Source organism: Serratia sp. L9 (assembly GCF_050632285.1).
GTDB lineage: Bacteria > Pseudomonadota > Gammaproteobacteria > Enterobacterales > Enterobacteriaceae > Chania.
Genome location: NZ_CP192591.1, coordinates 3855727 through 3913397, shown reverse-complemented (window position 1 = coordinate 3913397; position 57671 = coordinate 3855727). Strand labels below are relative to the sequence as shown.

Annotated in this window: 46 protein-coding genes, 7 pseudogenes and 1 other annotated feature (2 of these 54 only partly in view); of the genes and pseudogenes, 28 read left to right on the top strand and 25 right to left on the bottom strand. The window is 53.8% G+C overall.

Annotation, left to right across the window (positions count from 1 at the left end; genetic code table 11):
* The 7 genes from ACQ86O_RS18695 to ACQ86O_RS18665 all read left to right on the top strand — a co-directional run.
* Positions 1–588, top strand: partial view of an NAD(P)H-dependent oxidoreductase gene (locus ACQ86O_RS18695; RefSeq protein ID WP_431222350.1) — the 3' portion only. 189 nt of this gene lie to the left of the window's left edge; 588 of the gene's 777 nt are visible here — the last part of the coding sequence; the start codon falls outside the window, past its left edge; it ends in the stop codon at positions 586–588.
* A 356-nt stretch (positions 589–944) separates the two neighbouring features.
* Positions 945–2600, top strand: coding sequence for an ABC transporter substrate-binding protein SapA (gene sapA, locus ACQ86O_RS18690; protein WP_431222349.1), 1656 nt, complete (start codon positions 945–947; stop codon positions 2598–2600).
* Positions 2597–3562 carry a putrescine export ABC transporter permease SapB gene (sapB, locus tag ACQ86O_RS18685; protein WP_431222348.1) on the top strand — a complete coding sequence of 322 codons (966 nt, stop codon included), beginning with the start codon at positions 2597–2599 and terminating at the stop codon, positions 3560–3562. Before sapA ends, sapB begins: the two co-directional genes overlap by 4 nt.
* Positions 3549–4439 (top strand): putrescine export ABC transporter permease SapC, encoded by an 891-nt coding sequence (gene sapC / locus ACQ86O_RS18680; RefSeq protein WP_431222347.1) that lies wholly within the window; start codon positions 3549–3551, stop codon positions 4437–4439. Before sapB ends, sapC begins: the two co-directional genes overlap by 14 nt.
* Complete coding sequence (gene sapD, locus ACQ86O_RS18675; protein WP_431222346.1) at positions 4439–5431, top strand: putrescine export ABC transporter ATP-binding protein SapD; 993 nt, start codon at positions 4439–4441, stop codon at positions 5429–5431. Before sapC ends, sapD begins: the two co-directional genes overlap by 1 nt.
* A 1-nt stretch (position 5432) precedes the next feature.
* Positions 5433–6245, top strand: a complete 813-nt coding sequence (sapF, locus tag ACQ86O_RS18670; protein ID WP_431222345.1) for a putrescine export ABC transporter ATP-binding protein SapF — start codon at positions 5433–5435, stop codon at positions 6243–6245.
* Between the two features lie 155 nt (positions 6246–6400).
* A complete protein-coding gene (locus ACQ86O_RS18665) occupies positions 6401–7594 on the top strand; it encodes a CMD domain-containing protein (protein ID WP_431222344.1) in 1194 nt (397 codons plus the stop codon).
* A gap of 169 nt (positions 7595–7763) precedes the next feature.
* Here ACQ86O_RS18665 and ACQ86O_RS18660 read toward each other — a convergent pair.
* Positions 7764–8336 (bottom strand): annotated as a pseudogene (locus ACQ86O_RS18660) (transposase); the annotation flags it as partial.
* Between the two features lie 29 nt (positions 8337–8365).
* On the opposite strand from ACQ86O_RS18660, the gene ACQ86O_RS18655 reads away from it, so the two are divergent.
* From ACQ86O_RS18655 to ACQ86O_RS18635, 5 genes and pseudogenes are all read left to right on the top strand, one after another.
* Positions 8366–8500: a hypothetical protein gene (locus ACQ86O_RS18655; RefSeq protein WP_431222343.1), complete on the top strand. Its 135-nt coding sequence runs from the start codon at positions 8366–8368 to the stop codon at positions 8498–8500.
* 34 nt (positions 8501–8534) lie between these two features.
* Positions 8535–8762, top strand: a complete 228-nt coding sequence (locus tag ACQ86O_RS18650) for a hypothetical protein (RefSeq protein WP_431222342.1) — start codon at positions 8535–8537, stop codon at positions 8760–8762.
* Between the two features lie 146 nt (positions 8763–8908).
* Positions 8909–11214: pseudogene (locus tag ACQ86O_RS18645) on the top strand (FdhF/YdeP family oxidoreductase).
* A gap of 172 nt (positions 11215–11386) precedes the next feature.
* Complete coding sequence (locus tag ACQ86O_RS18640; RefSeq protein ID WP_431222341.1) at positions 11387–13321, top strand: exoribonuclease II; 1935 nt, start codon at positions 11387–11389, stop codon at positions 13319–13321.
* A 238-nt stretch (positions 13322–13559) separates the two neighbouring features.
* The gene (locus tag ACQ86O_RS18635; protein WP_431222340.1) at positions 13560–15626 is read left to right on the top strand and encodes a carbon starvation CstA family protein; all 2067 of its coding nucleotides are present in this window, start codon (positions 13560–13562) and stop codon (positions 15624–15626) included.
* Positions 15627–15678: 52 nt separating this feature from the next.
* Here the strand turns inward: ACQ86O_RS18635 and fsa are convergent, their stop codons facing one another.
* Entirely contained in the window at positions 15679–16344 is a 666-nt protein-coding gene (gene fsa / locus ACQ86O_RS18630) for a fructose-6-phosphate aldolase (protein ID WP_431222339.1), read from the bottom strand.
* 147 nt (positions 16345–16491) lie between these two features.
* Here fsa and ACQ86O_RS18625 point away from each other — a divergent pair, with 147 nt between their 5' ends.
* Genes ACQ86O_RS18625 through ACQ86O_RS18615 form a run of 3 tightly spaced genes read left to right on the top strand, consistent with a single transcriptional unit; the run spans position 16492 to position 20627 of the window.
* Complete coding sequence (locus ACQ86O_RS18625; protein ID WP_431222338.1) at positions 16492–17394, top strand: glycyl-radical enzyme activating protein; 903 nt, start codon at positions 16492–16494, stop codon at positions 17392–17394.
* A 4-nt stretch (positions 17395–17398) separates the two neighbouring features.
* Positions 17399–19831 carry a formate C-acetyltransferase/glycerol dehydratase family glycyl radical enzyme gene (locus ACQ86O_RS18620; protein ID WP_431222337.1) on the top strand — a complete coding sequence of 811 codons (2433 nt, stop codon included), beginning with the start codon at positions 17399–17401 and terminating at the stop codon, positions 19829–19831.
* 49 nt (positions 19832–19880) lie between these two features.
* Positions 19881–20627 (top strand): DNA-binding transcriptional regulator YciT, encoded by a 747-nt coding sequence (locus ACQ86O_RS18615; protein ID WP_431222336.1) that lies wholly within the window; start codon positions 19881–19883, stop codon positions 20625–20627.
* 29 nt (positions 20628–20656) lie between these two features.
* Here the strand turns inward: ACQ86O_RS18615 and araD are convergent, their stop codons facing one another.
* Complete coding sequence (gene araD / locus ACQ86O_RS18610; RefSeq protein ID WP_431222335.1) at positions 20657–21352, bottom strand: L-ribulose-5-phosphate 4-epimerase; 696 nt, start codon at positions 21350–21352, stop codon at positions 20657–20659.
* Between the two features lie 396 nt (positions 21353–21748).
* On the opposite strand from araD, the gene osmB reads away from it, so the two are divergent.
* Complete coding sequence (gene osmB, locus ACQ86O_RS18605; RefSeq protein ID WP_431225771.1) at positions 21749–21967, top strand: osmotically-inducible lipoprotein OsmB; 219 nt, start codon at positions 21749–21751, stop codon at positions 21965–21967.
* A 54-nt stretch (positions 21968–22021) separates the two neighbouring features.
* Here the strand turns inward: osmB and yciH are convergent.
* Positions 22022–22342, bottom strand: a pseudogene (gene yciH / locus ACQ86O_RS18600) (stress response translation initiation inhibitor YciH); the annotation flags it as partial.
* Positions 22343–22353: 11 nt separating this feature from the next.
* Complete coding sequence (gene pyrF / locus ACQ86O_RS18595) at positions 22354–23082, bottom strand: orotidine-5'-phosphate decarboxylase (RefSeq protein ID WP_431222334.1); 729 nt, start codon at positions 23080–23082, stop codon at positions 22354–22356.
* A 328-nt stretch (positions 23083–23410) separates the two neighbouring features.
* Here pyrF and bhsA point away from each other — a divergent pair, with 328 nt between their 5' ends.
* Together bhsA and ACQ86O_RS18585 are read left to right on the top strand one after the other, a co-directional pair.
* Positions 23411–23671, top strand: a complete 261-nt coding sequence (bhsA, locus tag ACQ86O_RS18590) for a multiple stress resistance protein BhsA (protein ID WP_431222333.1) — start codon at positions 23411–23413, stop codon at positions 23669–23671.
* Positions 23672–23819: 148 nt separating this feature from the next.
* A complete protein-coding gene (locus ACQ86O_RS18585; RefSeq protein ID WP_431222332.1) occupies positions 23820–24107 on the top strand; it encodes a hypothetical protein in 288 nt (95 codons plus the stop codon).
* A 45-nt stretch (positions 24108–24152) separates the two neighbouring features.
* Here the strand turns inward: ACQ86O_RS18585 and lapB are convergent, their stop codons facing one another.
* From lapB to ACQ86O_RS18530, 11 genes and pseudogenes are all read right to left on the bottom strand, one after another.
* Positions 24153–25325 carry a lipopolysaccharide assembly protein LapB gene (gene lapB, locus ACQ86O_RS18580; RefSeq protein WP_431222331.1) on the bottom strand — a complete coding sequence of 391 codons (1173 nt, stop codon included), beginning with the start codon at positions 25323–25325 and terminating at the stop codon, positions 24153–24155.
* Between the two features lie 6 nt (positions 25326–25331).
* A complete protein-coding gene (locus tag ACQ86O_RS18575; RefSeq protein WP_431222330.1) occupies positions 25332–25634 on the bottom strand; it encodes a LapA family protein in 303 nt (100 codons plus the stop codon).
* 345 nt (positions 25635–25979) lie between these two features.
* Positions 25980–26775, bottom strand: a pseudogene (locus tag ACQ86O_RS18570) (SDR family oxidoreductase).
* Positions 26772–28295 (bottom strand): FGGY family carbohydrate kinase, encoded by a 1524-nt coding sequence (locus tag ACQ86O_RS18565; protein ID WP_431222329.1) that lies wholly within the window; start codon positions 28293–28295, stop codon positions 26772–26774. Before ACQ86O_RS18565 ends, ACQ86O_RS18570 begins: the two are co-directional and overlap by 4 nt.
* A pseudogene (locus tag ACQ86O_RS18560) lies at positions 28288–29183 on the bottom strand (ABC transporter permease). Before ACQ86O_RS18560 ends, ACQ86O_RS18565 begins: the two are co-directional and overlap by 8 nt.
* Before the next feature lie 178 nt (positions 29184–29361).
* Positions 29362–30861 (bottom strand): sugar ABC transporter ATP-binding protein, encoded by a 1500-nt coding sequence (locus ACQ86O_RS18555; RefSeq protein ID WP_431222328.1) that lies wholly within the window; start codon positions 30859–30861, stop codon positions 29362–29364.
* A 9-nt stretch (positions 30862–30870) separates the two neighbouring features.
* Positions 30871–31488: a DUF2291 family protein gene (locus ACQ86O_RS18550; RefSeq protein ID WP_431222327.1), complete on the bottom strand. Its 618-nt coding sequence runs from the start codon at positions 31486–31488 to the stop codon at positions 30871–30873.
* Between the two features lie 60 nt (positions 31489–31548).
* Positions 31549–32481: a D-ribose ABC transporter substrate-binding protein gene (locus ACQ86O_RS18545; RefSeq protein ID WP_431222326.1), complete on the bottom strand. Its 933-nt coding sequence runs from the start codon at positions 32479–32481 to the stop codon at positions 31549–31551.
* Positions 32482–32543: 62 nt separating this feature from the next.
* Positions 32544–33344: a GolD/DthD family dehydrogenase gene (locus ACQ86O_RS18540; RefSeq protein WP_431222325.1), complete on the bottom strand. Its 801-nt coding sequence runs from the start codon at positions 33342–33344 to the stop codon at positions 32544–32546.
* 10 nt (positions 33345–33354) lie between these two features.
* Entirely contained in the window at positions 33355–34263 is a 909-nt protein-coding gene (locus ACQ86O_RS18535; RefSeq protein ID WP_431222324.1) for a transketolase family protein, read from the bottom strand.
* Positions 34264–34265: 2 nt separating this feature from the next.
* The gene (locus tag ACQ86O_RS18530) at positions 34266–35069 is read right to left on the bottom strand and encodes a transketolase (protein WP_431225770.1); all 804 of its coding nucleotides are present in this window, start codon (positions 35067–35069) and stop codon (positions 34266–34268) included.
* Between the two features lie 401 nt (positions 35070–35470).
* Here ACQ86O_RS18530 and ACQ86O_RS18525 point away from each other — a divergent pair, with 401 nt between their 5' ends.
* A complete protein-coding gene (locus tag ACQ86O_RS18525) occupies positions 35471–36265 on the top strand; it encodes a DeoR/GlpR family DNA-binding transcription regulator (RefSeq protein WP_431222323.1) in 795 nt (264 codons plus the stop codon).
* 15 nt (positions 36266–36280) lie between these two features.
* On the opposite strand, the gene pgpB is transcribed toward ACQ86O_RS18525, so the two are convergent.
* Both pgpB and ACQ86O_RS18515 read right to left on the bottom strand, forming a co-directional pair.
* Positions 36281–37045 carry a phosphatidylglycerophosphatase B gene (gene pgpB / locus ACQ86O_RS18520; RefSeq protein ID WP_431222322.1) on the bottom strand — a complete coding sequence of 255 codons (765 nt, stop codon included), beginning with the start codon at positions 37043–37045 and terminating at the stop codon, positions 36281–36283.
* A 232-nt stretch (positions 37046–37277) separates the two neighbouring features.
* Positions 37278–37808: a hypothetical protein gene (locus tag ACQ86O_RS18515; RefSeq protein ID WP_431222321.1), complete on the bottom strand. Its 531-nt coding sequence runs from the start codon at positions 37806–37808 to the stop codon at positions 37278–37280.
* A gap of 862 nt (positions 37809–38670) precedes the next feature.
* On the opposite strand from ACQ86O_RS18515, the gene ribA reads away from it, so the two are divergent.
* Positions 38671–39264 carry a GTP cyclohydrolase II gene (gene ribA, locus ACQ86O_RS18510; protein WP_431222320.1) on the top strand — a complete coding sequence of 198 codons (594 nt, stop codon included), beginning with the start codon at positions 38671–38673 and terminating at the stop codon, positions 39262–39264.
* Positions 39265–39378: 114 nt separating this feature from the next.
* Here the strand turns inward: ribA and acnA are convergent.
* The 3 genes and pseudogenes from acnA to topA all read right to left on the bottom strand — a co-directional run bounded on the left by acnA (position 39379) and on the right by topA (position 46240).
* Positions 39379–42023 (bottom strand): annotated as a pseudogene (gene acnA / locus ACQ86O_RS18505) (aconitate hydratase AcnA).
* A 287-nt stretch (positions 42024–42310) separates the two neighbouring features.
* A complete protein-coding gene (gene cysB / locus ACQ86O_RS18500; protein ID WP_431222319.1) occupies positions 42311–43285 on the bottom strand; it encodes an HTH-type transcriptional regulator CysB in 975 nt (324 codons plus the stop codon).
* Between the two features lie 358 nt (positions 43286–43643).
* Positions 43644–46240 (bottom strand): annotated as a pseudogene (topA, locus tag ACQ86O_RS18495) (type I DNA topoisomerase).
* A gap of 427 nt (positions 46241–46667) precedes the next feature.
* Here topA and ACQ86O_RS18490 point away from each other — a divergent pair.
* Positions 46668–46919, top strand: a complete 252-nt coding sequence (locus ACQ86O_RS18490) for a YciN family protein (RefSeq protein WP_431222318.1) — start codon at positions 46668–46670, stop codon at positions 46917–46919.
* Between the two features lie 48 nt (positions 46920–46967).
* Here ACQ86O_RS18490 and sohB read toward each other — a convergent pair whose 3' ends face one another.
* Positions 46968–48014 carry a protease SohB gene (gene sohB, locus ACQ86O_RS18485; RefSeq protein WP_431222317.1) on the bottom strand — a complete coding sequence of 349 codons (1047 nt, stop codon included), beginning with the start codon at positions 48012–48014 and terminating at the stop codon, positions 46968–46970.
* 362 nt (positions 48015–48376) lie between these two features.
* Between sohB and ACQ86O_RS18480 the strand changes: the two genes are divergently transcribed.
* Entirely contained in the window at positions 48377–49138 is a 762-nt protein-coding gene (locus tag ACQ86O_RS18480) for a YciK family oxidoreductase (protein ID WP_431222316.1), read from the top strand.
* A 14-nt stretch (positions 49139–49152) separates the two neighbouring features.
* Complete coding sequence (gene cobO / locus ACQ86O_RS18475) at positions 49153–49743, top strand: cob(I)yrinic acid a,c-diamide adenosyltransferase (RefSeq protein ID WP_431222315.1); 591 nt, start codon at positions 49153–49155, stop codon at positions 49741–49743.
* 38 nt (positions 49744–49781) lie between these two features.
* On the opposite strand, the gene rluB is transcribed toward cobO, so the two are convergent.
* The 3 genes from rluB to rnm form a co-directional block, all read right to left on the bottom strand.
* Positions 49782–50699, bottom strand: a complete 918-nt coding sequence (gene rluB, locus ACQ86O_RS18470) for a 23S rRNA pseudouridine(2605) synthase RluB (RefSeq protein ID WP_431222314.1) — start codon at positions 50697–50699, stop codon at positions 49782–49784.
* Positions 50700–50851: 152 nt separating this feature from the next.
* On the bottom strand, positions 50852–51472 hold the full coding sequence (locus ACQ86O_RS18465) for an L-threonylcarbamoyladenylate synthase (RefSeq protein ID WP_431222313.1): 621 nt from the start codon (positions 51470–51472) through the stop codon (positions 50852–50854).
* Between the two features lie 48 nt (positions 51473–51520).
* Entirely contained in the window at positions 51521–52408 is an 888-nt protein-coding gene (gene rnm / locus ACQ86O_RS18460; protein ID WP_431222312.1) for an RNase RNM, read from the bottom strand.
* Between the two features lie 241 nt (positions 52409–52649).
* Positions 52650–52754: a sequence feature (Trp leader region), on the top strand.
* A 24-nt stretch (positions 52755–52778) separates the two neighbouring features.
* On the opposite strand from rnm, the gene ACQ86O_RS18455 reads away from it, so the two are divergent.
* The 5 genes in view from ACQ86O_RS18455 to trpB are tightly spaced (at most 38 nt apart) and all read left to right on the top strand, a layout consistent with a single transcriptional unit that may run on beyond the window.
* The gene (locus ACQ86O_RS18455; protein ID WP_431222311.1) at positions 52779–54341 is read left to right on the top strand and encodes an anthranilate synthase component 1; all 1563 of its coding nucleotides are present in this window, start codon (positions 52779–52781) and stop codon (positions 54339–54341) included.
* A complete protein-coding gene (locus ACQ86O_RS18450; protein WP_431222310.1) occupies positions 54341–54922 on the top strand; it encodes a glutamine amidotransferase-related protein in 582 nt (193 codons plus the stop codon). Before ACQ86O_RS18455 ends, ACQ86O_RS18450 begins: the two co-directional genes overlap by 1 nt.
* 15 nt (positions 54923–54937) lie before the next feature.
* On the top strand, positions 54938–55936 hold the full coding sequence (gene trpD, locus ACQ86O_RS18445; RefSeq protein WP_431222309.1) for an anthranilate phosphoribosyltransferase: 999 nt from the start codon (positions 54938–54940) through the stop codon (positions 55934–55936).
* A gap of 3 nt (positions 55937–55939) precedes the next feature.
* Positions 55940–57301: a bifunctional indole-3-glycerol-phosphate synthase TrpC/phosphoribosylanthranilate isomerase TrpF gene (trpCF, locus tag ACQ86O_RS18440; protein ID WP_431222308.1), complete on the top strand. Its 1362-nt coding sequence runs from the start codon at positions 55940–55942 to the stop codon at positions 57299–57301.
* A 38-nt stretch (positions 57302–57339) separates the two neighbouring features.
* Positions 57340–57671, top strand: partial view of a tryptophan synthase subunit beta gene (gene trpB, locus ACQ86O_RS18435; protein WP_431222307.1) — the 5' portion only. 859 nt of this gene lie beyond the right edge of the window; the window shows 332 of its 1191 coding nt (coding positions 1–332); the start codon lies at positions 57340–57342; its stop codon lies off the right edge, out of view.

Below are 57671 nucleotides of genomic sequence, written 5' to 3'. Positions count from 1 at the left end.
CCAGTTTGGGACTCCCAACAGGCTTTTGCTCAAGGAACGCAAAGTAAAGATATCGCCCTTGAACAAGAAAAATTGCGCTGGGCAGATACCGTGATCCTGCAATTCCCTTTGTGGTGGTTTTCTATGCCTGCCATTCTCAAGGGTTGGGTGGAACGCGTCTATGCCTATGGTTTCGCTTATGGCGTTGGCGAGCACTCAAATACACATTGGGGGGATCGCTATGGGGAAGGTTCACTGGCTGGCAAACGAGCGATGCTGCTGGTGACCGCTGGCGGATGGGAGTCTCATTACAGTCCGCGCGGTATCAACGGCCCGATTGACGATATTCTGTTCCCTATCCATCACGGCATCCTTTATTACCCAGGGTTTGAGGTTTTGCCGCCGTTTGTAGCGTATCGTACCGATCGTTTTGATGCAGCGCATTTCCCTGCTTTATGCGCAGAACTGGCGCATCGGCTGGATACATTGCACAACACAGCCCCGCTGCCCTTCCGTAAACAGAACTTTGGCGACTATGAGATCCCGCAGCTTACGCTACGTGAGGATATCGCGCCTGGCCGCTCCGGCTTTGCTATCCATCAGAAATAGCCTCCAATAAAAGGCAAAAAAAGCCAGCACCCGAGCTGGCTTAAAAAACACTGGAAGCAATGTGAGCAATGTCGTGCCTTCCACAAGGAGCTACAAGGTGTGGCCTCTCGTGGACTGCAAATCGATGATAATAGTTCTCAGTATCATCTGTAAAGCTTTTTGTTGAGAATTTTTCTCATTACCACACTAAGATTGTGCAATTACCACACAATCATCGTTCAACATTTTTTTAGCACTGCTCTATTGCGGCAAGTTCAGCCAAACAGTAGAAATTTCAGCCATTTTATGCAAGGAATTGGGCTGTTCGCCATAGTGCGATACACTAACAATATTGCTTAATAACCCATGAAGCGTCTATGCGTGGTTTACCTCTTTGGACAATGTCGCTGAGCTGCCTGGCAACCTCTGCTTTGGCCTCAACACCGCCTGCGCCCAGCGCAGTCACGCCGCCAGCGGATATCCGCCAGAGCGGCTTTGTTTATTGTGTCAGCGGCATCTTGAACACCTTCAACCCGCAAATGGCCAGCAGTGGCCTGACGGTTGATACTCTCGCCGCCCAACTTTACGATCGGCTACTGGATGTTGACCCTTATACTTATCGGCTGATCCCCGAGTTGGCGCAAAGCTGGGAGGTGCTGGACAACGGTGCCACTTACCGCTTCCACCTGCGCCGGGATGTGCCTTTCCAGACCACGGCCTGGTTCCAGCCGACACGTAAAATGAATGCCGACGATGTGGTATTCAGTTTTGAACGGGTGTTTAACCCCAAGCATCCATTCCATAGCGTGAACGGTGGCGATTACCCCTATTTCGACAGTTTGCAGTTTGCCGATTCAGTGCAAAGCGTGAAGAAGCTGGATGACTACACCGTCGAATTCCGCTTACAGGCTCCGGATGCCTCTTTCTTGTGGCACCTGGCAACCCATTATGCGCCGGTGCTATCGGCGGAATATGCCGCTAACCTGACGCTGGACGGCACCGAAGAGATGATCGACCGGGAACCCGTCGGTACCGGCCCCTTCCTGCTGAGTGAATATCGCTCCGGCCAATACATCCGTTTGGCACGCAATGAGGTTTACTGGAAAGGGAAACCGCGCATGCCGCAGGTGGTGATCGACATGGGGGCCGGAGGGACTGGCCGATTGTCCAAATTGCTGACCGGCGAGTGCGATGTACTGGCATACCCCGCCGCCAGCCAGCTTTCGATTCTGCGTGACGATCCCCGCTTGCGGCTGACGCTGCGGCCTGGCATGAATATCGCCTATCTGGCTTTCAATACCCGCAAACCGCCGCTCGATAATCTGAAAGTTCGCCAGGCTATCTCGCTGGCGATAAACAACCAGCGTCTGATGCAGTCGATCTACTACGGCACGGCAGAAACCGCAGCTTCAATCCTGCCACGCGCTTCCTGGGCCTATGACAACGATGCCCATGTGACGGAATACGATCCGGCCAAGGCGCGGGAAATGCTCCGTGAAGCCGGCGTTGGGCCGTTGGATTTGAAGCTGTGGGTGCCAACCGCTTCACAGTCTTACAACCCAAGCCCATTGAAAATGGCGGAGCTGCTGCAGGCAGACCTGGCACAGGTGGGTATCAACCTTACTATTGTGCCGGTAGAAGGCCGCTTCCAGGAGGCTCGCCTGATGGAGATGAATCACGATCTCACTCTAACCGGCTGGTCCACCGACAGTAACGACCCGGATAGCTTCTTCCGCCCGCTGCTGAGCTGTGCGGCAATCCGTTCACAGACCAACTATGCTCACTGGTGCGATCCTGCCTTTGATGAAGTGTTGCAGGATGCCCTGCTTTCTCAGCAGCTTTCGCAACGTATCGACAATTATCGGCAAGCGCAGCAAATTATCGAACAGCAGTTGCCCGTGCTACCGCTGGCATCTTCATTGCGCCTGCAGGCTTACCGCTATGATATCAAGGGACTGGTGTTGAGCCCCTTCGGCAATGCATCGTTTGCCGGGGTTTACCGTGAACCCGCCGCGAAGGAGGTGAAAAAGTGATTATTTTTACCTTACGGCGAATTTTATTGCTGCTGATCACTTTGTTCTTTCTGACTTTAGTAAGCTTCAGTCTCAGCTACTTCACCCCGCGCGCGCCGCTTAACGGTGCCGCCATGCTGGATGCCTATCAATTCTATTTTGCCAGCCTGCTGCACTGGGATTTCGGCGTGTCGAGCATCAATGGTCAGGCCATCAGTGAACAACTGCGCGAAGTGTTCCCGGCAACCATGGAACTGTGCATTCTGGCGTTTACCATAGCGCTGTTTATCGGGATACCGCTGGGCATCATCGCCGGTGTGATGCGAGGTAAATGGCAGGATACCGCCATCAGTACCTTCGCCCTGCTGGGCTTTTCGATCCCGGTATTCTGGCTGGCACTGCTGTTGATGCTGTACTTCTCGCTGCATCTTGGCTGGTTGCCGGTATCTGGCCGTTTCGATTTGCTTTATCAGGTGCAACCGGTAACCGGTTTTGCGCTGATCGACGCCTGGATCTCCGATTCGCCTTATCGCTCCGAGATGATCGCCAGCGCGTTTCGTCATATGGTGCTGCCGATCACCGCACTGGCCGTCGCACCAATTACCGAAGTGATCCGCCTGATGCGCATCAGCACCGACGACGTGCTAGGCCAGAACTACATCAAGGCCGCCGCCACCCGCGGGCTTTCACGGTTTACCATTATCCGCCGCCATGTGCTGCACAATGCACTGCCGCCGATCATCCCCAAACTCGGCTTGCAGTTTTCCACCATGCTCACACTGGCGATGATCACCGAGGTGGTGTTCAGTTGGCCAGGGCTGGGCCGCTGGCTGATCAACGCCATACGGCAACAGGACTACGCGGCAATATCCGCTGGTGTAATGGTGATTGGCACGCTGGTGATCACCATCAACGTATTGGCCGATATTCTGGGTGCTGCCACCAACCCGCTGAAACATAAGGAATGGTATGCCCTTAGATAACGTATACAGCGAAAAGAAAATGCCGAGCCCGCTGCTGTATACCTGGCGGATTTTCTACGGCGACACCTTGGCCATGATTGGTTTTTATGGCGTGATTGGCCTGCTGCTGCTGTCCCTGTTCGGCAGCCTGCTGGCCCCTTATGCGCTGGACCAACAGTTTCTGGGGTATCAGTTGTTGCCCCCTTCCTGGTCGCGTTATGGCAACGTGTCATTCTTCCTGGGTACCGACGATCTTGGCCGCGATATCCTAAGCCGCCTGCTGACCGGCGCTGCCGCAACCTTTGGCTCGGCGCTGCTCGTCACGTTGGCAGCCGCTCTGTGCGGCGTGATCCTGGGCATTTTCGCCGGGGTGACCCGTGGCCTTATCTCTGCGGTGCTCAACCATATCCTTGATACCCTGCTTTCTATTCCTTCGCTGTTGCTGGCGATCATTGTCGTGGCGTTTATCGGACCAAAGCTGGAACATGCCATGCTGGCCGTTTGGCTGGCGCTGTTGCCACGTATGGTGCGCACTATCTACAGCGCGGTACACGATGAACTGGAGAAAGAGTATGTGGTGGCCGTCCGGCTGGATGGGGCTTCTACCATGCAGATCCTGTGGTACGCGGTAATGCCAAATATTGCCGCCGTACTGATCACCGAATTTACCCGCGCGTTGTCGATGGCTATCCTCGATATTGCGGCTTTGGGCTTCCTCGATTTGGGTGCTCAACTCCCTTCCCCGGAATGGGGAGCCATGCTCGGAGATTCACTGGAATTGGTGTATGTCGCTCCCTGGACCGTAATGCTGCCAGGTGCAGCCATTTTGGTCAGCGTGTTGCTGGTAAACCTGTTGGGCGACGGTATACGCCGCGCAATTAATGCGGGGGTGGAATAATGCCGTTACTCGATATCCGCAATCTGACCATCGAATTTATTACTGCCGAAGGGCCGGTGAAAGCCGTTGATCGCGTCAGCATGACGCTGACCGAAGGTGAAGTACGTGGCCTCGTTGGCGAATCCGGCTCAGGCAAGAGCCTGATCGCCAAAGCCATCTGCGGCGTGACCAAAGACAACTGGCGTGTCACTGCCGATCGCTTTCGCTTCGACGATATCGACTTGTTGCAGTTAACACCGCGTGAACGGCGCAAACTGGTGGGTCACAACGTATCGATGATTTTTCAGGAACCGCAATCCTGCCTGGATCCCTCAGAAAATATTGGCCGACAGTTGGCGCAGGCTATTCCTGGCTGGACCTATAAAGGCCGTTGGTGGCAACGGTTCAACTGGCGGAAACGCCGGGCGATTGAGCTGTTGCACCGTGTCGGCATCAAGGATCATGACGATATCATGGGCAGTTTCCCCTACGAGCTAACCGAAGGGGAATGCCAGAAGGTGATGATTGCCATTGCGCTGGCCAATCAGCCAAGATTGCTGATCGCAGACGAACCGACCAACGCCATGGAACCGACCACTCAGGCGCAGATCTTCCGCCTGCTGGCACGCCTCAACCAGAACAACAACACCACCATTCTGCTGATCAGTCACGATTTGCAGATGATGAGCAAATGGGCTGATCGGGTGAACGTGCTCTACTGCGGCCAAACGGTAGAAAGCGCGCAGTGCGAAGATCTGCTGGCTGCGCCTCATCATCCTTATACTCAGGCGCTGATCCGCGCCATGCCGGACTTTGGCCGCTCACTACCGCATAAAAGCCGCCTGAATACCTTGCCAGGAGCCATCCCCTCATTGGAGCATCTGCCTATCGGCTGCCGCCTGGGGCCACGTTGCCCATACGCCCAGAAAAAGTGCATTGAAACGCCACGCCTGCGCCCAGTGAAAAACCACCTGTTCGCCTGCCACTTCCCGCTGAACATGGAGGAGCAATAACATGGAAACGCTGTTGGAAGTGCGCAATCTGACTAAAACCTATCGCTACCGCACCGGGCTATTCCGCCGCCAGCATGTCGAAGCAGTCAAGTCGGTCAGCTTTACCCTGCGTGAACGCCAGACGCTGGCAGTGATTGGCGAGAATGGTTCCGGTAAATCCACTCTGGCAAAAATGCTCTCCGGTATGGTTGAGCCCTCTTCCGGTGAGGTGCTGATTGACGACCATCCGCTGGAGTTTGGCGATTACCGCTACCGCAGCCAGCGCATTCGTATGATCTTCCAGGATCCCAGTACCTCGCTCAACCCGCGCCAGCGTATCGGCCAATTGCTGGATGCCCCGCTGCGGTTGAACACCGATCTGGAGGCCAACGAGCGGGAGGTTCGCATCAATCAGACCCTGCGTCAGGTGGGGATGCTGCCAGATCACGCCAACTATTATCCGCATATGCTTGCCTCCGGGCAAAAACAGCGCGTGGCGCTGGCACGAGCATTAATCCTGCAACCCAAGGTGATTATCGCCGATGAGGCGCTGGCCTCACTGGACATGTCGATGCGTTCGCAAATCATCAACCTGATGCTGGAACTGCAGGAGAAGCACGGTATTTCGTATATCTACGTGACGCAGCATCTCGGCATGATGAAACATATCAGTGATCAGGTGATGGTGATGCATGAAGGTGAAATCGTTGAACGTGGCAGCACTGCCGAGGTACTGGCATCACCATTGCACGATCTCACCAAACGCCTGATCGCCAGCCATTTCGGGGAGGCTCTGACGGCCGATGCCTGGCGTCGCGATGGTGGCAAATTCTGATTTTTATCCGGGCGTGCCCGTACGCCCTTTTCCCACCGTTAACTATTTTATTCTTTTGCGCTATTAATTAGCACGTAACATTATTTTATCTCGCCAATCCAATCGGTGAGGATATCCCCTACGTTAAGCCTAAAAGACGACAGGATATCGCACTGATGAAAAACGCCTACCCGCATCATGTTCAGTGGTACCACGAAACCCAGCGCAGCTCTGGCAGTGATGCACCGCTGGAACAGGGTGCCGCCCGCCTGCGCGATCGCTTTCTGTTGGGCCTGGGGGCCGTTGCCGACGAGGCACTGAACCAAGCGCTCTCTGCTCGGGCCGCAGTCTTCACCGCTTCTCAGGCTAGCTATCATGTGCTGTTCCCTGACCGGGTAGTGACGTCGGCAGAAGTGACATTGTCACCCTACGATCGTCTTTCTACCGCCCTAACGGTGGCCCAGGTGGCCGGGGTTCAAACCTTATGCAGCCATTACGCCGCCCGCCTCGCCCCGTTGGCTAGCCCTGAGGCTACCCGGGAAAGCAATGTCCGTCTGGCACAAATCACCCAATATGCCCGCCAACTTGCCAGCCAACCGACGCTAATTTGCAGCAAAGCATTGCAGCAACTCAATGAAGTTGGCCTGAGTACCCGGGATATCGTGACCTTTTCACAAATCATCGGGTTCGTCAGTTATCAGGCTCGGGTGGTGGCAGGTATTGCTGCACTGGCAGGAAGACCAACGGCGGTGATACCGGGTTTTCCAAAAGTTGAGGATGCACCAGGGGATGGGTTTTCCGAGGAAAAGCGGTTATGGCAAGCACGGCTGCCTGAAATCGTGCCGGAGCAGGCAGATGCGTGGCAACTCGACATCCTGGATCAGAGCCACCCGGATGCTCGTATCAGATCCTTTTACCTGCTTTTAGCCCATGACGCGGCCACCTTGCATGAACGCAATGCCGTTTATAACAACATTAATCACAAAAGTGACGAGTTATCCCCTCACCTCAGGGCGTTGGCGGCCCTGGTGGCATCCAGAATCAATGGCAGCCCATACTGCGCGGCAGTAGTGGCCAATAAGATTGCCGACAAAGGTTTGGTGCAGGCATTATTGGCCGGGATCGAAAATGCGCTGGATACCACTACCGATCCGCAGGCGGTGGCTGTGATCCGGGTGATAGCCGAACTGACACGCTCACCAGAGAAATTCACCCCGCAAAGCGTGCAGGCGTTGTTCAACAGCGGGCTTAATCAGGCACAGGCATTAGAAACCCTGTTGACCGGTTCCCTGTATGCCTGGGAAAACCGTCTACGATACAGCCTCGGCGATACATTGCTGGCTGAATCTCACTGCAATAACCACGCCTGAGCAGCGTCATAGAAATGCTGCGCCAGTGGCGTGGCTCTTCATAAATAGGAATTTCAACCCAAAAGTGGCTAACTATCAACCAGAAATTAGCGTCGATGCCGCTTTCTGAGCGGCATTCACCTCTTTTCCCACAGGACGGGTCACCAATCAATATTGATAAAATTGATAGCTAATTCATTTCACTGCATGCTTTATAGACAGATTTACCTATGTTGGGCGGATCTTCCCTGGTGGGGGTCAGACCCCCCATTAAAGCCAGTGATTTATGATAACCGAGCAGTTCTTCCAGTCTCAGCCCCTCCTTCAGCCCGCACAGCAGTAACCGCGCGCCACACAGCACGCAGTTCAGCGGCTTTTCTCCTGTGAAGCGCTTAAGCATCATCGCAAAGGTGATCTGCGGCCGCCTTTCAACCTCATGACCAACCAGCGCATGCCCCTTTTCCAGCAACTCACCGCGCTTTGCATGACTTAAAAAACCGTAATAACGGATCATCCGGAAGTGTTTGTCTGGGATGTGCTGGATAAATTTTTCAATGAATGTATCGATCGCCATTTTCAGCCGCTCCAGGCGCTTCGTCTTGTGACTGTTGTAGGTCAGTGTGACGTCGCCACCGCCGTAGTGCTCCAGCCGACTCAGTGACACCGGGGGACGCTTCAGATAGCGGCCAAAATAGCTGATGGTGTGGTGCGCATCTTCTGTCAGCGATGCCACGTGGATGTTCCACTTGCGCTGGTAATGTTGTACCGGACTGGGCCGGGTTAGGGCATTCCGTGGGGCGGCAGCCCTGCCCCGGTTCGGTCTTCGGTTTTACTTCCATCAAGGGTGTATTCACCGAAATGACGATCACCGCCAGCGCGATTATTCTGCAAGCCTCCCGCCGCCCGGATATTTACAATCAACGGTAACACGTTACCCCGGCTGATTGCGGAGAGTAAAAAATTGAGCACCACCGCCCCCACGTTCCCGCAGATCTCGCGTAGCGCCACCGGCACCCCGGCGGCACCCTATATAGATTTTGAGACCGCCCTGGCGGCGGTGCGCGACGACCTGCCCCGTTATCTGCTGACCCCGGAGATCGCCGTATTACTGGCCGGGTGTCATGAGTTGTTTAATATTCATACATTGGCTCGAGAAATGAGTTCTGCGTTGAGTATATCATTGGCTTAGCACTGGCGATAAATCCGCTCTATGCCATCATCATTCTATTCGATTAGACACACCGTCCTTACGCCCCTAGACTTGCCACATAAATACTCAAGATGCTTAAAAAAGCATTTACCTTTTAGCTACAACCATCACCTGCGAAGAAAATCATGAAATTCAAACCGTCAATCAAACCTTATCGCGGCGCGGCCGGCGGCTGGGGCTCATTGGAAGCCACCACCCGCTATGTGTTCGACAGTAAACAGGCGCTGAAAAACCTGCGTAACCTGATGCGTGTTAACAAGGCCCGGGGGTTCGACTGCCCTGGCTGCGCCTGGGGCGATGACAATCACAGTACCTTCAGCTTTTGTGAGAACGGCGCTAAAGCCGTCAGTTGGGAAGCCACACGCCAGGCGGTGGAACCCGCTTTCTTTGCCATTCACAGCGTGAGTACTTTGCGTGAACAAAGCGACTATTTTCTGGAATATCAGGGCCGTCTGACCCATCCGATGCGCTATGACGCCAAAACCGATCGCTACCAGCCGATCAACTGGCCGGATGCCCTGGCGCTGATCGCCAGCCATATCCGGGCGATGGACAACGCCAACCAGATTGAGCTTTACACCTCTGGCCGTGCCAGTAACGAAGCCTCTTACCTTTATCAACTGTTCGGCCGGATGCTGGGCACCAGCAATTTCCCAGACTGTTCCAATATGTGCCACGAAGCGAGCGGGGTTGGCCTCAAACAGAGTATCGGCGTGGGGAAAGGCACTATTCGCATGGAGGATTTTGCCAAAGCCGATGCGATTTTTGTGTTTGGCCAGAACCCAGGCACCAATCACCCACGCATGCTGCACAGCCTGAAACAGGCCGCCAACCGTGGTGCCCGGATTGTCAGTTTCAACACCCTGCGTGAACGCGGGCTGGAAAGGTTTACCGATCCGCAAAACCCACTCCAGATGCTGGCGCCAAAATCTTCCCCCATCAGTTCTGCCTATTTCCAACCTAAACTGGGTGGCGATATGGCGGCAGTGCGTGGCATGGTGAAGGCACTGCTGGAAACCCATCGCCAGCGGTTGGCCGCCAGCCAGCCCGGGCTGTTTGACCGGCCCTTTATCGATCAACATAGCCAGGGCGTTGAGCTTTATCTGGCCCAGGTGGATGCCACTTCGTGGCAACAAATCATCTCGCAGTCTGGTCTGAGTGAAACCCAGTTGCGCCATGCCGCCACGATTTACCAAGGTGCCGAGCGGGTTATCTGCACCTGGGCGATGGGGATCACGCAGCATAAACATTCGGTTGCCACCGTTCGTGAGATCACCAATCTGCAACTGTTATTCGGGCAATTAGGCAAGCCAGGGGCGGGTTTATGCCCGGTGCGTGGCCACAGCAACGTGCAGGGTAACCGCACCATGGGCATTGACGAGAAAGCGCCCAAAGCACTGCTCGACAATCTGGAACAACATTTTGGCTTTACCCCACGCCGCGAGGTTGGTCATAACACGGTGGAAGCGATTGAAGCGATGCTGCGGGGTGACGTCAAGGTGCTGATTGCGCTTGGAGGTAACCTGGCTGCAGCGGCACCGGATACCGAGCGTACTGCCCAAGCTCTGCGCTGTTGTGATTTGACGGTGCATATCAGCACCAAGCTGAACCGCAGCCATTTGATCACCGGTAAAGACGCCCTGATCCTGCCTACGCTTGGGCGCACCGAATTGGATATGCAAGCCAGTGGCGCGCAATACATCACAGTGGAAGATTCATTCAGCATGGTGCATGCCTCAGAGGGCATAGGTAAACCGCTGGCAGAGACTCAGCGCTCGGAAACCGCGATTGTCTGCGGTATTGCAAACGCGGTGCTGGGCAGCGAAAAACTGGACTGGCTGGCTTTGGCGGACGACTACTCCCTGATCCGTCAGCATATCCAGGCGACCATTCCTGGCTTCGACGATTTCAACCAGCGTTGCGAACAGCCGGGCGGATTTTATCTCGGTAACGCCGCCGCAGAATTACGCTTTGCAACCCAGAGTGGCAAGGCTCAGTTTTGCGCTGCGCCATTACCCGACACGCTGTTCCCGTCAACCGAAGCAAAAAAGCCCCTTTTGTCCTGCAAACCCTGCGCTCGCACGATCAATACAACACCACAATTTATGGCTTGGACGATCGTTATCGCGGCGTTTACGGCCAGCGTGAAGTGCTGTTTATCCACCCGGCAGATCTGGCCGCATTGGGCCTGCAGGATGGTGAACTGGTGGAGATCGAAACCCTGTGGAACGACGGCGTGATCCGCAAAGTCAGCGGCTTCAAGCTGGTCAGCTATGACATCCCACGCGGCAACCTGGCGGCCTACTATCCAGAAACCAATCCCTTGGTGCCGCTGGCCAGTTTTGGCGACGGCACCGGTACGCCAACCTCCAAATCTGTTCCTGTAACGATCCGCCGTTGTGCCAGCGAACCGAAGCGGCGTATCGCTTAAGACTCAGGGTATAAGCCATGGCTAATCACACCCTGGCTTATTCTTGCTCACTGCACCCGATAATCGAGAGTCAACATGGGAAAACCTTGAGGTTAGGCTTGCCCGCAGCAGGTGATTCGCGTAAAACTGTCTGCCGCAAATCTTGCCACTCACAACCCATTTACTGGACGATATGTTTCAAGATAACCCGCTGCTGGCGCAGCTAAAACAGCAACTTCACTCTCAAACCCCGCGTGTTGAAGGCGTAGTAAAAGGGACTGAGAAAGGTTTTGGCTTTTTAGAAGTCGACGGCCAAAAGAGTTACTTTATTCCGCCGCCTTACATGAAAAAAGTCATGCATGGGGATCGTGTTGTCGCCACCCTGCACACCGAAAAAGAGCGCGAAGTAGCCGAGCCGGAAACCCTGGTTGAGCCTTTCCTGTCACGCTTTGTTGGCCGGGTGCAGAAGAAAGACGATCGGCTGTCCATCGTGCCCGATCATCCGATGCTGAAAGACGCCATTCAGTGCCGCCCTGCGCGTGAACTGACTCATAACTTCCAGGCCGGTGACTGGGCGGTAGCCGAAATGCGCCGTCACCCGCTGAAGGGCGATCGCGCTTTCAATGCCGACCTGACTCAGTTCATCACTGAAGGTGAAGATCACTTTGCGCCATGGTGGGTTACGCTGGCCCGTCATAATCTTGAAAAAGAAGCGCCAGACATGGTGGAGATCACTGAGCATGATGCTAGGTTGGCGCGCGAAGATCTGACCGCGCTGGATTTTGTCACCATCGACAGCGCCAGCACTGAAGATATGGACGATGCGCTGTACGTGGAGGACAACGGTGACGGAACGCTGCAGTTAACCATCGCCATTGCCGATCCTACCGCCTACGTAGAGCAAGGCAGCAATCTGGATGATATCGCCCGCAAGCGCGCTTTCACCAACTACCTGCCGGGCTTCAATATTCCAATGTTGCCACGCGATCTGTCAGACAACCTGTGCTCGCTGCGCCCGAATGAGCGCCGCCCGGTCCTCGCCTGTCGCGTTACTATCGCCGCAGACGGCGCGCTGGGAAGCGATATCCATTTCTTTGCCGCCGAAATCGAGTCCAAAGCCAAGTTGGTGTATGACGAAGTGTCTGACTGGCTGGACGGTATTGCTGGCTGGCAACCGCCAAGTGAAGCCATAGCGCAGCAAGTCACCCTGCTCAAGCAGGTTTGTGATGCCCGTAACGCCTGGCGTCATCAGCATGCGCTGGTATTCAAGGATCGGCCTGACTACCGCTTTGTACTCGGTGAAAAAGGCGACGTGCTGGACATCATTACCGAACAACGCCGCACCGCCAACCGTATCGTTGAAGAGTGCATGATTGCTGCTAACGTTTGTGCCGCCATCGTGCTGCGCGATCGCCTGGGCTTTGGCATCTATAACGTTCATACCGGTTTTGATCCCGCGCTGGTTGAACAGGCGGTCGCCGTCTTGCAGGCTAATGGCGTAGAAGCCGAAGCAGAAAAACTGCTGACGCTGGAAGGCTTCTGCGAGCTGCGCCGTCACCTTGATTCACAGCCAACCCAGTTCCTGGATAGCCGCATTCGTCGCTTCCAGACCTTTGCAGAAATCAGCACCCTTCCTGGCCCGCACTTTGGCCTGGGACTGGAAGCGTACGCCACCTGGACGTCCCCTATCCGTAAGTATGGCGATATGGTCAACCATCGCCTGCTGAAAAATATCATCACCGCGCAGCCTGCTGAAAAACCGCAGGATGAAGTGACAACCCAATTGGCTGAACGCCGCCGCCTGAACCGCATGGCAGAGCGCGATGTGGGCGACTGGTTATATGCACGCTTCCTGAAAGATAAGGCCGGCACCGACGCGCGTTTCAACGCCGAGATTATCGACGTGACCCGTGGCGGCCTGCGTGTGCGCCTGCTGGACAACGGCGCAGTAGCCTTTATCCCTGCTCCGTTCATCCACGCGGTGCGTGACGAGATGGTTTGCAGCCAGGAAACCGGCACCGTGCAAGTGAAAGGTGAAGTGGTTTATCGCCAGAGCGATACCCTGCAGGTAAATATTGCCGAAGTGCGTATGGAAACCCGCAGCGTGATCGCGAAACCGGCCGCCTGACACAAGTCGATCTCTATCTGGGCGATACTGGGTATCGCCTTTTTTTGCCTGAAATAACCCACTGCCCCCTGATCCCCGATCTTTTTTACCAAATCCCAACTGAGTTCACATTTCTGATCCGACCAGCCCCTGTCTGCGTTTAAACCTCCTACTTTTAATCTGTTGTTAACTTTTTGACGTATCAATCAACTTTAAAAAAATCGCCTTTCTACCTCTGCACAACAAGGAGTTGCGCAACATGAAAAACGTCAAGTCCGGCATAATCTGGCTCGCGGTGGGGCTGCTCGGCGCCTTCGCTTTCGCCATGCTGGCTCTGAGCCGCGGGGAGCACGTCAACGCTGTCTGGCTGGTGGTGGCTTCTGTCGCCTGCTACAGCATTGCTTACCGCTTCTATAGCCGGTTTATTGCCAAGAATGTATTCGAGCTCGATGACCGTCGGTTGACCCCGGCGGAACGCCATAATGACGGCCTGGACTATGTACCCACCAACAAATGGGTGCTGTTCGGTCACCACTTTGCCGCCATCGCCGGTGCAGGTCCGCTGGTTGGGCCGATCCTGGCCGCGCAGATGGGCTTTTTACCGGGCACCATCTGGATCCTGGTGGGCGTCATGCTGGCCGGTGCGGTGCAGGATTTCCTGATCCTGTTTATCTCCACCCGCCGCGACGGGCGATCTCTGGGGGAAATGGCCAAGCAGGAACTGGGCGCCTTTGCCGGGGTGATAACCATGCTCGGGGCGCTTGGAGTGATGATCATCATCCTCTCTGCCTTGGCGCTGGTCGTGGTTAAAGCGTTGGCAGACAGCCCTTGGGGCCTGTTTACCATTGCTGCCACCATCCCGATTGCGCTGTTTATGGGCGTTTACATGCGTTTTATCCGCCCAGGCAAGATTGCCGAAGTTTCTCTGATCGGCTTTGTACTGATGATGATGGCGATCATCTACGGCGGTAATATCGCTCTGCATCCCTATTGGGGGCCGTTCTTTACTCTGCACGGTACCACGCTGACCTGGGTGCTGGTGATTTATGGCTTTGTCGCTTCAGTGCTGCCGGTGTGGCTGCTGCTGGCGCCCCGTGACTATCTTTCCACCTTCTTGAAGATCGGCGTGATTGTGGGGCTGGCGGTGGGCATTGTGTTCGCCATGCCGGAAATGAAAATGCCTGCGGTTTCGCGCTTTATCGATGGCAGCGGCCCGGTATTTGCCGGTTCCCTGTTCCCGTTCCTGTTTATCACCATTGCCTGCGGTGCCATTTCCGGCTTCCATGCGCTGGTTTCCAGCGGCACCACACCCAAATTGATAGAGCGTGAGAGCCATATTCGCTTTATTGGTTACGGCGGTATGCTGATGGAGTCTTTCGTCGCCATCATGGCGCTGATCTGCGCGTCGGTGATCGACCCAGGCGTCTACTTTGCCATGAACTCACCGGCGGCGCTGATCGGTACCACGGTTGAGAGCGCTTCGCAGGTAATCAACGGCTGGGGCTTTATCGTCACCCCGGAAATGCTGCAGCAGATCGCCGCTGATGTCGGTGAGAAATCTGTGCTGTCCCGAGCAGGCGGCGCGCCAACCTTCGCCGTTGGCATGGCCCATATCATCAGCGATGTATTTAACAGTCGGGCAATGATGGCCTTCTGGTATCACTTTGCCATTCTGTTTGAAGCGCTGTTTATTCTTACTGCGGTTGATGCCGGTACGCGTGCCTGCCGCTTTATGGTGCAGGATCTGGTGGGGGTAGCTATTCCACGGCTGGCGAACAACCGTTCGTGGTTCGGCAACCTGGCCGGGACCACCGTGGCGGTGGCTGGCTGGGGCTTCTTCGTCTATCAGGGCGTGGTCGATCCGCTGGGCGGGATTAACACACTGTGGCCACTGTTTGGCATTGGTAACCAGATGCTGGCTTCAATGGCGCTGATCCTCGGCACCGTGGTGCTGTTCAAAATGAAGAAACAGCGCTACGCCTGGGTAACCATTCTGCCGACCGCCTGGCTGTTTATTACCTCAATGACCGCAGGCTGGCAGAAAATCTTCCATGAAAAACCGAGCATCGGCTTCCTGGCCCAGGCGAAGAAATTCTCTGCCGGGATTGAGCAGAACACGGTTATTGCACCGGCTAAATCCATTGCGGATATGCAGACCATCGTGTTAAGCAACCAGATCAATGCCGCGCTCTGCGCCTTCTTTATGCTGGTAGCCGTGACGATGCTGGTTTCTGCCTTCTTCGTGATCCGCCGTGCGCTGAACGCCAACAAGCCGACAGTACGTGAAAGCGAAATTGTTTTACGTGAAGAAGCCGGGCGCGCCTGACGCCTGTAAATCCAGCCCTCTCCCACGGGAGGGCTGGACCTCCTGAGATGATTTAGCTCAACAACGTGGTGCCAAAAGCTCCCTGCCAATCCTGCTCAAACTTCTCTACCGCCGCCTGAACCGCCGGGGTAGTAATAAACTGCTCTGCTACATCCACGGGTAACGTGATCGACTGGCAACCGGCCAACAGGCATTCCAGCGCCTGACGCGGGGTTCTAAAGCTGGCGGCCAGCACCTTGGCGTGAGGGGCGTGCATCGTTAACAATTGCTGCAACTCATGCACCATTTCAATCCCATCACCGCCCTGCGCATCCAGACGATTAACATAAGGGGCAACATATTCAGCGCCGGCCAAAGCCGCCAGCAACCCCTGGCCTGCGCCATAAACTGCGGTGCCCAAAGTAGGGATCGACATGGACTTCAGCTTCTTGATCGCCGCCAGGCCTTCCACCGTGGTGGGGATCTTCACCACCAGCCCAGGTACGCGCTGATTGAGCAATACCGCTTCTGCCACCATACGCTCGGCGTCATTCGCCATCACCTGTGCAAACAGCTTACCGGTGCCGCCCAATGCGTCACGCAGTGCTGGCAGTACCTCCCAGATCGGCTTGCCTTCTTTAGCGACAATGCTTGGATTGGTGGTAACACCATGCAACGGCAGCACCCGGGCCAGGCGCTTAACGGCGGTGACGTCGGCGGTGTCGAGATAAAGTTCCATATCGTGCTCCTGATTATTTTGTAGGCTAATTCAAACTCTCAACATAATAAGGGAAAAACTCTCTCATCATTTGATTAAAATCAAATCAACTTTCATTCGAAAGCTATTTAATTTACGTAAGAAGATTTTTAACGTCACAGGTGATCAATGCTTTTCAATCTGCAACGCTACTCAACACATGACGGCCCCGGCATCCGTAGCGTGGTGTTCCTGAAGGGCTGTTCACTTGGCTGCCGCTGGTGTCAGAATCCGGAGAGCCGCTCCCGCCAGCAGGATCTGTTGTTTGATGCACGCCTGTGTCTGGCCGGTTGTACCCTGTGCAGCGAACGCTGCCCACACGCCATTACCCGCCCTGACGAAACGACGATTAACCTGCAACGTGCGTTGCTTACTGACGCTGATTATGACGCATTAACCGGCTGCTGCCCAACCGGGGCGCTGACCGTTTGCGGCACGGCAATTGATATCGATGCCGTTATGGCCGAAGTGATGCGCGATAAACCCTACTATCTGCGTACCGGCGGTGGCCTGACGCTTTCCGGCGGTGAGCCATTTATGCAACCAGACATCGCCGCAGAGTTACTGAAACGTGGGCGCGAGGCGGGGATCCATACCGCTGTGGAGTCCTGCCTGCACACGCCGTGGTCTTACATTGCGCCTTCGTTGCCCTGGCTCGATTTGATGCTGGCGGATCTGAAGCATGTTGATGAAGCCCGTTTCAAACAATGGACCGACGGTTCCGCCAAGCGGGTGATGGATAACTTTCGCCGCCTGGCAGCGGCTGGAACTCAGATCACCGTGCGAGTGCCGCTGATCCCGGAGTTCAATGCCGATCGCGACGCGATCCGCGCGATTACCGATTTTGCCGCCGATGAAGTTGGCGTGAAAGAAATACACTTTTTGCCTTATCACACGCTGGGCATGAATAAATATCACCTGCTCGGCGCACCTTACAATGCACCCCATACCCCACTGAACGACCCTGAACTGCTGGCCTATGCCGAAGATTACGCCAGCGCCAAAGGCCTGACCGCCATTTTGCGAGGATAACATCATGACAACGCTGGACCTGACAACCCTGACCGAACGTACACTGGCGCATAAACACGCGCTGATCCATATCGTTAAACCCCCGGTATGTACTGAACGCGCACAGCATTACACCGAAACTTACCAGCAGCATCAGGATAAACCGTTGCCGGTAAGACGCGCATTGGCACTGGCTAATCATCTGGCCAAACGTACCATCTGGATCAAGAACGACGAGTTGATCATCGGTAATCAGGCCAGCCAGTTACGCGCCGCCCCTATCTTCCCGGAGTACACCGTCAGTTGGATTGAAAGCGAAATCGACGAATTGGCCGATCGCCCAGGCGCTGGCTTCTCTGTGAGCGAACAGGACAAAGCGGTGTTACATGCAATCTGCCCGTGGTGGCGCGGCCAGACCGTGCAGGACCGTTGCTACGGCATGTTCACCGATGAGCAAAAAGCTTTGCTGGCCACCGGCATCATCAAAGCGGAAGGTAACATGACCTCCGGTGATGCGCACCTGGCGGTCAACTTCCCGCTGCTACTGGAGAAAGGCCTCGATGGTCTGCGCGAGAAAGTCTCTGAGCGCCGCGAACGCCTCCATCTGACCGATTGGGAGGATCTGCACAAAGAACAGCTCCTGAAGGCGGTTGATATCGCCCTCACTGCCCTGAGCGAACATGTTGTGCGTTTTGCCCAGTTGGCTCGTGAGATGGCCCAGGCTGAAAGCCGTACCTGGCGGCGTGAAGAACTGCTGACAATGGCGACCAACTGTGAACTGATCGCCCATCAGCCACCACAAACCTACTGGCAGGCACTGCAACTGTGTTACTTCATCCAGTTGTTCCTGCAGATTGAATCTAACGGCCACTCGGTATCCTTTGGCCGCCTCGATCAGTACCTATATCCGTGGTATCGCCGCGATGTTGAGCTGGAACAAAGCCTGCCACGCGAAAAGGCCATTGAGATGCTGCACAGCTGCTGGCTGAAGCTGCTTGAGGTGAACAAAATCCGTTCCGGTTCACACTCTAAAGCCTCTGCGGGTAGCCCACTGTACCAAAACGTCACCATCGGTGGCCAAAAGTGGGTAAATGGCGAAGCCTGCGATGCGGTTAACCCACTGTCGTACGCCATTCTGGAATCCTGTGGTCGCCTGCGTTCCACACAGCCAAACCTAAGCGTGCGCTATCATGCCGGGATCAGTAATGATTTCCTCGATGCCTGTGTGCAGGTTATTCGCTGCGGTTTCGGTATGCCAGCCTTTAACAACGACGAGATCGTTATCCCGGAATTTATCAAGCTGGGCGTTGAACCGCAGGACGCCTACGACTATGCCGCTATCGGCTGCATCGAAACGGCCGTTGGCGGCAAATGGGGTTATCGCTGTACCGGGATGAGCTTCATCAACTTTGCCCGCGTAATGCTGGCGGCACTGGAGCAAGGCCGCGATGCCACCTCCGGCCAGATTTTCCTGCCACAGCAACTGGCATTGTCGAAAGGTAACTTTAGCCAGTTTGACCAGGTGCTGGATGCCTGGGATACGCAAATCCGTTATTACACCCGCAAATCTATCGAGATTGAATGCGTGGTGGATACCGTACTGGAAGAAAATGCCCACGATATTGTCTGTTCAGCCCTGGTCGATGACTGTATTGAGCGTGGCAAAAGCGTCAAACAAGGTGGCGCTAAATATGACTGGGTTTCCGGCCTGCAAGTGGGGATCGCCAACCTGGGCAATAGCCTGGAAGCGGTGCGTAAATTGGTGTTCGATCAGGGAATTATCGGCCAGCAGCAGTTGGCACAAGCCCTGGCGAATGACTTTGCCGGGCTGGACGGTGAACAACTGCGTCAACGCCTGATCAACGCCGCACCGAAATACGGCAATGACGTAGATGATGTCGACCAGTTGCTGGTTCGCGCCTATCAGACCTATATCAACGAACTGAAGCAATATCATAATACCCGCTTTGGCCGCGGCCCGATTGGTGGCACCTACTATGCCGGGACCTCTTCCATCTCCGCTAACGTGCCGTTTGGGGCCGCCACCATGGCAACTCCTGATGGCCGTAAGGCACACACGCCGTTGGCTGAAGGAGCCAGCCCGGCCTCCGGCACTGACCACCTTGGTCCTACCGCGGTCTTCAACTCTCTGGCCAAGCTGCCAACCGAGTCGATTCTGGGTGGCGTGCTGCTCAACCAGAAGCTGAACCCGTCGACGCTGGAAAACCCGCGCGACCGTGAGAAGCTGATGCTGATGCTGCGCACCTTCTTTGAGAGCTATCATGGCTGGCACGTGCAGTACAATATTGTCTCAAGGGAGACACTGCTGGCAGCAAAACAACATCCAGACCAATATCGTGATTTAGTGGTACGCGTAGCTGGATATTCTGCCTTCTTTACCGCATTATCCCCAGATGCGCAGGATGATATTATCGCGCGAACCGAACATACTCTCTAATCTGTGAATAGTTGCGGCCAGCCGCGGGTTGGCCGCTTATCAGGCAACTATGAATTCAAGACAACAAACCATTTTGCAGTTGGTGAACGATCGCCGCCGCATCAGCGTCAGCGAACTGGCTCGGGCCTCTGGCGTTTCTGAGGTGACCATTCGCCAAGACCTTAATCTGTTGGAGAAACGCAGCTACCTCAAACGCGTTCATGGCTCTGCCATCGCTTTAGAAAGCGATGACGTGGATGCCCGTATGATGTCCAACTTCACCCTCAAACAGAAACTGGCTAAATATGCGGCTTCGCTGGTCAACGATGGCGAAACCATCTTTATCGAAAGCGGCAGCACGAACGCCCTGTTGGCCCGCTATCTGGCCGAGCGTAAACACGTAACCCTGATCACCGTCAGCCACTACATCGCCAATCTGCTGAAAGAAACGAATTGCGATGTGATCGTGCTGGGCGGGATGTACCAGAAAAAGAGTGAAACCGTGGTAGGCCCGCTCACACGTCTGTGTATTCAGCAGGTGCATTTCAGCAAGGCTTTTATCGGGATTGATGGCTATCACGCAGAGACCGGATTCACCGGCCGCGATATGATGCGTGCCGACGTCGTCAATGCGCTGCTGAACAAAGGTGTGGAAAACATCGTACTGACGGACTCATCAAAATTTGGCCAGATCCAGCCCAATCCGTTGGAGCCAACCAGCCAAATCGGGCGTGTTGTAACCGATGCACGCCTGGCGCTCGACTATCAACAGTTGCTAAAAAGCCAAGGTATCAAACTGGATTTGGTCAACGAGTAATGGCTATGGGGCCGCAATGGCCCCCAGGATTACTGACCGTAGTAGGCGTTCTTGCCATGTTTGCGCAGATAGTGCTTGTCTAGCAGGGTTTGCTGCATATTGGCCAATTCTGGCATTAGCTGGCGCGAGAAGATCCCCATATAGGCCACCTCTTCCAGCACCACCGCGTTGTGTACCGCACTGTCGGCATCTTTGCCCCAGGTAAAGGGCCCATGAGAATGTACCAGCACCGCGGGGATCTGCGCAGGATCCAACCCACGTTCGCTGAAGGTTTCGACAATCACCTGCCCGGTGTCCCATTCGTAGCGGCTGTTGATTTCCTTGTCCAGCATTGGCCGGGTGCAAGGAATATCACCGTAGAAATAATCTGCATGCGTCGTCCCCCAGGCGGGGATATCCAAGCCGGCCTGCGCCCAGATGGTGGCATGGCGCGAATGGGTATGAACAATGCCCCCCGCAGCGGCAAAATTCAGGTAAAGCACCCGATGCGTATCGGTATCAGATGACGGTTTTTTACTGCCCTCCACCACTTTGCCGCTTTCCAACTCGACAATCACCATATCGTCACGGGTCATGGCGTCATACTCAACGCCCGAGGGTTTAATCACCATCAGCCCCTGCTGGCGATCTACGGCGCTGACATTACCCCAGGTAAAAGTCACCAGATGATGACGCGGAAGGGCCAGGTTAGCCTCCAGCACCTGTTGTTTGAGTTCGTTGAGCATGGTCTTGTCCTTGTTGCTTGGTCTGACGTTATTGTCGGCAGGCAACCGGCGGGTCGGTATGGTGCAAATCGCTAAAAACCAAGTAGGGTTCTGCTGGATAATAAAAGATGTGCGGCGGCAATATCATTACGCTGAACGGATAAATCAGAACATTCGCCCAGGCATACGTTTCAAATTAAGACTATTTCCCTATTTATCTACGGCTGGCTATTTATACTGTCTAAAGGAATTAAAACCGTCGTATTTTTTTAATTACTCTGTCTTGTGCAGTAAATGCCACTTTTTATCTTGAAGTCAAAGCGGGCAAGTCACAGGCCAGGTCAGTGGTTAATGCCTATACTAAAGCTGTGTTACGCCAGCAAGGTATTTCCATTTAGCCCATGCTAAGGAGAAGTCATTATGACTATTAATAAACGTTTTGCCACGGCCGCCTTGGCGATTACCTTGGCGCTGTCCCTGAGTGCCTGCTCTAATATGTCTAAACGCGATCGCAACACGGCTATTGGCGCGGGTGCCGGTGCTATCGGCGGTGCGGTGCTGACAGATGGCAGTGCGCTGGGAACAATTGGTGGTGCTGCTGTCGGTGGTATTATCGGCCACCAGGTTAGTAAATAAACCGCGCCTTACTGATATCCCTCTCCTCGCAAGGAGAGGGAATGGGTTAATTACCCCCGCCAGCTTCACCGTCATCCCTTTGGCTTCCAGTAGCTGTTTCAACAGATCGCGTTTATCCCCCTGGATTTCAATCACCCCATCTTTTACTGCCCCGCCGCAGCCGCATTTCTTTTTCAGCTCCGCAGCCAGTTTCTCCAACGCCGCGTCATCCAGGTTAACCCCGGTTATCAGGCAAACCCCCTTGCCTTTGCGCCCACTGGTCTGGCGCTGAATGCGTACGATGCCATCCCCTTGAGGGCGCTGCGGTTTAACCTCTTCTTGCTTGATGCGACCACTGTCGGTGGAGTAAACCAGGCGGCTATTATCATCATTCATGCTGGGATCCCTTAGATCAGTGAGGCACGGATAGCGTGAAGCGTGGCTGCCGGATCGGCAGATTGCGTAATCGGGCGGCCAATCACCATATAATCTACCCCGGCAACCAAAGCCTGTTCCGGCGTCATCACCCGGCGCTGATCGCCTGCTGCACTGCCTGCTGGGCGAATACCTGGCGTGACCAGTTTAAATTGGCTGCCACAGGCCGCTTTCAGGCGTGTGGCTTCATGCGCAGAACAGACAACGCCGTCCAGGCCACAGTCCCGGGTCAGACGGGCCAACCTCTCCGCCTGCTCTGCCGGGCTGATATCAATACCTATGGCGTGCAGATCCCCTGCCTCCATGCTGGTGAGCACCGTTACGGCAATCAGCAAAGGTGCCTGCGCGCCAAAAGACTGTAATGCCTCTTTGGCCGCCGTCATCATGCGTGCGCCGCCGCTGGCGTGGACGTTTACCATCCAGACACCCAACTCCGCGGCTGCCGCCACCGCGTGCGCGGTCGTGTTAGGAATATCGTGGAATTTCAAATCGAGAAAAACGTCGAAACCGCGCTGGTGCAGATCGCGCACAATCTCTGGCCCGAACAGGGTAAACATCTCTTTGCCCACTTTTAACCGACAATCTTGCGGATCAATACGGTCGGCAAAAGCCAGAGCCGCATTTCTATCGGCGTAATCCAAGGCAACGATGATCGGAGATGATTTTAAGTCATTGTTATTAATGTTATTTTCAGACTTCATTTCTTCTACCTTATATAATATGGACCTGCGTTAATGACACGCCAGCAAAACTGACCGCCGCATTCTACATGCCAGACAGCGGAAATCCCAGCCACCGCGCCAGTTGGCGTTAAGTAATGTTAACTCAGCCTACGTCATAGAGTGTCAATTCCTGCCGGCCCACTTACCCCTAGGGACGTAAATCGCAGTAAAGATGGGTAAATTATCAATCAAATAATTTGATTAACTAGCTCAACGTTATCACGTTTTAAACAAAAATATTTTCTATATCATTCAACACATCTAAAGGAATTCATCTTCACAATTAGATAACTAACTGGAATAAATTATGAAAAACATCAAATATTTTGCCGCAGTTGCCACGCTTGCCATGACTTCTTTCGCCACCTTTGCCGCCGAGCCGGTCAATCTGCAGCAAGCACAGAAACTGACCGAAGTTGGCGTTGTTTCCGCCGGTCAAGCCACAACGTTGAGCAGCCTGGAAGCCAAATTGGCCGCCAAGGCTGAGGCTCAAGGTGCCAGCAGCTACCGCATTATCTCCGCAGGCGGCAACAACCTGTTGCACGGCAACGCAGTCATTTACAAGTAAACCTGATTCAGGGCTCGCGATGCGGGCCCTTTTTGCCTCGCTCCAAACCCCGCCAATGTTACAAATAGATTAAATTTTTATTACATACTGGACACATTCAAATAACTGACATAGCTTGATGGTTAGTTCCCGCATAAAAGGCTGAAAAATGAGCGAGATATCCACACTCACCATCAAGATCCCTCTGGCACTGAAAGAAAAGATTAAGGCTATCGCTCTGGAGAACCAGCTTTCCCTCAGCGCTGAAGTTTGCCAACGGTTGGAAACCAGTTTTGATCTGCCGGTAAAAGCCAGCAAGAAAGCCGCCCCGTTACATCATGACGACATTGATAATCAGGGCACCGAAGAAGAAATTGAACAGCCTTTGAACCAGAAAGAGCTGAAGAAGCTGCGCCAATTGTTGAAAGGCAACCTGAAAAACAGCAAGAAGAAGTGATCGAGACAAAAAAACGGGGCGATAAGTTATTTAATCGCCCCGTTTTTATTGCCCATCCAAGCCACGGATCGGTTTTACCGAAGCCCAGGCCCGGCATGAAGGGCAATGCCAGTAAAGTGAATGGGCCGTGAAGCCACATTTGTGGCAACGGTAACGGGGCTTGGTACGGATCTGTTCACCCACCATGTCGCGCAGCAGCAACAGGCTTTCCTTGGCCCTACCATCTTCCGCATCCGCCAGATGATAATCCATCAGGCGATAGAACAGCCGCATAGTAGGATGGCGTTGCAATTGGCGGTTAATGTAAACCTGCACCACATCGCGCCCTTCCCGCTGCTCAATGACCTCCGCCAGCATCAGCTCCGCTGTGGCACCCGTATTCTCTTCAACACAACGTTTGAGGAAATCCGCCCATTCCTGCTGCTGTTGCGGCAAATGCTGATAGCACTCATGCAACATCGGCAGGGCTTCGCTGACCAGCTCTTTGTCTTGATCCAGAACGCGCGTCATGGCTTCTACCGCTTTGGGGTAGTCTTCTTGTGCCATAAAGATGCGCCCGAACATTATCGACACGCGTGCACACTGTTTATCTGCCGCCGCCGCGCGCTTTAACAGGCCCATCGCCTTATCAAGATCGTCGCTGCCCATCGCCTGCAATGCCAGCTCGCAATAAAAATGGGCGATTTCGATGCGCTGCTTGTCTTTGCCCAATTTAACCAGCTTTTCCGCCACTTCGATGGCCTTCTGCCAATCGCTGGTCGCCTGATGGATCACCAACAGCTGCTGCAAAGCCGAAACACGGAAATCTTCTTCATTGACCAACTGGCTGAACATATCCTCGGCACGGTCATACAACCCGGCAGCCATGTAGTCACGCCCAAGCTGCTGGATCGCCAGAAGGCGTTGTTCGAAGGTTAAAGAGGCACTTTCCATCAGCGCCTGATGGATGCGGATGGCGCGGTCAACTTCGCCGCGTGAACGGAACAGATTACCCAGCGTCAGGTGTGCTTCGACGGTGTTGCTGTCCTCTTTCAGCATATCAAGGAACAGATCGACCGCTTTGTCCTGCTGGTTGGAAAGCAGGAAGTTAACCCCGGCCACGTACTCACGCGAAAGGCGGTTGGCTTCCTGTTGTTTATCCTGCTGAGCACTTCTGCGCCCCATGTACCAACCGTACGCGGCAGCTACAGGCAGCAACAGAAACAGCAGCTCTAACATAGAAGATTATTCCTTGCTGACAGCAGGCAAAGACGCCGGTTCGGCAGGCGTTTCAAGCTGTAGCTCCAGCCTTTTGATCTTGCGATTGGCACGCCCCAAGGCAATGCGTGTACGCAGATAAAATACCCCGCAGATGATCCAGCCCAAGACAAAACCACTGCCAAACAAGGCGGCCAACAGGGTTGATACGCGATATTCGCCCTGAGCAACCAAATAGTTAAAAGTCACAACCTGGTCGTTCTGCGCGCCTAGGGTGACTGAAACTACGAAAATCACCAGAACCAACAAAAAAATCAGCAAATATTTCACATTCTTTCCCGCAATGCCGAGTGAATCGGATGAACTCTGTCCCAGTGTTGCCAGCCATAGCCAATTCTATAACTTGCAACACCTGGGATATGTGCCATTAAGTGGCTTCCCTGACACTTAAGTTAGCATTTCCCATCGTAGCAGGGAAACCCTGCACGCGATAAAACCAGATATCTGCCGGGATATTCAGCAGGAAACGAAGCACCGAAGCAAATTAATGAGAAAGCTTCTCAAAATGGGAGGTTTATCCTGATATGGGGGCAAAAGCGAAGATTGCAATGCGGGATAAAAATCTGCCTTGATGCGGCCCCTGATTGGAGCCGCGAAATAGGTGACATTGTCACGCTAGGACATGATCAGACCACCATCAACATTGATAGTCTGGCCGGTAATATAGCAGGCGTCGTCTGAGGCCAGAAACGCCACCAGGCCAGCGACATCTCCAGGTTGCCCGGCACGCTTGAGCGGGATACCTTGCACCCATTCAGCCATCAACTCCCCTTTGCCATAGCGTTTTTCCGGCGTACTGAGAATTTCCCCCACACGCGGTCATTGTAATCCCACATTTCGCTTTCGATAATCCCTGGGCAGAACGCATTGACGGTAATGTTATGACAGGCCAGTTCCAGCGCCAGGCTTTGAGTTATACCGATCACCCCCATTTTACTGGCAGCGTAATGTGGCGTGTAGATAAAACCATTGCGCCCCTGCCCTGAAGAGGTGTTGATCAATCTGCCTCCCCCTGCTTCACCATATATTTCGCCGCTTCACGGCAGCATAGCCAGACGGCAGTGGTATTGACTGCAAGCACCTTTTCAAAATCGCTTTTGGGCATTTCATCAAAACGATCGATAGTGATCACCCCGGCATTTTGAATCGACACATCAATGCGGCCAAAGCTTTCCCAGGCTTGCAGATACATGTCCTGGACCTGCTTTTCATCGGTTACGTCCAGTTTTACTGCTACAATATGCACCTGATGACGCTGGCGTAGCTGTTCTGCGCTGTCAAAAATACGATCGCTGTTTGACGCCATCACCAGGTTGGCCCCCTGCGAGGCGAAGCGCTCTGCGATGCCAGCGCCAATCCCCCGACAAGCGCCGGTGACGACCACCGTTTTACCGCTAAATTGCTGTTTCATGCTAATTCCTCGTTTAAACAAATATTCGATTCTGGTTGCCAAAGCGTGCGTTGGACGGCCTGCTGCCAACCCTGATAGCTTTTATTCAGCAACAGATGCCGCTGCATATTGGGTTTGAATTCGTCATGCTCAGGCAGTAGCTGCAACAATTGCGGGTCTTTCAGGCCGAAACATTGTCGCATGGCCAGTAATGCCGCACCGATCGCCGACAGCTCCGGGGTGTTGCTGCGTGCCACCGGGCAACCCAGCAAATCGGCCTGAAACTGCATCAGCCAGTCGTTACGGCTTGGTCCGCCATCTGCCATCAGGCATTGCAATTGAAAACCCGGGTGCTGGCGCAACGCGCCAATCACATCGGCAATCTGATAGGCCACCGCCTCCAAAGAGGCCCGGATCACATGAGCACGTTGGGTGCCCCGGCTCAAACCGCAGATCACGCCGCGAGCCCGATCATCCCACCACGGCGCTCCGGTGCCGGTCAGCGCCGGAACAAAATAGACCCCTTCGGTGCTTTCGATGCTGGCAGGTAACTCGCTGAGTAATCGCTGATCGGTCATCTCCATGTGTGTAATGCCCAACATCCAGGCCACGGCATCGCCAGTATGGGGAATATTGCCTTCAAGGGCATATTGCGAGCGATAGCCATCGTGCCAGGCAATGGTGGTGGCCAATTGGGTTATGCCATGATGGATGTCGTCAACCGGCGCCATCACTGATGATCCGGTGCCGTAGGTCGCCTTCACCCGGCCCGCCAGCCCTAATCCGTGCCCATACAGCGCCGCGTGGGAGTCGCCAATCATGGCGCAGATGGGAATACCGTCGGCGATACCTTCGACACCTTGCGTCACGCCAAAATCACGGCTGGATGGGCAAACCTGCGGCAATGCCACTTCCGGGATGCCAAACAGCTTCAGCATGCTTTCGTCCCAACGCCCGGTAGCCAGGTTCAGTAATTGAGTGCGGGCCGCATTGGAACGATCGCAGCAAAACTGCCTGCCGCCGGTCAGATGCCATAACAACCAGGCATCAACGGTGCCCAGGCATACGTCACCATTCTCTGCACGCTGCTGACCTTCCGGCATGCTGTCTAATAGCCAACGCATTTTTGAGGCAGAAAACAGCGGAGCGATCGGCAACCCGGTCACCTGACGAATCAGAGCGTCTTGCCTGTCACGCCGCAATTGATCGCAAAACGCGGCGCTACGTGAACACTGCCAGGTGATGGCCGGGCCGATGGGCTGGCCGTTATGACGATACCAGCCCATTGCGGTTTCACGCTGGTTACTGATGGCGATGGCAGCGATACGGTCTTCGCCAACCTGGGCAATGGCCTCACGCAGCACCGCCAATGATGCCTCTAACAGCGCCTCCCCTTGCTGCTCTACCCAACCAGACTGAGGCGTTTGCAGCGTCAATGGCCGGCTGCTGGAGGCAATCACCTTACCTGCTGCATTCACCACTACCGCTTTGGCATTGCTGGTGCCTTCGTCCAGTGCCACAACACAATCACGCTTATCCATGGCTCACCTCGGCCAGCGGCTGTGCCGCCTTCTTCTCATGGCGCTGCATCAGGGTCACCTTGCTTTGCAGCCGTTGCTGGAATTGGTCAATCACCACGGCGGTCACTATCACCAGCCCTTTAATCACCATCTGCCAGAACTCGCTGACCCCCAACATCACCAGGCCATCCGCCAGGAACACGATGACAAAAGCACCGATAATTGAACCAAATACCCGCCCACGCCCGCCGCTCAGTGCGGTTCCACCTAACACCGTGGCGCCAATGGCGTCCATTTCAAACATGTTGCCGGTCATCGGGTGCGCGGTTTGCAACTGGGAAGCGATCACCAGCCCAACCAACCCGGCACACATACCAGAGAAGGCATAAACAAACATTTTCACTTTCACGATCGGCACACCAGATAACCGTGCCGCTGACTCATTGCCACCAATGGCATAGATGTAACGACCCAACGGCGTTTTTTGGTGATGTAAATACCCAACAGCACTATTACAAGCATCAGCCAGATCGGGTTGTAAATACCCAGGAAAGTGCCGGAACCCAGCGTGGCAAAACCGGTGTTGCCCAACGCCTCCATACCCACCAGATTAGGGTAGGTCTTACCGTCAGCGGTCAGCAACGCCGCACCACGGGCCACATACATCGCCCCCAGAGTGCAAATAAAAGGGGCAACCCCCAACTTGGTGATCAAGGTTCCGTTGACCAAACCGATAGCAATACCGGCGATGGCCACCACGACAAACACTTCATAGACATTGAGAAACAGCAGGTTGCCCCCACCGAGCGGTAACCCAACGGTTAGCAATGCCCCGGCGATCATGCCGCAGACACCTGCCACTGCCCCCACCGAAAGATCGATCCCCCCGGTCAGGATCACCAACGTCATCCCAACCGCCAGCAAACCGGTGATCGCGACGTGCTGAGTCATGATCAACAGGTTGGACACCGTGAGAAAATTAGGCACCATGCTGCTGAAAAACAGCACCACCAGCAGCAAGGCGATAAAGGTGCGCGCCTGCAGCAAATACATGTACAGCCGGTATTTGGTTTGCATCTTGTTATCCTTAAGCATGAGGGGTTGAAGCTCGGATCAGCAGTTCGCGATCGGCTTGTTCACGGGGGAGATCGGCCGTCAGTTGCCCGTCCGCCATGACGATCACCCGGTCCGCCAGCGAAACCACCTCATCAAGTTCGGAGGAGGAAAACATGACCGCCAGCCCCTGACGGGCCATCGCGCCAATCAGGTGATAAACGTCGGTTTTCGCCCCCACATCAATGCCGCGTGTCGGTTCATCGAGAAACACCACCTGTGGCCCGGTCAGGAGCGCTTTACCCAGCACTACTTTTTGTTGGTTCCCACCGCTAAGTGAGGTGACAGGCAACCCGGAATCGCTAACCTTGATGGCCAGTTTTTCTATCATGCCGTTGACGATATCGGTCTCACGTTGCTCGCTGATCAGTTTGACAGCGTTGCGCCCCAGACTGGAAAGCGTCATGTTGGCTTGAATCGACATCATCTGAACCAGCCCTTCCGCTTGCCGGTCTTCCGGTACCAGGGCCATACCGACGCGCATCCTTTCGCGAAAACTGCTGCGCTCGACGTTCTTGCCGTTAAGCAGAATCTGCCCGGAGGTTTGGCGCATTACACCGTTGATCACTTTGAACAGCTCAGTCCGCCCCGCCCCCAGCAAACCATAAATGCCGATCACCTCTCCGCGCCGTAACGAGAAACTGACGTCATTCAGACGATAGCCGCCGTTTTCATGCGGTAGCGTCAGATTACTGACCCGCAGCACTTCCTCTCCTTTTTCGGCCGGAACATAATCGAAATGCTTTTTCTTTTCGCCGACCATTTTTTCAATGATCCAGGGGATGCTGACGTTGGCGATCTGCTCGGCCGCCACAAAGCGACCATCACGAAATACCGTAACCTGATCGCCGATCTCCATCAGCTCTTCCAGGCGGTGAGAGATGTAAATCAGGGTGACACCGCGTTTTTTCAGATCGGCAATCACCTTGAATAAAGTGCGAACCTCAACCTGACTGAGCGCGGAGGTCGGCTCATCCATAATCAGCACCCGCGTGTCTTTTGCCAGTGCGCGAGCAATCTCAACCAGTTGCTGATGGCCAATCGCCAGGTTGCCGAGCAGCATATGAGGATCAACGTTCAATTCCAGCCGCGCCAGCAGGGATTTGGCCAACTGGTACTGATATTCCACATTGATCCGGCCACGCTGGAAGAATTCGTTACCCATAAAAATGTTGTCCATCACGGACATATTGGGGAACAGATTGAGCTCCTGAAAAATAATGCTGATACCGTGCTTTTCCGCATCTTGTGTGGAATGCATATCAATCTTCTGGCCATCCAGCTCAATGCTGCCGGACGAGGGCCGCTCTACCCCCGCCAGCAGTTTCATCATGGTGGATTTACCCGCGCCATTCTCCCCGATCAGCACGTTGACCTTATTGCGAAAAACCTGGTAGCTAACGCTGTCGAGTGCCGTGACGCCGGGATATAACCGCGAGACGCTATGGGTCTGGATGATGACGGGGTTACTCATAACCTCTCCTCAGGGTTGGATACGCACCGGCGTAATCAGCAGCGGTTCCGCTGGCAGTTGCCAACTGGTAAATACGCCGTAGACGGTGATTTTCTCGCCCACTTTCGGTTCAAAACCGGCCAACTCGGCAATCGACGCCTGATTGATACCTTTGGCGAAATCCCCAAACAGCGTCTGATCGTTAAAATCGCTGTAGCCCAACCCCCGATAGCTGTCACGCAGCACAGTGCCGCGATAAACCGGGCCAATTTGCACCTCTAAGCTATTGATCGGGCCTTCGGCCAACTTGAGCGTCATGCGGCCACTGCGAGATTGCGTGTTGATAGCCGTAATCTCCCCGCTGACCGAAGTACTGAAGTGACAAGGGAATTCAGGTTGCGCGCGATAACCCAATTGCTGGCAGGCGGTGTCAAAATCTTTTGCCTGGCCAATCTGCGCGATCAGGCTGGTAAGTGGCACTGCGCTCTTCATCACCTGCGGCACAATCTGTTCATGGTAAAGAGCCCCGGCCTGGGCCAAATGTGGATTTACCGGGCTTTGCAGTGCCGCCAGCTGTTTTTCCGAAACAATGCGACAACCGCTCAGCGCCATCACAGCAGCGATTGCCAACGCAACGCGCTTGGACATAAAAACCTCCGGTCACACCCCGCCGCAACGGGGTGTTGAAAAAGCCATTACCGCTGTTGATTACTGCTGGTAGTTAAACTCATTGACCTTGCTGGCATTCTTTTGGTCGATCAGAATGCCGCGAAACATGATGCGTTCCTTGCCGGTGTAACTTCCGGACTGGAAGTATCCGTCGAGTATCTCCACTCCCTGGCTGGCAATCGCCTGTGCTTGCAGCATCACGCTCGCATAAAGGCTGCCATTGAGGATGGCATCACGTTCATCGTTACTGCCGTCGATGCCCACCACGGTCACATCACCACGCCCCGCGGCTTTCAGCGCAGCCACGGCACCGAGAGCCACTGGCCCGTTGCCACAGATGACGCCTTTGATATCCGGATGTGCCTGCAGGATGCTGTCCATAATGCGTTTGCCTTCCAGCAGGTTACCCTTGGCGTCCTGACGCGCAACGCTGACCATTTCAGGGTACTGATCGATAACGTTGTGGAAGGACTGTGAACGGGTCACGCAGTTATTGTCGGCCAGGTTGCAGGTCAATTCAGCGTATTTGCCGGTTTCTGCCATTTTCTCCACGAACTGGTTGGCAACGTCGGAACCGGCCTGGAAGTTGTTATGCGTGATCTGCGCCAGCGCCACGCCATCAACCGGGATTTCACGGTTAATCAGCACCACCGGGATCCCGGCATTCTTCGCCTGTTGCACCGCGGCAACGCTGGCCTGAGAGTCGGCATTATCCAGTACAATGCCCTGCACTTTGCGGCCTATTACCAGGCTGATCAGTTCCCCCTGGCGCTTCACATCCTCGCCGTGGGAAAGCACTAATGTGCTGTAACCTAAAGACTTGGCTTTGTTTTCGGCACCTCGGGCCTCGGCAGAGTAATAAGGGTTATCCAGGGAGTTCACCAGGATGGCAATGGTGCCTTTTTCTGCGGCCTGAACGGGTATCAGGGCACTGGTGGCAAACAGGGTCAGGTAAGTGGCTATCTTTTTCATGATGTTGTTCTCTTATCGTTGTGTTGAACATCGTCTGGTGTTGGCGATCGGGGTGGTGCCGCTTACCAAATGGTAAAACCGCCGTCGATCATCAGATCCGCACCGGTGATCATGTCGCTGCCGTTACTGGCAAAGAACAGAATTGCCGCTGCAATTTCATCGGTATAAGCAAAGCGCCCCAGCGGTATCAGCTTTTTCATCTGCTCGCCTTTTTCGCCCCGCCAGGCTTTCTCCCCCATCGGGGTCAGCACTACGGTCGGTGACAGGGTATTGACCGTGATCCCATGAGTCGCCCACTCTTTCGCCATCACTTTGGTCATGCCCAACAAGCCAGCTTTTGCCGAGGTATAGGCGCAGTGGTTATCAATGGCGATTGATGCCGCCTGGGAGGCTATGTTGATGACTTTGCCACCGTGCCCGGCTGCGATCAGACGCTGAGCGAAAGCCTGTGCGCAAAGGAACGGCCCGGTCAGGTTGACGGCGATATGCTGTTGCCAGTCACTGAAATCGATCTCGGTGGCGGGCTGCAAATTAACGTATCCCGCGCAGTTCACCAGAATATCCAGGCGACCCCAGCATTTCTGGGCGGCAGTAAAGGCTGCTGCCACCGATTGAGGATCGGCAACATCACAGACCTGATAAGCAACCGGATCTCCGGCCAGTTGCTGTTTTATTGCCGCCACTTTTTCCTGCTCGAACTCGGGGTACATCAGCACCAGGCGAGCACCTTTCTCCAACAGCATCTGATTGGCAGCCATGGCGATACCGCCAAGCCCGCCGGTAACCACCGCTACTTTTCCTGCCAGCGACATCTGAGTATCAACACCGTAGCGTAAATTGACGTCGTATTCGTTTTGGCTCATCCCATTCTCCTTATTTGCTCAACTGCTGATGCAAACCTGCGGCGTCAATCGCATATTGCTGGCGTAATGCGGCGCGGCTGCTGCTATGGGTAAATTCATATGGTGGAACGCCCAACGGCACGAAGGGTTGGCGCAGTTGATGCTTGAGCATCAGTTCACTGATGATGGTAGCCAGCCCGCCACTGAGCACGTGCTCCTCCATGGTGATCACCTGCTGGTGCTCACGGATCAGTGCTACCACCGCCAACTCATCCAGCGGCCATAGCGAAGGCAGCGAAACCACGGTCGGGTCATCCCCCATTGCCAACACTTTCATCGCTTCATGCACGATGGTCCCAAGGCAGAACACCACGCTGCCTGTTCCTTCGTGCAACACTTCGGGTTGCCCTGGGCGGAAGTGATAGCTTTCTGTGTGCAGCAGCGGGAGTTTGTCGCTGTCCATGCGAATATAGGCCGGCCCTGGACTGGCAATCACGTGGCGCACTATCTCTGCGGCCTGCCGCCCGTCGGCTGGGGCATAAACCGTTAAATTGCCCAGCGTGCGGGCAATGGCAATATCATTCATACAATGGTGGGTAGCGCCCAGCGGGCCATAACCAAAGCCCGCATTCAAACCCAACATTTTTACGTTGGTGGCTGAATAGCAGATGTCGTTTTTCATCTGTTCATTGGAGCGTGCAAACAGGAACGGCGCCGCGTTAGCGGTGAACACGGTCCGGCCACTGAGCGCGATCCCTGCGGCCATGCCAACCATATTCTGTTCAGCGATACCGACGTTAATCACGCGCTCCGGGTAAGCTTTCTCAAACGGGCCGATTTTTGAAGTTGACGTGGAGTCGGCCACCATCACACTCAGATCCGCACCAGCCTGCTGTTGTTCAATCAGCGTGGCGATCACTGCATCACGTAAATCCTGCATGGTTAGTCCTCCAGTTCTGCCAGCGCCTGCGCCAGCTGTTGATCGTCAGGGACGGCGTGATGCCAGGCTGGTACATTGGTCATAAATGACACGCCATGACCTTTCTCGGTGTTAGCCAGGATCACCCGTGGTTTATCCTGCCCAGGGCGGTTGATGGCATCGATCAGCGCTTGGGGATCGTGCCCATCGCATTCACTCACTTCAAAACCAAAGGCTTTCCACTTATCTGCCAACGGTTCCAGCGGCATGATGTCTTCGGTTTTCCCCGCCAGTTGCAGGCGGTTGCGATCGACGATAGCGATCAGGTTATCCAGTTTAAATTTACTGGCGGACATGGCCGCTTCCCAGTTGGATCCTTCTGCCAGCTCGCCGTCCCCCAGCAGCACGAAAGCACGACGGTGCGCTCGCCCGGCCAGTTTGTTGCCCAACGCCAAGCCGACGGCAATCGGTAATCCATGCCCCAAGCCCCCGGAATTAATTTCCACCAGCTCCGGTAATTTTTGACGAATCGGGTGCCCAGCCAATAGAGTGTCATCCCCCATGTATTGCTCGAGTACCGCTGGATCCAGCAGCCCCATCGCGGCGCAACTGCAGTAAAAACCGCCAGCCCCATGGCCTTTCGACAGGATGAAACGATCCTGGTCAGGACGGGCGTTGCTACGATCCATCACCGCCATATACAGCGTGCAGATGATGTCGATTTCTGACAGATCGGCACCGGTGTGTCCTTTACCCGCTTTATGGTTCATGGCCACAACGTAACGGCGGGCCTGTCGCGCCGTTTGGTTAATCGTCTGAACGTCCATCATCACCTCATCTTGGCTTTTCGTTTCACCGCTCTGTCACCATGAACAGTCGATAAAAACGAATCATTGATTTTCGAACGAAATCATATATTGTTAATTCGATAATTATTGTGGTGCAGATCAAATTTCAAACAAAAACGGATCGATAATAATTTATCAATAAAAACAGCAAAATACCGTTAATCGGTAAAATTCATCCATTTATCCACCAGATTCACCTCGGTTATTTTCGTGTCACAACCCTTTTTCATTTTTGAACGAAAATCAAATTTGTATCCTGAGTTATCAATGGCTTTATCATTTCAAGCGAGCTAAAATCCGGCGCATCAGCAGCAATATCTGGCACAAATCAGCCTATTGCACCGGTGGCAAGGCGCGTGTCTGGCGAGGGAGTATTTCGATTGAAAAGCAAAAGTGAACAGCTGGCGGAAATGCAACAGCGGCGGGAGAAGATCCTCGACATGATCCGCGAAGATGGTTCGGCTACGGTAAAGATGCTGACGGAAACCTTCGATCTGACCGAAGCCACTATCCGCACCGATTTGCGTGTTTTACAGCAACAGGGCTATGTCCAGCGTTTCCACGGTGGGGCCACGCTGGTTGACGGCAAACAGAATACCCATGCCTTGCTATTGGAACGCCAAATCAATCTGGTAGAAAAGGATCGCATCGGGAAACTGGCTGCAAGCTTTATCGAACCGGGTGACACCATTATCCTGGACTCGGGCACCACCACTACGGCAATAGCCAACCACTTGAGCCATATTAAAAAGCTTTCGGTTATTACCACCGGGGTCAATATCGCGCTGCAACTGGGCGGGGAGCCTGGGGTCAATATTTTACTGACCGGGGGAACATTCAAATTCCCGACGCTATCGACCTCAGGCGATAAGGCTGCCAGCTTCTTTGAAAATATGCTGGCCCAGAAACTGTTCCTGGCTACCGCCTGTATTTCACCGCGTTTGGGGTTGAGCTTCCCCAGCGAAACCGATATCAAGGTCAAGATGGCAATGATCAACGCTGCCAATACGGTGTATGTCGTGGCGGACTCCAGCAAAATAGATAAGGTTTCGATGTTTGCTTTGCCTTGTGATTGGAGCCATATCAACTATTTGATAACGGATGCCGGTATCAGCAATCAGGCAGTGCAGGCATTTGAAAAGCTGGGGGTAAAAGTGCTGATTGCAGGCGCCTGATTGGCGCCTGGCAAATTACTTCTCGCGTTCTCGCTCGCTGATTTCCTGCTGTTCCTGTGGTGGGATGGTGAGCGGGCCAAACCAACGTTGCGCCAGCCAGCAGGCCAGGGTGACCAGTAACCAGCCAATCACCACCGCGAATGCCAGATCCCGCGGCCAGTGCATACCCAGCAACAGGCGGCTTGCCATCACACCGGTTGCCCATACCATCAGCACCGACACGGTTTTATAGTGCCGACGAGGCCACAGCAACCCAACCCCCAGCAGCGCCCAGGTAGCGGCGAACAACGAGTGCCCGGAAGGAAAAGCAAAACCCGTTTCGAACTGCCAATGTTTGCTCAACCAAGCCGGTACTACCGTCTGATCCTGCAGTTGCTCTTTGACTAACGCACCGCGCTCTTTCCTGTGCAGTGAGTAGAAATGTCTTTCATCGACGTGATAGGTAGACTCCAGCCACATCACAAATGGGCGGGGTTCCTGTACCTGGTCTTTGATCGCCGATTTAATGCCTTGGCCGATAACAATTGCCGCAGACAACAGAATAAACAGCCCCACTGCCGGTTTCAGCCTAAAACGCAAACACCACAGAAACCAGGCAGAGAGGACCAGGCTGGTAACAATGCCCCAGGGTGCCGTAACGGTTTCCGTCACCCAATACAGCCCTTTAAGCAGGCCTTCATTGCCACCGGGCTGCCACTGCCAGCCAGAAACCCATACCGCCAATGGCATCAGCAGCAGCACGATCGCACCGCCCGCCGTGCGTTTTGCTATATCTAACATTCATTTATCCTTCAATTACATCCAATCCGCAGTGTAACAAGCTTGTAATCTCAGCAACATACTAAAAATTAAACAGATAGCAAACATCGGGAGTTTGATAGGTAGCGTCGTTGGTTAATAGGAGCCAGAGAAGGGATTTTATATAAAAAGCGAGTTTTTGATAGGTGGTTATCCAGAAGATTGCCGCAGGAGGAGAGAAATACGGTACCAAACTGATACCGTATCGCCAATGTTACTTGTTTACCTGGACAGAAAGCAGTGACTCACGACCCACTTCCAACCACTCTGGAGCCTGTTCTTTCGTGGTGTTAAAAGTCGTCAGCAGTAAACGCCCGTCAACAGACATTGCCAGCATCAGGTTATGGATCTCGGTATCTGCAGCCGGTGTAACAAAGTCAAACAACACCGCTTTTTGACCATTCACATCCACCTTGCTGATTTTCGGGGAGAACTGTGCCAGCATTTGCTTCATTTGCTGAGCAAAAGCATCCAGTTGGCTCTCTGCAATCTTGTTCACCGTGTAGTTGAAGGCAAAGTTAACGGTGGTTTCTGCGTTGGTGTAAACCTCGGTTGGTCTATTATTGGCAGGATACTTGACCTTCATGACATCCTTGCTCATCTCACTGAATGTCGTTGGCATATTCAGTGAAACACGCTTGTCTAATACTTCTACCTTTTCCACTTTGACCGCTTCGGCCATCGCAGAGGCAGCAAAAATCAAAGCTGCAGCACCTAAAATAATATTCCTAATCGTTCCCTTCATTTCCAATCCCTTAACCAGAGTTTTAATAATGCAATAACAATGTTTCCAAATGATTCTCACTTACTTTAACTATCATCATCTGGGTTATTACCTCGCCTTTTTTAAAAGGTCATTTAAATTCTAAAATGGAAATTATTTTTTTGCCAGTAAAATAAAGTGTCAGTCAGAATAGTCAGTAATAACAAATGGTATCAATAAAAAACAAATAATATAACTTTTACCTCACATTGCATTATCACATCAACCAGTTGATTAATATGATAATATTTTATAATCACTTGGTGTGAATGGTATTTTCATCCTGATCCCCCTTAAAACCGCATAAACTTAATAAAATAATTGGCAAGGCAATCAACCCGCAGCCTATTAATGCAAGAATAATCCTATGAAAAAACCATGCAATATTAAAAACCTCGACATTGATAAGCATTAAATTAACAATCTGCGGCAAGAAGTTTTGCGATTTAATATATCACTCACCAAGGCATTCACTAGCAGATAATATTTTAAATGTACACTCCATTACAAATATCCCTCCCGATTCAGGCAGAAATTAAGCATTTACACGAGGTTTACCTGCTTTACTGAGCGGCTACCCAATACTGATCTTGTTGCTGGTTGGTCTGTACCTGGTTATAGCGGGTAATACCCCTACTTCCGTCTGGTTCAAGCCACCGATTACAACGATAGTTACGGTAAAACGTCAGATGCTGCTTTGCTGAGCACCACTCGGCAAGAAGTTATGGCAAAATGGCGGATAATAGATATAAGCCCGTCGCCGCACATTTTAGTTCTGGTCAGTTCCTTGTTCCAGAAGTAGGATGCACGCAGCGATTTGACCGGATGTGTTTTGGAGAGTGACATGCAGCTTAAACTGGTGGCAGAAGCCAAACTGCCAACGCCATGGGGTGATTTCCTGATGGTGGGATTTGAAGAACTGGCAACCGGGCACGACCATCTGGCACTGGTATTCGGTGATATCTCTGGCGAAACGCCAGTACTCTCACGCGTACATTCTGAATGTTTGACCGGCGACGCCCTGTTCAGCTTACGCTGTGACTGTGGTTTCCAACTGGAGGCCGCATTGGAGCAAATTGCCGAAGAAGGCCGAGGTATTCTGCTTTATCACCGGCAGGAAGGCCGCAATATCGGCCTGTTGAACAAAATCCGTGCCTATGCCTTGCAGGATAAAGGGGCTGATACGGTGGAAGCCAATCATCAGCTTGGTTTTGCGGCAGATGAGCGGGACTTCACCCTGTGCGCCGATATGTTCAAACTACTGGGCGTTGGCGCAGTGCGCTTATTGACCAACAACCCGAAAAAGGTCGAGATCCTGAGCGAAGCGGGTATCAATATTACCGAGCGTGTACCACTGATTGTTGGCCGTAATCCAAAGAACGAGCGTTATCTCGCGACCAAGGCTGCCAAAATGGGGCATTTGCTGGATCAGAAATAAATACATCAGGGGTGCCTGAAAGGGTAATGCTTGTACAGGCTAAGACTGACGAGTCCCTCTCCCCAAAGGGAGAGGGAGGTTACCACAGGCATAGAGCAATCGCCCTGGCGCTATTTAGAGCATTTTGCGAATGACGTAGTGCAGAATACCGTCATTCTGGTAGTAGGTCAGTTCATTGCCGGTATCAATACGGCAGCGGGTATTGACCACCTCCCGCCTTCCGTCCGCGTAGGTGATGTAAACCGGTACCGTCTGGCCCGGTTTCAGCGCCTGCAACCCACTGACGCTAATCTGCTCTTCCCCGGTTAACCCCAACGTTTTACGCGTCACCCCTTGCGGGAACTCCAGCGGCAAGATGCCCATCCCAATCAGATTAGAACGGTGGATACGCTCGAATGATTCGGCGATCACCACGCGTACCCCTAACAGACGCGGGCCTTTGGCTGCCCAGTCACGGCTGGAGCCAGAACCGTACTCTTTACCGGCAATCACCGCCAACGGCACCTGCTCTTGTTGGTACTGCATCGCAGCATCGTAGATCGACATCTGATTCTGAGACGGAAGATGCCGGGTGTATCCCCCTCCACTTCTGGCAGCATTTCGTTGCGAATACGGATGTTGGCGAATGTGCCACGCATCATCACTTCGTGGTTGCCTCGGCGCGAACCGTAAGAATTGAAGTCCCTCGCCTCAACACCACGCTCACTCAGGTAACGGCCTGCCGGGCTATCACGTTTGATGTTGCCCGCCGGAGAAATGTGATCGGTGGTGACTGAATCCGCCAGGATCGCCAAAATGCGCGCATCCTTGATATCCTGTACCGGGTCTGGCTGCGCTTTCATACTGCTGAAGAAAGGAGGATGGCGGATATAGGTGGAATCTGGCTGCCACTGATAGGTAGACGAGCCGGTAACCTGGATCGATTGCCACGCGGCATCGCCATTAAACACTTCGCCATATTCCTTATGGAACATCTCGGTGCGAACCTGTTCCACCGCCAGGGCAATTTCTTGGCTGGTTGGCCAGATATCCTTAAGATAGACCGGTTTGCCATCCCGCCCAACGCCCAAAGAGTCGCGGGTCAGATCGACATTCATATTCCCTGCCAACGCATAAGCCACCACCAACGGCGGTGAAGCCAACCAGTTGGTTTTCACTAAGGGATGAATGCGCCCTTCAAAGTTACGGTTACCAGACAGCACCGCGCCAACGGTAAGATCCCCTTCTCTGATCGCCTGTTCAATCGGTTCTGGCAACGGCCCTGAGTTACCAATGCAGGTGGTACATCCGTAACCCACCAGATTAAAGCCCAACTGTTCCAGATACGGCGTCAGCCTCGCACTATTGAAATACTCGGTGACAACCTTGGAGCCTGGAGCCAACGAGGTCTTGACCCAAGGCTTGGTCTTCAAGCCTTTTTCTACCGCCTTTTTAGCCAATAGCCCGGCGGCCATCATTACGCTCGGGTTGGAGGTGTTGGTACAGGAAGTAATCGCAGCAATCACAACCGCGCCGGTATGCAGTTCGTGACTTTTACCTTCCAAAGTGAACGTTTTCACTTGCTGCTTATCTTTTTGGCTGCCAATTTCCAGCTCAGTCGCCGCGTTAAACGCCTTAGGAACCTGCGGTAAAGCAACACGATCCTGTGGACGTTTTGGCCCGGCCAAGCTAGCCTCTACCGTCGACATATCGAGTGCCAAGGTACTGGTAAACACCGGCTCATCGCCAGCATAGCGCCACATTCCCTGTGCTTTGGTATAGGCCTCCACCAGCGCAATCTGCTCGGCACTACGACCACTCAGTTTCAGATAACCCAGCGTGACTTCATCGACCGGGAAGAATCCACAGGTAGCCCCAAACTCCGGCGACATATTGGCAATGGTTGCGCGATCCGCCAACGGCAAATCAGCCAACCCATCGCCATAGAATTCAACAAACTTGCCAACCACGCCGTGCTTACGCAGCATTTGCGTGACGGTCAGCACCAGGTCGGTTGCGGTGATGCCCTCGGGTAACCTGCCGGTCAGTTTGAAACCAACCACGTCCGGAATTAACATCGATACCGGTTGGCCCAACATGGCGGCTTCGGCTTCAATACCGCCAACACCCCAGCCCAGGATCCCCAGGCCGTTAATCATGGTGGTGTGGGAGTCGGTACCGACCAGGGTATCGGGATAGGCAATATGCTTACCCTGCTCTTCGGTATGCCAGACGGTTTGCCCCAGATATTCGAGATTGACCTGGTGGCAGATGCCGGTGCCGGGCGGCACCACGCGAAAACGGTTAAACGCTTTTTGCCCCCAGCGTAAAAAGGTATAACGCTCGTGGTTACGTTCCATTTCGATGCGGACGTTTTCACCAAAAGCATCATCGTCACCAAACTCATCGACAGTCACCGAGTGGTCGATCACCAGATCAACCGGTGAAAGCGGGTTGACCTGATCTACTTTTCCGCCCAGACGTTGTACCGCCTCGCGCATGGCGGCCAAGTCAACGACCGCAGGCACACCGGTGAAATCCTGCATCAGTACCCGCGCCGGGCGGTAGGCAATTTCGCGATCGGCATGACCGGTTTGCAACCACCCCACAATCGCCTGCAGATCGTCAACCTGCACCTGATCGCCGTCCACATGCCGCAGCAGGTTTTCCAATAACACTTTCATTGATTTCGGCAGCCGGTCAATATCCCCTAACTGTCTGGCGGCCAATGGCAGGCTGTAATAGTGATACTCACTACCCAGTGCAACCAGCTTATCCATACTCGTTTTACGAAGATCAGACGACATAGCTCCTCCATTTATAATTATGTCAAAACAGGGTAATTACTGAGGTCTTATTTAAAGATAACACAAACCCCACGTAACGTTTTGATAACAACACGTTTTGATCATAACGATAGGCAATAGCAATCAAGGAGGGAAAGCTGTCGGTTTACCAATGAGTTAAGCAGAAGGCAAGCGGATAGGTTGGCGGAGTAATGTCGGGTGACAAGGCGTCAGACAGGAGGGGTAACCCTCCTGAAAACCGTTATTTTATCGCAATAATATTATTTATTCGGCAGCTTGATGTCCTTGAACATGGCCTCGATATCTTCGTTGGAGCGCAGAGCCACGGCGGTATCGACGACATCACGCGTTAAATGAGGGGCAAAGCGCTGGATAAAATCGTACATATAACTGCGCAGGAAGGTGCTGCGGCGGAAACCGATCTTGGTGGTGCTATAAGTAAAGATATCCCGCGCATCCACGGTAACCAGGTCCGGATCCTGTACCGGGTCTACCGCCATGCTGGCGATAACCCCAACCCCTAACCCCAGACGCACATAGGTTTTGATCACATCGGCATCGGTGGCGGTAAATACGATATGTGGCGTAAGCCCTGCGCGATTAAATGCCGTGTCCAGCTCAGAGCGGCCTGTAAAGCCAAAGGTATAGGTAACGATCGGGTAAGCGGCCAACTCTTCAATGGTGATATGGCTCTTGCCGGCCAATGGATGATCGGGCTTCACCACTACCGCACGATTCCAGTGATAGCACGGCAACATGATTAAATCGTCGTACAGATGCAGTGCTTCTGTAGCGATGGCAAAGTCGGCTGAACCTTTGGAAACCGCTTCGGCAATCTGCGTTGGCGAACCCTGATGCATATGCAGCGACACGCGTGGGTAACGCTCGATAAAACCTTTAATCACGTTAGGCAACGCGTAGCGCGCCTGCGTGTGGGTGGTAGCAACGTACAGCGAGCCTTTGTCCGGGTAGGTATGTTCACCGGCAACGGCCTTGATAGCATCCACTTTGGACAGCACTTCGCGGGCGATACGGATAATTTCCAGACCAGCAGGCGTTACTTGGGTAAGGTGCTTGCCGCTACGGGCAAAAATCTGGATGCCCAACTCATCCTCCAGCATTCTTACCTGCTTGCTGATGCCGGGTTGAGAGGTATAAAGACCTTCAGCCGTAGAAGAGACGTTGAGGTTATGGTTTACCACTTCTACGATGTAACGAAGTTGCTGCAATTTCATATCTTATACCATCCTAGGTTAATCACTGCGGCTTGTCCGCAGCCAGGTATTTCGGTATCGCCCGGTGTGCTCGAGAGTGATAAGCCTTAAACACAGTGATTTCGCCCAGATGCTGAAGAAAACGCCGTCGTTAATAAGCTTTAATCATAAGAAATTTTTTTATATAACCACTATATCATGCTGCGGCATCATGTATAGATCTGCATCACAGGATGATAACGATTATTTCGCATTACTATCAACGGTAAGACTTGCAAGAAAAACCAAGAAAGGCAGAAAAGAATAGATCTGCCTATCCATTTTAGCCAATAAAAAACCAGCCTTGTGAGCTGGTTTTTGTGACTTTTTGGCGTTTAGCTTACTTCTTGCCTTCAACCCATTTGCCATCCACAAAGAAAGCAGACCAACCGGTGGCTTTGCCGTCTTTCTCAGAAGAAACATACTGCTGCTTGGTTTTACGGCTAAAACGCACCATGGCTTTGTTGCCTTCTGGATCGGCAACTGGCGCATCGGCCAGATAACGCAATTTCTCTGGCAAGCGATCTTTAAAGCGCACCAACTCTTCCACCAACGGCGCTCGGGTTTCGCGCGATTTAGGGAAAGTGTTAGCCGCCAGGAACACACCGGCAGCGCCATCACGCAACACAAAGTACGCGTCTGATTTCTCGCACGGCAGTTCTGGCAACGGAACGGGATCTTCTTTCGGTGGCGCCACTTCACCGCTGCGCAGGATCTTGCGGGTATTCTTGCAATTCTCGTTGGTGCAACCCATGTATTTCCCGAAACGGCCCATTTTCAGGTGCATTTCAGAACCGCATTTATCACACTCGACGATTGGGCCATCATAGCCTTTCAGGCGGAATTCGCCCTCTTCAATCTCGTAACCGTCGCATGCCGGATTATTACCGCACACATGCAGTTTGCGCTGGTTATCGATCAGATAGCTGTCCATTGCGGTGCCACATTTCTGGCAACGATGGCGGGCACGCAAGGCGTTGGTTTCAGCATCATCCCCTTCAAGGATGTTGAGAACTTCCGTTTCCGGCACCAGGTTAATGGTGGTTTTACAGCGCTCTTTTGGCGTCAACGCGTAACCCGAGCAACCGAGGAACACGCCAGTGCTGGCCGTGCGGATCCCCATTTTGCGGGCACAGGTCGGGCAATCAATGCTGGTCATGACCATCTGGTTCGGGCGCATGCCGCCCTCTTGCGGATCTTTTTCGGCTGTTTCCAACTGCTCGCTAAATTCTGCGAAGAATTCGTCCAGCACCGCTTTCCATTCTGCATGGTTATTGGCGACCTGATCCAGGCCGTTTTCCATACGCGCGGTGAAGTCATAATTCATCAGTTCGCGGAAGTTTTCTTCCAGGCGATCGGTCACGATCTCACCCATTTTCTCCGCATAGAAACGGCGGCTCTCTACGCGCACATAACCACGATCCTGAATGGTCGAGATGATCGATGCGTAGGTCGATGGGCGGCCAATACCGCGTTTTTCCAATTCTTTCACCAGCGAAGCTTCACTGTAACGCGCTGGCGGTTTGGTAAAGTGCTGGCTTGGGATCAATTTCTGCAGATCAAGCTCGGTGCCCACTTCTACAAATGGCAAGGTGCGATCTTCATCGCCTTTGCGCAATGCAGGCATGACCTTGGTCCAGCCATCAAAGCGCAGCGTGCGGCCTTTGGCTCGCAACTGGAAATCACCGGCCTTCACCGTCAGCGTAGTGGAATCATACTGCGCCGGGGTCATCTGGCAGGCAACAAACTGGCGCCAGATAAGTTGATAGAGCTTCTGCGCATCCGCTTCCATATCTTTCAGTTGCTCAGCCAGAACGCTGACGTCTGAAGGACGAATGGCTTCGTGCGCTTCCTGGGAATTCTCTTTGCTGCTGTAGTGATTAGCGGCTTTCGGCAGGTATTTGTCACCGAAATTATCACCGATATAACCACGCACCATGTTGAGCGCGTCCTGACTCAGGTTGGTGGAGTCGGTACGCATGTAGGTGATGTGACCAGCTTCATACAGCCGTTGCGCCATCATCATGGTTTTCTTCACGCCGAAGCTCAGGCGAGTACTGGCAGCCTGCTGCAACGTGGAGGTAATAAATGGTGCCCCCGGCTTGCTGCTGGTCGGTTTGTCTTCGCGATCCAGCACCGTATAACGGGCTTTTTCCAGCAGTTTGACCGCTGCGTGAGTCTGTTCACGGTTAACCGGTTTGAACGGTTTATCGTGGGCATGGGTGACTTCCATCTGCAGCGCGATTTCGCCTTTTGCCAGCAGATCGGCGTGCAACTCCCAGTACTCTTCCGGTACAAAGGCCTTGATGTCGCGTTCACGCTCCACCACCAGCCGTACCGCGACTGACTGCACCCTGCCAGCAGACAGGCCACGGGCAATTTTTTCCACAACAGTGGCGAAACCATATAGCCCACCACGCGATCCATAAAGCGGCGCGCCTGCTGTGCATTGACACGATCGATATTCAGCTCGCCTGGCGCTTTGAACGCCTGCTGGATCGCGTTTTTGGTGATTTCGTTAAATACTACGCGGCTAAAGCGCTTGTCGTCCCCACCGATCACTTCCCGCAGGTGCCAGGCGATGGCTTCCCCTTCGCGGTCAAGGTCCGTTGCGAGATAAATATGGTCGGCATTTTCTGCTAACGATTTTAACTCGGCGACAACTTTTTCTTTACCCGGAAGAATCTCATATTGCGCTTTCCAACCGTGATAAGGATCGACGCCCATACGATTAACCAGCGCCGTTTTTTCATCTTTCTTAACTTTCTTTTTGGCTTTGTCTTCGGTTGCGTCAGCATTTTTTTTGCTGACTGATCCGCTGGTCGGCAAATCACGGATATGACCAACGCTGGACTTAACCACGTAGTCACTTCCTAAATATTTATTAATAGTTTTGGCTTTTGCCGGGGACTCAACTATTACGAGAGCTTTGCCCATATTTACCTTTACCTAATTTTATATCTTCTAAAAAGAAGCCATTTATCTCGCCGTACCGCGGCAATTCGTATCTCTTTTTTATATTGCGGTAGTTTGGCAGGAGATCAAGGCGTTTTTTTCTAATAGTGCTCTAACTGGTCAACCTGAACGCAAAATGCCAGCTTCGGCTGCTTACCCTCAACCCCAGAAGTGCGGCCACGCCGGGCCTACTGTCGTAGCGTAAACAAATCCTTCCACCTGGAACCGCAAAATCCCACACTCTACCTGATAAAAACCGCTACGCAACTTAATTAGCACGGAAATCATCTTTTCGCCAAAACAGATTAAACCGCCAGCCATCCAGATGGCATTTAAACCTTAGCCGGTTTGCGGATAAACGTGAACAAGCGTTAGAATACTGGCAGAATTTTTGTCAGGAGTGGAATAAATGCGAACAAATACTCAACCGATCGAACGAGAAGCATTGCTTATTGAAGCAAATAACATCATCCGTAATCACGAAGATTATATGCACGGTATGATTGCGACAGAAGTTGAGCAAAAAGGCAGTGTGCTGGTTTTTCGCGGTGAATTCTTTTTAGATCCCGATGGACTGCCAACGGCAAAAACCACCGCCGTATTTAATATGTTTAAGCATCTGGCCCATGTACTTTCAGAAAAATACCATCTGGTGGATTAACCATTAAAACGGGGGCCTTGGCCCCCGTATAGTCATCGGTTTTATGGCTTAAATCAGCGGCTTCTCACTGCGCTGCCACCAACGTAACAGCAGGCGATCGACACTCTCTGCTGCGCTGCCGGTAAAACGGTCAATCAGGCGCTTGCGACGGGCATAGCGCACCCCGACAACCTCATGATTCTCCATCTCGGCAATCAGCAAATCGTCGCTGGTGCCAACCGCGTCAATCAACCCTTTGTCTTTTGCCTGAGTACCGAACCAGTGTTCCCCGGTCGCCACACTTTCAATATCCAGTGAAGGCCGTTGCTGATGAACAAACTGCTTGAACAGTTCATGAGTTTCGTTCAGATCTTCACGGAATTTCTCACGCCCCTGCTCGGTGTTCTCACCCAGCAAAGTCAAAGTACGTTTAAATTGCCCGGCAGTGTGCAACTCAATATCGATATCGTTCTTTTTCAACAGGCGATGGAAGTTGGGGATCTGTGCAACCACGCCTATCGAACCAATGATGGCAAACGGCGCTGCAACGATGCGATCGGCAACGCAGGCCATCATATATCCCCCGCTGGCCGCCACCTTATCTACTGCGACCGTCAGACGGATACCGCCCTTGCGCAGACGTTCCAACTGAGACGCTGCCAGACCATAACCGTGAACCACTCCTCCCGGGCTCTCCAGGCGCAACAGAACCTCGTCCTTGGTGGTGGCTACGGCCAGAACAGCAGAAATTTCTTCACGCAGCGATGTCACTTCGTGGGCATCCATGCTGCCTTTAAAATCCAGCACATACAGGCAAGGCTTGGTCGCCTCTACCGCGCCGGATTTAGCACGCTGCTTCTTCAGCTTGTCATCGGCTTTGTTCTGCTTTTTAAACTGCTTGGTCCAGGCCTTTTGTTCTGCGGCCCCCATCCGGGCAAGACGCATTTCACGCTGCATTTCGCGATACTGCTCACCCAAATCATCAAGCTGCAATTCCCCTTTCTGCTGGCTTTTGCGCTGGCCCAGGCTGAACGCCAGCAACGCCAGTGCGGCAATGGCAATCACCACCGTGGCAACTTTGGCCAGGAACAGGCCGTAAACAGATATAAACTCCACAGATTCCGCCTTTATTTACAGTTTGTTAGTGAGACTTCATTCATTTTAGCCAATCGGCACTGCGGCTGTCGCGACCAAATGCAAATTCCTGCTTTTCTTCCCTCAATATGAGGGGGCAACTCTGGCAATCAAGCCACTTCTGTTCCGTTTTTGTTACAAAAGAATGCCAATTCTGCGGGCTAATCATTGAAAATGCGATCCATTTCAGGCATATAACACGCATTATTCATCAACGTGATGAGACAAATTCGCTGTGGGATTGTTGCCGTGGTCGAGCCAAACTGCTCCTGCTGATGATCCCCTAACCATCTGAATTCCCTTTAATCAAAAGGGATCTGGCCAACTTGGCGCGAGGAACTATTGTGCATTACCAACCTAAACAGGATCTGCTCGAACAACGTATTATTTTGGTCACCGGCGCTGGCGATGGCATTGGCCGCGAGGCCGCCCTGACCTACGCCCGTTTTGGTGCGCAACTGATATTGCTCGGGCGGACAGAACGTAAACTGCAGGCCGTGCAGGCAGAAATAGCTGCCAACGGCGGTGCCGCCGCCCATATCATTACGCTCGATTTGCTGCACACCACACCAGAACAGTGTCAAAGAGTAGCCGATGAATTAGCTTGCATCGTGCCACACCTCGATGGCGTTTTGCACAATGCAGGCCTGCTGGGTGACATCGCCCCAATGGCGGAACTTTCGATGACCATGTGGAATGAGGTGATGCAGGTCAACGTCAATGCTACTTTCATGCTGACTCAGGCCCTGCTGCCACTGCTGCTGAAATCAAACGCTGGCTCTCTGGTCTTTACCAGCTCCAGCGTTGGCCGAATGGGCCGTGCCAATTGGGGAGCCTACGCGGTGTCGAAGTTTGCCACCGAGGGAATGATGCAGGTACTGGCCGATGAATATAAAAACCGTAATTTACGGGTTAACTGCATCAATCCTGGCGGAACTCGCACACAAATGCGCGCATCCGCCTTCCCTGATGAAGATAAAAACAAACTGAAAACACCGGCGGATATCATGCCGCTCTATCTGTATCTGATGGGGGATGACAGCCGCCGCAAAACCGGTATGAGCTATGATGCCCAACCTAATCGCAAACCCGGCGCCGCCGAATAAGGAACCCTTGAATCATGGCTGAAGATCGTCACCAGCAACGTCAGCTGCGCCTGAAAGAACAGGTAGATGCCCGCATTGCCGCCGCACAAGATGTACGTGGTTTATTGCTGGTATTCACCGGCAATGGCAAAGGTAAAACCACCGCCGCATTCGGCACCGTCGCCCGCGCGGTCGGCCACGGAATGAAAGCCGGGGTGATCCAATTTATCAAAGGCCAATGGGCCAACGGTGAGAAAAACCTGCTGCAGCAACACGGGGTGGAATTCCAGGTCATGGCCACAGGTTTTACCTGGGAAACCCAGGACCGGGAGAGTGACACCGCGGCCTGTCAGGCAGTTTGGCAGCATGGCAAGCGCATGCTGGCCGACAGCAGCCTGGATCTGGTGCTGATGGACGAACTGACCTATATGGTGAGTTACGGCTATCTGGAGCTGGAGGAACTGCTGGAGGCGCTACATCAACGCCCTGCACACCAGACGGTGATCATCACCGGGCGCGGCTGTCATCGCGATTTACTGGAACTGGCGGATACCGTGACAGAGATGCGGCCGGTAAAACATGCGTTTGAAGCCGGGATCAAGGCACAGCAAGGTATTGACTGGTAGTAGAAAGATACCGTGGCCTGATGGCCACGGTAAGGAAATTAGCTGCGCTTGGCAGATTTTGCAGGCTTGGCTGCCGGTTTCCCCGGTTTGCTGCCTGGTGCACTGCGGCGGTTGCCGGTTGCCACCTGGCTGTGGCGTTTAACCGCACGACGGATCTGATTGGCTTTCACGCGGCGGCGCTCACGTTCCACCGGCAACTTGCTGACGGTTTCCGGCTTAAGCTCTACCAATTCGCGCAGATAGTTGATTGCCTTCAAATCCAGTTCCGCATAGCCGCCACGAGGCAGGCCTTTTGGCAGATCGATGTCGCCATAGCGCACTCGGATCAAACGGCTGACCTGAACGCCAACGGCTTCCCACAGGCGACGAACCTCACGGTTACGGCCTTCAGTCAGGGTCACGTTATACCACTGGTTGATCCCCTCACCGCCCTGGAAACTGATGGTGCGGAAAGCGGCTGGACCATCTTCCAGTTGCACACCACGGCTCAGTTGCTTGATTTTTTCGTCATCAATCTGGCCGAACACACGCACCGCGTATTCACGCTCAACTTCACGGCTTGGGTGCATCAGGCGGTTGGCCAGTTCACCATCCGTGGTAAACAGCAGTAGGCCAGAGGTATTCACATCCAGGCGACCTACTGCCACCCAGCGTGAGCCTCGCAGTTTTGGCAGACGATCGAATACCGTTGGGCGACCTTCCGGATCGCTGCGGGTACAGAGTTCACCTTCCGGCTTGTAATAAGCCAGCACACGGCAAACCGCTTCTGCGGATTCTTTGATTGAAACAACGTGGCCATCCAGACGAATTTTCATCGCGGCAGTCACTTCAACGCGATCGCCAAGCTTGGCGATTTTCCCGTCGACGCTGACTCGGCCAGCTTCAATCATGGTTTCTATTTCACGACGCGAGCCATGGCCGGCACGTGCTAATACTTTCTGTAACTTCTCGCTCATTGAGCAACCTCTAGTGTCGCCTTCACAGGCGTCGGGGGACTTTGCCGCCGCGCTTATCGGAATAAGGCAGCCGCAAAAATTATCTCTTGGTCAAAATCGACCGCTCACTATACAGGCTTTATGAGTCGTTGGCACTGACTTCGTCGGGTTGTTTATCGAAACGGAGAGGGGTCACCTGCGCCTTCACGTACCACTTCCGGTGAAGATTCGGTCAGATCGATAACCGTAGTCGGTTGTTGGCCGAGGAAACCGCCGTGGATCACCAGATCGACCTGTTTACCAAGATGTTCACTGATCTCTTCCGGATCGGATTCGGCAAAGTCGTTGCCTGGCAGCATCAGCGTGGTGGACATCATCGGTTCGTTCAGCACTTCCAGCAATGCCAGAGCAATTGGATTGGAAGGCACCCGCAGACCGATGGTTTTACGTTTGTCATTCATCAGGCGACGGGGGACTTCTTTAGTCGCTTTCAAAATAAAGGTGTAATTACCCGGCGTGTTGTTCTTGATCAGACGAAAAGACGAATTATCTACGTGGGCATAAGTCGACAACTCAGACAGATCGCGGCACATCAGGGTGAAATTATGGTTACCGTCCAGTTGGCGGATGCGGCAGATACGTTCCATTGCCGCCTTCTCTTCCAATTTGCAACCCAGCGCATAGCCAGAGTCCGTTGGATAAACGATCACACCGCCCTTGCGCAACACATCCACCGCCTGGTTAATCAAGCGTGGCTGCGGGTTGTCCGGGTGAATATAAAATAACTGGCTCATCTGTTACTCCTGAAGATAATGCACGCGCACGACAACGCCCGCGTTAAATCAACCTACTTTGATCTGTTGGGGCTGCGGCCAATCACGCCATACCGGTTCAACACCGCCCGGCAACCACAGTTTGCGCCCCAACTCAATCCACGAGCAGGGTTGATGGAAATCAGACCCCTGCGAGGCCAATAATTGGTAATCCTGCGCATACTTTGCCAGCAATGAACGCTCGTGGGGGGCCTGTTGACACTGCGCCACCTCCATTGCATCGCCGCCATTCTCGGCAAAATACGCCAGCAGGCGCTTGAGCCATTTGGCGGTCAGGTCATACCGGCCCGGGTGGGCCATCACGGCTTGACCGCCGGATTGATGAATCACATCAATGGCTTGTTCTATTGTACACCACTGCGGGGGAACGTAGCCGGTTTTCCCTTTAGCAAGATATTTCTTGAATACCTGTGCCAGATTATCCGCCACGCCGGTCTGCACCAGGTAGCGGGCAAAATGCCCCCGGGTTACTGACCCGCCACCCGCCAGCAGTTGTGCCCCTGCGTAGGCATCAGGAATGCGCGCTTTCGCCAACCGGATACCTATTTCCTGTGCGCGTAAATTACGCCGTGCGCTCTGTTCTGCCAGCAATTGCCGCAGTGCGGGATGCGCAATATCAAGCCCCAACCCAACAATGTGGATTTCGTGGTTTTCCCATAATGTGGAAATCTCCACGCCATTAACCAATTGCAGCGGTAACGCCATGCTGGCGATCGCACTGGCGGCCTCCGCCAAACCGTCGATGGTGTCATGATCGGTGATAGCCAGCACGCCAACACGCATCTCGACGGCTCGCTGCACCAGTTGTGTCGGCGTTAAATAGCCGTCGGAAGCGGTGGTATGGCTGTGGAGATCGTACAGGGTAAAAGCGGAGGATGGCGAGCTGCTGTCTGTCAAAGGAGATATCCTGCATTGGCTTGGCTTTCTATCATAACCGTTATAACTGGCCAGACGGAAATCTATTCTACCGCTGGCGCATTTCGCTAGATGAAAGATTTTCATAACAACCGCTAACACATTGTGCAAAAAGAGGGTTGACTTTAAACTCGCGAACCAGTTAACTAGTACACAAGTTCACGGCAGTGACCGTGTTTGGATGATAAACAGAGAGCATAAGATGATTAAGCAAACTTCTCTTCTTCGTTGGTGGCGTACTTCCCTTTCCCGGGTCGAGTAATCACGCATACCTGTCATCCGACACTGCAGATTCCCAAGGCCCGCTCATAACAGCGGGCTTTTTTTGGACAATATTTGACTGGAACCACCGATGATGAACAACAAACCACAGCTTAAACTACTCACGGCACAGGCCGGTTACCGCAGCGACCCAACGGCGATTTTTCATCAGTTGTGCGGTGCGCGCCCGGCCACCCTGTTGTTGGACTCGGCGGAAATCAACAGCAAGCAAAACCTGAAAAGCCTGCTGATTGTTGATAGTGCACTGCGTATTACTGCACTGGGCCGTAACGTCAGTATCCAGGCGCTGACGGCCAATGGTTCTGCCCTGCTGCCATTGCTCGATATTGCGCTACCTGGCGAGGTTCAGATTCAGGCCAGCCCAAATGGCCGCGAATTGACCTTCCCAACCATTGATGCAGTGCAAGACGAAGATGCCCGCCTGCGTTCATTGTCAGTATTTGATGCACTGCGGACTATGCTGACACTGGTAGATGCCCCCGCCGATGAACGTGAGGCCATGTTACTGGGCGGCCTGTTTGCCTATGACCTGGTTGCCGGATTTGAGGATTTGCCTGAATTACGCCAGGACCAGCGTTGCCCAGACTTCTGCTTCTACCTGGCAGAAACGCTGCTGGTGTTGGACCATCAACGCAAAGTGGCGCGCTTGCAGGCCAGCGTCTTCACCGGTGAACGTGCTGAAACCCTGCGTTTGCAACAGCGGCTGGAGCAGCTTCAGGTTCAACTGCAACAGGCCCCGGTTGCCATTCCTCATCAAAAACTGGAAGACATGCAACTGAGCTGTAACCAGAGTGATGAAGAGTACGGCACGGTAGTCAGCAAACTGCAGCAGGCTATTCGCCAGGGCGAAATTTTCCAGGTAGTTCCTTCACGCCGTTTCTCGCTGCCTTGCCCTAACCCGCTGGCAGCCTACCAGACGCTGAAAGAAAACAATCCCAGCCCTTATATGTTCCTGATGCAGGATAACGAGTTCACTCTGTTCGGCGCCTCGCCGGAAAGCGCACTGAAATATGATGCCGCCAGCCGCCAGATTGAAATCTACCCGATCGCCGGGACCCGCCCGCGTGGCCGCCGGGCCGATGGCTCGCTGGATCTGGATCTCGACAGCCGCATTGAGCTGGAAATGCGCACCGATCATAAAGAACTGGCCGAGCACCTGATGCTGGTCGATCTGGCCCGTAACGATCTGGCCCGTATCTGTGAAGCTGGCAGCCGCTATGTTGCCGACCTGACCAAAGTTGACCGCTACTCGTTCGTGATGCACCTGGTCTCTCGCGTTGTCGGCAAGCTGCGCGCCGATCTTGATGTGCTGCATGCCTATCAGGCCTGCATGAATATGGGCACCCTGAGCGGCGCGCCAAAAGTCCGCGCCATGCAGCTGATTGCGTCCTCCGAAGGTACCCGCCGCGGGAGCTACGGTGGTGCGGTTGGTTATTTCACCGCTCATGGCGATCTCGATACCTGTATTGTCATCCGCTCTGCTTACGTTGAAGACGGTATTGCCACCGTGCAGGCCGGCGCTGGCGTGGTACTGGACTCCGTTCCCCAGGCCGAAGCCGATGAAACCCGTAATAAGGCACGAGCCGTGCTGCGTGCCATTGCCAGCGCGCATCAGGCCAAGGAGGTGTTCTGATGGCCGATATCTTACTGCTCGATAACGTCGATTCCTTTACTTACAACCTGGTAGATCAACTGCGGGCCAGCGGCCACCAGGTGGTGATTTATCGTAACCAGATTGCCACCGATATCATCATTGAACGCCTGCAACAGATGGAACAACCCGTTCTGATGCTGTCACCGGGCCCTGGTACCCCGGCCGACGCCGGTTGCATGCCTGAGCTGTTGCAACGCCTGCGCGGCCAAATGCCCATTATTGGTATCTGTCTTGGCCACCAGGCGATTGTGGAGGCCTATGGGGGCCATGTTGGTCAGGCGGGTGAGATCCTGCATGGTAAGGCTTCAGCCATCACCCACGATGGTGAAGGAATGTTTGCCGGGATGGCCAACCCGCTTCCGGTAGCCCGTTATCATTCATTGGTGGGCAGCAATATCCCTGCGGAACTGACCGTTAATGCGCGCTTCGGCGACATGGTGATGGCAGTTCGCAACGATGAACAACGTGTATGCGGTTTTCAGTTCCACCCAGAATCGATTCTGACTACCCAGGGCGCACGTCTGCTTGAGCAGACTCTGGCCTGGGCACTGGCGAAATAATTAAGGTAAATGACTATGCAACCTATTCTTGACAAGCTGTATCGCTCAGAGTCGATGGATCAGCAGGAAAGCCAGCAACTGTTCAGCGCAATCATGCGCGGTGAACTGGAGCACAGCCAATTGGCAGCGGCTCTGATTAGCATGAAAATCCGTGGTGAGCGCCCGGAAGAGATCGCCGGGGCTGCCCAGGCGTTGCTGGCCGATGCCTTGCCGTTCCCTCATCCAGATTATGCCTTTGCTGACATTGTCGGCACCGGGGGAGATGGCACCAACAGCATTAATATCTCCACCGCCAGCGCGTTTGTCGCCGCTGCCTGTGGCGCAAAAATCGCCAAACACGGTAATCGCAGCGTTTCCAGTCGTTCTGGCTCTTCTGACCTGCTGGCGGCCTTTGGTATCAACCTGGAACTGCCAGCGGAAAAATCCCGCCAGGCGTTGGACGAACTCGGTGTGTGCTTCCTGTTTGCACCGCAGTACCACACCGGTTTTCGTCATGCGATGCCGGTACGCCAGCAGTTGAAGACCCGCACGGTATTCAACGTGCTCGGCCCACTGATTAATCCGGCGCGCCCACCGCTGGCGCTGATCGGCGTATATAGCCCAGAACTGGTGCTGCCAATCGCCCAGACCCTGCGTGCGCTGGGTTATAAACGCGCCGCGGTGGTCCATGGCGGCGGCATGGATGAAGTGGCAATCCACACCACCACTGAGGTAGCCGAACTGAATGACGGTGAAATTGAAAGTTATCAGTTAACGCCAAAATCCTTTGGCCTGGAAAGCCACCCGCTGGAAGCGTTGCTGGGCGGGGCGCCGGAAGAAAATCGTGACATTCTGGCAAGCTTGTTACAAGGTAAAGGAAAGCGTGCTCACGCCGCAGCCGTCGCCGCTAACGTGGCGCTATTGCTGAAATTATTCGGACAGGAAAACCTGCGCCATAACGCGCAGCAGGCATTGGATATGATCCACAGTGGGCAAGCGCACCAGCTGGTCACTGCTTTAGCAGCAAGAGGATAAGTAATGCAGGAAACCGTGCTCAACAAGATTGTTCGTGACAAGGCACAATGGGTCACGGCACGCAGCCAACAACAGCCACTGGCCAGCTTTCAAAATGAAATCGAGCCAAGTACCCGTGGCTTTTATCATGCCCTGCAAGGGGCCAGAACGGCATTTATTCTTGAATGCAAGAAAGCGTCCCCTTCCAAGGGGCTGATCCGCGAGAATTTTGATCCGGTTGAAATCGCCTCGGTATACCGGGATTTCGCTTCGGCAATCTCGGTACTGACCGATGAGAAATACTTCCAGGGCAGCTATGATTTTCTGCCGCTGGTGAGCCAAACCGTCACCCAGCCGGTGCTATGCAAAGATTTTATGATCGACCCTTACCAAGTCTACCTGGCACGCTATTACCAGGCTGACGCCATTCTTCTGATGCTGTCGGTTCTCAATGATGAGCAATACCGCCAACTGGCCGCGGTGGCACACAGCCTGAATATGGGCGTGTTGACCGAAGTGATAAGCGAAGAGGAATTGCAACGCGCGATCCAACTTGAAGCTCGGGTAATTGGTATCAACAACCGCGATCTGCGCGATCTCTCCATCGATCTGGATCGCACCCGCACTTTGGCTCCGCGTGTGCCGCACGGCGTTACGGTGATCAGCGAATCCGGGATCAACAACTACCGCCAGATCCGCGAACTAAGCCGCTATGCCAACGGCTTCCTGATCGGCAGTGCATTGATGTCCGAGCCCCATTTACGCAGTGCCGTACGCCGGGTGATCCTCGGTGATAACAAAGTCTGTGGCCTCACCCGGCCACAGGATGCCGCTGCCGCTTATCAGGCCGGTGCCAACTACGGCGGGCTGATTTTTGTGGGCCGTTCCCCCCGCTGCCTAGATATTGCCCGTGCAAGGGAAGTCACCGCCGGTGCTCCGCTGAAATACGTTGGTGTGTTCTGCGATGCCGCCCTGGATACGGTCGTGCAAACCGCCGAAAGCCTTGGCCTGTTCGCGGTGCAACTGCACGGTGCAGAAGATCAGGCCTACATCAGCGCATTGCGAGCCAAGCTGCCAACCGGCTGCCAGATCTGGAAAGCATTGAGCGTAAAAGATCATCTGCCAGCCCGCGATCTGCAGCATGTGGAGCGCTATCTGCTGGACAACGGTGCAGGCGGTACCGGTGAGCGTTTCGACTGGTCGGTACTGCAAGGCCAAACGCTGGACAACGTAATGCTGGCCGGTGGTTTGAGTGCAGATAACTGCGTGGATGCCGCCCAGCTCGGTTGCGCAGGCCTTGATTTTAACTCCGGCGTTGAGAGCCAACCCGGCATCAAAGATGCCGCTCGTTTGGATGCGGTCTTCCAGACTCTGCGCGCCTACTGATTGCGAACACAATTTAACGGATAATAACGGGAAAAATAATGACGCTGCTTAACCCTTACTTCGGCGAATTTGGTGGTCAGTATGTGCCCCAAATTTTGATGCCAGCCCTGAAACAACTGGAAGAAGCTTTCGTTAGCGCACAGCGCGATCCGCAGCTCCAGGCAGAATTTATCGATCTGCTGAAAAACTATGCGGGGCGCCCAACGGCGCTGACCCTGTGTAAAAATCTGACCGCCGGAACCAAAACCAGGCTCTATCTGAAGCGTGAAGACTTACTGCACGGGGGCGCACATAAAACCAACCAGGTCTTGGGCCAGGCCCTGCTTGCCAAGCGCATGGGCAAAACCGAGATCATTGCGGAAACCGGTGC

Excerpts from the sequence above, each read along its gene's own strand:
- sapA (WP_431222349.1), top strand. The coding sequence starts at position 945 with ATGCGTGGTTTACCTCTTTGGACAATGTCGCTGAGCTGCCTGGCAACC.
- sapC (WP_431222347.1), top strand. The coding sequence starts at position 3,549 with ATGCCCTTAGATAACGTATACAGCGAAAAGAAAATGCCGAGCCCGCTG.
- sapD (WP_431222346.1), top strand. The coding sequence starts at position 4,439 with ATGCCGTTACTCGATATCCGCAATCTGACCATCGAATTTATTACTGCC.
- sapF (WP_431222345.1), top strand. The coding sequence starts at position 5,433 with ATGGAAACGCTGTTGGAAGTGCGCAATCTGACTAAAACCTATCGCTAC.
- ACQ86O_RS18665 (WP_431222344.1), top strand. The coding sequence starts at position 6,401 with ATGAAAAACGCCTACCCGCATCATGTTCAGTGGTACCACGAAACCCAG.
- ACQ86O_RS18640 (WP_431222341.1), top strand. The coding sequence starts at position 11,387 with ATGTTTCAAGATAACCCGCTGCTGGCGCAGCTAAAACAGCAACTTCAC.
- ACQ86O_RS18635 (WP_431222340.1), top strand. The coding sequence starts at position 13,560 with ATGAAAAACGTCAAGTCCGGCATAATCTGGCTCGCGGTGGGGCTGCTC.
- fsa (WP_431222339.1), bottom strand. The coding sequence starts at position 16,344 with ATGGAACTTTATCTCGACACCGCCGACGTCACCGCCGTTAAGCGCCTG.
- ACQ86O_RS18625 (WP_431222338.1), top strand. The coding sequence starts at position 16,492 with ATGCTTTTCAATCTGCAACGCTACTCAACACATGACGGCCCCGGCATC.
- ACQ86O_RS18620 (WP_431222337.1), top strand. The coding sequence starts at position 17,399 with ATGACAACGCTGGACCTGACAACCCTGACCGAACGTACACTGGCGCAT.
- ACQ86O_RS18615 (WP_431222336.1), top strand. The coding sequence starts at position 19,881 with ATGAATTCAAGACAACAAACCATTTTGCAGTTGGTGAACGATCGCCGC.
- araD (WP_431222335.1), bottom strand. The coding sequence starts at position 21,352 with ATGCTCAACGAACTCAAACAACAGGTGCTGGAGGCTAACCTGGCCCTT.
- pyrF (WP_431222334.1), bottom strand. The coding sequence starts at position 23,082 with ATGAAGTCTGAAAATAACATTAATAACAATGACTTAAAATCATCTCCG.
- bhsA (WP_431222333.1), top strand. The coding sequence starts at position 23,411 with ATGAAAAACATCAAATATTTTGCCGCAGTTGCCACGCTTGCCATGACT.
- ACQ86O_RS18585 (WP_431222332.1), top strand. The coding sequence starts at position 23,820 with ATGAGCGAGATATCCACACTCACCATCAAGATCCCTCTGGCACTGAAA.
- lapB (WP_431222331.1), bottom strand. The coding sequence starts at position 25,325 with ATGTTAGAGCTGCTGTTTCTGTTGCTGCCTGTAGCTGCCGCGTACGGT.
- ACQ86O_RS18565 (WP_431222329.1), bottom strand. The coding sequence starts at position 28,295 with ATGGATAAGCGTGATTGTGTTGTGGCACTGGACGAAGGCACCAGCAAT.
- ACQ86O_RS18555 (WP_431222328.1), bottom strand. The coding sequence starts at position 30,861 with ATGAGTAACCCCGTCATCATCCAGACCCATAGCGTCTCGCGGTTATAT.
- ACQ86O_RS18550 (WP_431222327.1), bottom strand. The coding sequence starts at position 31,488 with ATGTCCAAGCGCGTTGCGTTGGCAATCGCTGCTGTGATGGCGCTGAGC.
- ACQ86O_RS18545 (WP_431222326.1), bottom strand. The coding sequence starts at position 32,481 with ATGAAAAAGATAGCCACTTACCTGACCCTGTTTGCCACCAGTGCCCTG.
- ACQ86O_RS18540 (WP_431222325.1), bottom strand. The coding sequence starts at position 33,344 with ATGAGCCAAAACGAATACGACGTCAATTTACGCTACGGTGTTGATACT.
- ACQ86O_RS18535 (WP_431222324.1), bottom strand. The coding sequence starts at position 34,263 with ATGCAGGATTTACGTGATGCAGTGATCGCCACGCTGATTGAACAACAG.
- ACQ86O_RS18530 (WP_431225770.1), bottom strand. The coding sequence starts at position 35,069 with ATGGACGTTCAGACGATTAACCAAACGGCGCGACAGGCCCGCCGTTAC.
- pgpB (WP_431222322.1), bottom strand. The coding sequence starts at position 37,045 with ATGTTAGATATAGCAAAACGCACGGCGGGCGGTGCGATCGTGCTGCTG.
- ACQ86O_RS18515 (WP_431222321.1), bottom strand. The coding sequence starts at position 37,808 with ATGAAGGGAACGATTAGGAATATTATTTTAGGTGCTGCAGCTTTGATT.
- ribA (WP_431222320.1), top strand. The coding sequence starts at position 38,671 with ATGCAGCTTAAACTGGTGGCAGAAGCCAAACTGCCAACGCCATGGGGT.
- cysB (WP_431222319.1), bottom strand. The coding sequence starts at position 43,285 with ATGAAATTGCAGCAACTTCGTTACATCGTAGAAGTGGTAAACCATAAC.
- ACQ86O_RS18490 (WP_431222318.1), top strand. The coding sequence starts at position 46,668 with ATGCGAACAAATACTCAACCGATCGAACGAGAAGCATTGCTTATTGAA.
- cobO (WP_431222315.1), top strand. The coding sequence starts at position 49,153 with ATGGCTGAAGATCGTCACCAGCAACGTCAGCTGCGCCTGAAAGAACAG.
- rluB (WP_431222314.1), bottom strand. The coding sequence starts at position 50,699 with ATGAGCGAGAAGTTACAGAAAGTATTAGCACGTGCCGGCCATGGCTCG.
- ACQ86O_RS18465 (WP_431222313.1), bottom strand. The coding sequence starts at position 51,472 with ATGAGCCAGTTATTTTATATTCACCCGGACAACCCGCAGCCACGCTTG.
- ACQ86O_RS18455 (WP_431222311.1), top strand. The coding sequence starts at position 52,779 with ATGATGAACAACAAACCACAGCTTAAACTACTCACGGCACAGGCCGGT.
- ACQ86O_RS18450 (WP_431222310.1), top strand. The coding sequence starts at position 54,341 with ATGGCCGATATCTTACTGCTCGATAACGTCGATTCCTTTACTTACAAC.
- trpD (WP_431222309.1), top strand. The coding sequence starts at position 54,938 with ATGCAACCTATTCTTGACAAGCTGTATCGCTCAGAGTCGATGGATCAG.
- trpCF (WP_431222308.1), top strand. The coding sequence starts at position 55,940 with ATGCAGGAAACCGTGCTCAACAAGATTGTTCGTGACAAGGCACAATGG.